At 65.0% G+C, this 45,458-nt stretch carries 45 protein-coding genes and 1 pseudogene; 21 read left to right on the plus strand and 25 right to left on the minus strand.

Going from position 1 to position 45,458, the window contains the following annotated elements; translation table 11 throughout:
- Positions 1–798: DnaB-like helicase N-terminal domain-containing protein (locus tag CV770_RS28435; protein ID WP_283811386.1), on the minus strand; the 798-nt coding region annotated here is incomplete at its 3' end.
- Positions 799–1,594: 796 nt separating this feature from the next.
- The gene (locus tag CV770_RS28445; RefSeq protein WP_165637183.1) at positions 1,595–2,845 is read right to left on the minus strand and encodes a cyclopropane fatty acid synthase; all 1,251 of its coding nucleotides are present in this window, start codon (positions 2,843–2,845) and stop codon (positions 1,595–1,597) included.
- Between the two features lie 280 nt (positions 2,846–3,125).
- Between CV770_RS28445 and CV770_RS28450 the strand changes: the two genes are divergently transcribed.
- The 3 genes from CV770_RS28450 to CV770_RS28460 all read left to right on the plus strand — a co-directional run bounded on the left by CV770_RS28450 (position 3,126) and on the right by CV770_RS28460 (position 5,284).
- Entirely contained in the window at positions 3,126–4,100 is a 975-nt protein-coding gene (locus tag CV770_RS28450) for a hypothetical protein (RefSeq protein WP_201760082.1), read from the plus strand.
- Positions 4,101–4,208: 108 nt separating this feature from the next.
- Positions 4,209–4,805 carry a TetR/AcrR family transcriptional regulator gene (locus CV770_RS28455; protein WP_091954891.1) on the plus strand — a complete coding sequence of 199 codons (597 nt, stop codon included), beginning with the start codon at positions 4,209–4,211 and terminating at the stop codon, positions 4,803–4,805.
- An 11-nt stretch (positions 4,806–4,816) separates the two neighbouring features.
- The gene (locus CV770_RS28460; RefSeq protein WP_104464741.1) at positions 4,817–5,284 is read left to right on the plus strand and encodes a PaaI family thioesterase; all 468 of its coding nucleotides are present in this window, start codon (positions 4,817–4,819) and stop codon (positions 5,282–5,284) included.
- A 36-nt stretch (positions 5,285–5,320) separates the two neighbouring features.
- Here the strand turns inward: CV770_RS28460 and rplI are convergent, their stop codons facing one another.
- The 4 genes from rplI to rpsF form a co-directional block, all read right to left on the minus strand.
- Positions 5,321–5,920: a 50S ribosomal protein L9 gene (rplI, locus tag CV770_RS28465; RefSeq protein ID WP_091954897.1), complete on the minus strand. Its 600-nt coding sequence runs from the start codon at positions 5,918–5,920 to the stop codon at positions 5,321–5,323.
- Between the two features lie 50 nt (positions 5,921–5,970).
- A complete protein-coding gene (locus tag CV770_RS28470) occupies positions 5,971–6,957 on the minus strand; it encodes a YybS family protein (protein WP_091954900.1) in 987 nt (328 codons plus the stop codon).
- A 131-nt stretch (positions 6,958–7,088) separates the two neighbouring features.
- On the minus strand, positions 7,089–7,328 hold the full coding sequence (rpsR, locus tag CV770_RS28475; protein WP_007592020.1) for a 30S ribosomal protein S18: 240 nt from the start codon (positions 7,326–7,328) through the stop codon (positions 7,089–7,091).
- A 5-nt stretch (positions 7,329–7,333) separates the two neighbouring features.
- The gene (gene rpsF, locus CV770_RS28480) at positions 7,334–7,852 is read right to left on the minus strand and encodes a 30S ribosomal protein S6 (protein ID WP_104464766.1); all 519 of its coding nucleotides are present in this window, start codon (positions 7,850–7,852) and stop codon (positions 7,334–7,336) included.
- 338 nt (positions 7,853–8,190) lie between these two features.
- On the opposite strand from rpsF, the gene CV770_RS28485 reads away from it, so the two are divergent.
- The 9 genes from CV770_RS28485 to gmk all read left to right on the plus strand — a co-directional run bounded on the left by CV770_RS28485 (position 8,191) and on the right by gmk (position 16,888).
- A complete protein-coding gene (locus tag CV770_RS28485; RefSeq protein ID WP_091954903.1) occupies positions 8,191–8,895 on the plus strand; it encodes a TetR/AcrR family transcriptional regulator C-terminal domain-containing protein in 705 nt (234 codons plus the stop codon).
- 3 nt (positions 8,896–8,898) lie between these two features.
- A complete protein-coding gene (locus CV770_RS28490) occupies positions 8,899–9,924 on the plus strand; it encodes a fatty acid desaturase family protein (protein ID WP_104464742.1) in 1,026 nt (341 codons plus the stop codon).
- A 173-nt stretch (positions 9,925–10,097) separates the two neighbouring features.
- Positions 10,098–11,057: an ACP S-malonyltransferase gene (fabD, locus tag CV770_RS28495; protein ID WP_091955337.1), complete on the plus strand. Its 960-nt coding sequence runs from the start codon at positions 10,098–10,100 to the stop codon at positions 11,055–11,057.
- Positions 11,058–11,158: 101 nt separating this feature from the next.
- Complete coding sequence (gene fabG / locus CV770_RS28500) at positions 11,159–11,896, plus strand: 3-oxoacyl-[acyl-carrier-protein] reductase (protein ID WP_027557576.1); 738 nt, start codon at positions 11,159–11,161, stop codon at positions 11,894–11,896.
- Positions 11,897–12,209: 313 nt separating this feature from the next.
- Positions 12,210–12,449, plus strand: coding sequence for an acyl carrier protein (locus CV770_RS28505; RefSeq protein WP_008130699.1), 240 nt, complete (start codon positions 12,210–12,212; stop codon positions 12,447–12,449).
- Between the two features lie 108 nt (positions 12,450–12,557).
- A complete protein-coding gene (gene fabF / locus CV770_RS28510; protein ID WP_104464743.1) occupies positions 12,558–13,823 on the plus strand; it encodes a beta-ketoacyl-ACP synthase II in 1,266 nt (421 codons plus the stop codon).
- Between the two features lie 125 nt (positions 13,824–13,948).
- Complete coding sequence (gene mltG, locus CV770_RS28515) at positions 13,949–15,223, plus strand: endolytic transglycosylase MltG (protein ID WP_104464744.1); 1,275 nt, start codon at positions 13,949–13,951, stop codon at positions 15,221–15,223.
- A 114-nt stretch (positions 15,224–15,337) separates the two neighbouring features.
- Complete coding sequence (locus CV770_RS28520; RefSeq protein WP_104464745.1) at positions 15,338–16,225, plus strand: YicC/YloC family endoribonuclease; 888 nt, start codon at positions 15,338–15,340, stop codon at positions 16,223–16,225.
- Between the two features lie 3 nt (positions 16,226–16,228).
- Positions 16,229–16,888 (plus strand): guanylate kinase, encoded by a 660-nt coding sequence (gene gmk / locus CV770_RS28525; protein ID WP_091954920.1) that lies wholly within the window; start codon positions 16,229–16,231, stop codon positions 16,886–16,888.
- On the opposite strand, the gene CV770_RS28530 is transcribed toward gmk, so the two are convergent.
- The 3 genes from CV770_RS28530 to CV770_RS28540 form a co-directional block, all read right to left on the minus strand.
- Positions 16,821–18,029: a hypothetical protein gene (locus CV770_RS28530; protein WP_245453887.1), complete on the minus strand. Its 1,209-nt coding sequence runs from the start codon at positions 18,027–18,029 to the stop codon at positions 16,821–16,823. The genes gmk and CV770_RS28530 overlap by 68 nt on opposite strands.
- Positions 18,030–18,182: 153 nt before the next feature.
- The gene (locus CV770_RS28535; RefSeq protein WP_104464747.1) at positions 18,183–18,674 is read right to left on the minus strand and encodes a hypothetical protein; all 492 of its coding nucleotides are present in this window, start codon (positions 18,672–18,674) and stop codon (positions 18,183–18,185) included.
- 29 nt (positions 18,675–18,703) lie between these two features.
- Positions 18,704–20,044, minus strand: coding sequence for a caspase family protein (locus CV770_RS28540; RefSeq protein WP_104464748.1), 1,341 nt, complete (start codon positions 20,042–20,044; stop codon positions 18,704–18,706).
- A gap of 1,205 nt (positions 20,045–21,249) precedes the next feature.
- Between CV770_RS28540 and CV770_RS28550 the strand changes: the two genes are divergently transcribed.
- From CV770_RS28550 to CV770_RS28560, 3 genes are all read left to right on the plus strand, one after another.
- Positions 21,250–22,530 carry an amidohydrolase family protein gene (locus tag CV770_RS28550; RefSeq protein WP_104464749.1) on the plus strand — a complete coding sequence of 427 codons (1,281 nt, stop codon included), beginning with the start codon at positions 21,250–21,252 and terminating at the stop codon, positions 22,528–22,530.
- Positions 22,531–22,792: 262 nt separating this feature from the next.
- Positions 22,793–24,415 (plus strand): DUF8728 domain-containing protein, encoded by a 1,623-nt coding sequence (locus CV770_RS28555; protein WP_245453888.1) that lies wholly within the window; start codon positions 22,793–22,795, stop codon positions 24,413–24,415.
- A 133-nt stretch (positions 24,416–24,548) separates the two neighbouring features.
- Positions 24,549–25,163: a cupin gene (locus CV770_RS28560; RefSeq protein WP_104464750.1), complete on the plus strand. Its 615-nt coding sequence runs from the start codon at positions 24,549–24,551 to the stop codon at positions 25,161–25,163.
- A gap of 48 nt (positions 25,164–25,211) precedes the next feature.
- On the opposite strand, the gene CV770_RS28565 is transcribed toward CV770_RS28560, so the two are convergent.
- Both CV770_RS28565 and CV770_RS28570 read right to left on the minus strand, forming a co-directional pair.
- Complete coding sequence (locus tag CV770_RS28565) at positions 25,212–25,913, minus strand: Crp/Fnr family transcriptional regulator (protein ID WP_104464751.1); 702 nt, start codon at positions 25,911–25,913, stop codon at positions 25,212–25,214.
- 17 nt (positions 25,914–25,930) lie between these two features.
- Complete coding sequence (locus CV770_RS28570) at positions 25,931–26,164, minus strand: hypothetical protein (protein WP_104464752.1); 234 nt, start codon at positions 26,162–26,164, stop codon at positions 25,931–25,933.
- A gap of 158 nt (positions 26,165–26,322) precedes the next feature.
- Here CV770_RS28570 and CV770_RS28575 point away from each other — a divergent pair, with 158 nt between their 5' ends.
- On the plus strand, positions 26,323–27,060 hold the full coding sequence (locus CV770_RS28575) for a Crp/Fnr family transcriptional regulator (protein WP_104464753.1): 738 nt from the start codon (positions 26,323–26,325) through the stop codon (positions 27,058–27,060).
- A 114-nt stretch (positions 27,061–27,174) separates the two neighbouring features.
- Here CV770_RS28575 and CV770_RS28580 read toward each other — a convergent pair whose 3' ends face one another.
- The 9 genes from CV770_RS28580 to lptF all read right to left on the minus strand — a co-directional run bounded on the left by CV770_RS28580 (position 27,175) and on the right by lptF (position 37,260).
- A complete protein-coding gene (locus tag CV770_RS28580; RefSeq protein ID WP_091954954.1) occupies positions 27,175–27,894 on the minus strand; it encodes a Crp/Fnr family transcriptional regulator in 720 nt (239 codons plus the stop codon).
- 340 nt (positions 27,895–28,234) lie between these two features.
- Complete coding sequence (locus CV770_RS28585) at positions 28,235–28,471, minus strand: hypothetical protein (protein ID WP_091954957.1); 237 nt, start codon at positions 28,469–28,471, stop codon at positions 28,235–28,237.
- A 71-nt stretch (positions 28,472–28,542) separates the two neighbouring features.
- On the minus strand, positions 28,543–29,601 hold the full coding sequence (locus tag CV770_RS28590; protein ID WP_104464754.1) for an alcohol dehydrogenase: 1,059 nt from the start codon (positions 29,599–29,601) through the stop codon (positions 28,543–28,545).
- Positions 29,602–29,617: 16 nt separating this feature from the next.
- The gene (gene rsmA, locus CV770_RS28595; RefSeq protein WP_104464755.1) at positions 29,618–30,478 is read right to left on the minus strand and encodes a 16S rRNA (adenine(1518)-N(6)/adenine(1519)-N(6))-dimethyltransferase RsmA; all 861 of its coding nucleotides are present in this window, start codon (positions 30,476–30,478) and stop codon (positions 29,618–29,620) included.
- Positions 30,478–31,515 (minus strand): 4-hydroxythreonine-4-phosphate dehydrogenase PdxA, encoded by a 1,038-nt coding sequence (gene pdxA / locus CV770_RS28600; protein WP_104464756.1) that lies wholly within the window; start codon positions 31,513–31,515, stop codon positions 30,478–30,480. Before pdxA ends, rsmA begins: the two co-directional genes overlap by 1 nt.
- Positions 31,515–32,438 (minus strand): SurA N-terminal domain-containing protein, encoded by a 924-nt coding sequence (locus CV770_RS28605; protein ID WP_165637185.1) that lies wholly within the window; start codon positions 32,436–32,438, stop codon positions 31,515–31,517. Before CV770_RS28605 ends, pdxA begins: the two co-directional genes overlap by 1 nt.
- 69 nt (positions 32,439–32,507) lie before the next feature.
- The gene (locus CV770_RS28610) at positions 32,508–34,997 is read right to left on the minus strand and encodes an LPS-assembly protein LptD (RefSeq protein ID WP_201760083.1); all 2,490 of its coding nucleotides are present in this window, start codon (positions 34,995–34,997) and stop codon (positions 32,508–32,510) included.
- Positions 34,997–36,094 carry an LPS export ABC transporter permease LptG gene (lptG, locus tag CV770_RS28615; protein WP_018317553.1) on the minus strand — a complete coding sequence of 366 codons (1,098 nt, stop codon included), beginning with the start codon at positions 36,092–36,094 and terminating at the stop codon, positions 34,997–34,999. Before lptG ends, CV770_RS28610 begins: the two co-directional genes overlap by 1 nt.
- Complete coding sequence (gene lptF, locus CV770_RS28620) at positions 36,091–37,260, minus strand: LPS export ABC transporter permease LptF (RefSeq protein WP_091954986.1); 1,170 nt, start codon at positions 37,258–37,260, stop codon at positions 36,091–36,093. Before lptF ends, lptG begins: the two co-directional genes overlap by 4 nt.
- 339 nt (positions 37,261–37,599) lie before the next feature.
- On the opposite strand from lptF, the gene CV770_RS28625 reads away from it, so the two are divergent.
- The 3 genes from CV770_RS28625 (at position 37,600) to CV770_RS28635 (ending at position 40,204) form a co-directional block, all read left to right on the plus strand.
- The gene (locus CV770_RS28625) at positions 37,600–39,099 is read left to right on the plus strand and encodes a leucyl aminopeptidase (protein WP_104464758.1); all 1,500 of its coding nucleotides are present in this window, start codon (positions 37,600–37,602) and stop codon (positions 39,097–39,099) included.
- A 6-nt stretch (positions 39,100–39,105) separates the two neighbouring features.
- The gene (locus CV770_RS28630; protein WP_018317550.1) at positions 39,106–39,558 is read left to right on the plus strand and encodes a DNA polymerase III subunit chi; all 453 of its coding nucleotides are present in this window, start codon (positions 39,106–39,108) and stop codon (positions 39,556–39,558) included.
- Between the two features lie 166 nt (positions 39,559–39,724).
- Positions 39,725–40,204 (plus strand): hypothetical protein, encoded by a 480-nt coding sequence (locus CV770_RS28635; RefSeq protein ID WP_201760084.1) that lies wholly within the window; start codon positions 39,725–39,727, stop codon positions 40,202–40,204.
- A gap of 165 nt (positions 40,205–40,369) precedes the next feature.
- On the opposite strand, the gene CV770_RS28640 is transcribed toward CV770_RS28635, so the two are convergent.
- Positions 40,370–40,843 (minus strand): hypothetical protein, encoded by a 474-nt coding sequence (locus tag CV770_RS28640; protein ID WP_104464760.1) that lies wholly within the window; start codon positions 40,841–40,843, stop codon positions 40,370–40,372.
- A gap of 25 nt (positions 40,844–40,868) precedes the next feature.
- Positions 40,869–41,237: an antibiotic biosynthesis monooxygenase family protein gene (locus CV770_RS28645; protein ID WP_104464761.1), complete on the minus strand. Its 369-nt coding sequence runs from the start codon at positions 41,235–41,237 to the stop codon at positions 40,869–40,871.
- 98 nt (positions 41,238–41,335) lie between these two features.
- On the opposite strand from CV770_RS28645, the gene CV770_RS28650 reads away from it, so the two are divergent.
- Both CV770_RS28650 and CV770_RS28655 read left to right on the plus strand, forming a co-directional pair.
- Positions 41,336–41,806 (plus strand): MarR family winged helix-turn-helix transcriptional regulator, encoded by a 471-nt coding sequence (locus tag CV770_RS28650; RefSeq protein ID WP_104464762.1) that lies wholly within the window; start codon positions 41,336–41,338, stop codon positions 41,804–41,806.
- A 160-nt stretch (positions 41,807–41,966) separates the two neighbouring features.
- The gene (locus CV770_RS28655; RefSeq protein ID WP_104464763.1) at positions 41,967–42,935 is read left to right on the plus strand and encodes a tripartite tricarboxylate transporter substrate-binding protein; all 969 of its coding nucleotides are present in this window, start codon (positions 41,967–41,969) and stop codon (positions 42,933–42,935) included.
- A gap of 89 nt (positions 42,936–43,024) precedes the next feature.
- Here CV770_RS28655 and CV770_RS28660 read toward each other — a convergent pair whose 3' ends face one another.
- From CV770_RS28660 to CV770_RS43485, 3 genes and pseudogenes are all read right to left on the minus strand, one after another.
- A complete protein-coding gene (locus tag CV770_RS28660; RefSeq protein ID WP_104464764.1) occupies positions 43,025–44,887 on the minus strand; it encodes an ABC-F family ATP-binding cassette domain-containing protein in 1,863 nt (620 codons plus the stop codon).
- Between the two features lie 52 nt (positions 44,888–44,939).
- Positions 44,940–45,113, minus strand: a complete 174-nt coding sequence (locus CV770_RS42800; RefSeq protein WP_018317543.1) for a hypothetical protein — start codon at positions 45,111–45,113, stop codon at positions 44,940–44,942.
- Between the two features lie 219 nt (positions 45,114–45,332).
- Positions 45,333–45,458: pseudogene (locus CV770_RS43485) on the minus strand (sulfur globule protein precursor); the annotation flags it as partial.

A 45,458-nucleotide genomic window follows, 5' to 3' on the forward strand; every position in this document is an offset into this window, starting at 1 on the left:
ACCATGAAGGCCGCCATTGGCGGCCTTCGTGGTGCCGTCGGCCTGCAGTTCCGGCACATAGGCTTGCGCGACATTGTAGGCGATATTGGTTGCCAGCGATGTCTTGCCCATGCCGGGACGGCCCGCGACGATGATGAGGTCGGAGTGCTGCAGGCCGCCCATCTTGGTGTCGAGGTCGCGCATGCCCGTCGAGATGCCGGACAGCTTGCCGTCGCGCTGGAACGCCTTTGCAGCAAGGTCGACAGCGACCGCCAGTGCCTGCGAGAATTTCTGGAATCCGCCGTCATAGCGGCCGGATTCGGCGAGTTCGTAGAGACGGCGCTCGGCGTCCTCGATCTGCGCCCGTGGCGCGAAATCGACCGGGGCGTCATAGGCGACATTGACCATGTCCTCGCCGATGCCGATCAGGTCGCGACGCAGCGCCAGGTCATAGATGGTGCGGCCGTAGTCCTGGGCGTTGATGATGGTGGTCGCTTCGGCCGCGAGGCGCGCCAGATACTGCCCGATGGTCATACCACCGACATCGGTATCGGCGGGCAGGAACGTCTTCAGCGTCACGGGCGTGGCGATCTTGCCCATCCGGATCAGGCTGGCGGCGGTCTCGTAGATGGTCTGGTGCAGCGGCTCGAAATAATGCTTCGGCTCGAGGAAGTCGGAGACACGGTAGAACGCATCGTTGTTGACCAGGATCGCGCCCAGAAGGCTCTGTTCCGCTTCGATATTATGCGGCGCGCTCCGATAGGCGGGAGTTCCGGGCTCGGGTGCGAGTTTGAGGACGTTCGAATCAGTCAGGGCCATGGTCGGACGTGCTTAGCAATTTTCTTGGGCGGATGCGGGGCCGGGATAAAGCGCCGCCTCGGTGCAAAGCGGAAGCGAAAGCTGACCGCTATCAACCGCTCAGTTAAAATGGTGGATGATTAGCGCTCGCAGCACGCGTCGCGCTTGACGGATTTTTGCGGAACTCGCCCCGGCCAGGAAGCGGCCGCGACCGCGCCATGGAAAAATCCTGAACCATGAACCTTATGGCGTGAACCTTATGGACTGGCGCGCAGACGAATCCGGAGGCGCGCGAAATGACGCACGCTGGCGGCCTTGGGCTCGCCTTCAGACCAGCAGGAGGTAGACCAGCGCAACCAGAGCCGCCCCGACGCCGGTAACGATCAGGGCGTAATCGGTGCGGAGGTCGTCCTGCACGTCGAATGAGGTTTGGGTCTCTTTGCTCATGGCGACGGTCTAAGCCAGGCCCGACCAGACTTATGTGAATTGGATCACATCTCCCCGGAATCTTTCGGGGGTAATACGGGAACAGGCAGGCGGGGGAGGGAATTGTCTCCCGCGATCCGTCAACAGGGAACGAGGCAGGCGATGCGGCCAGAACGGCAGCACCAGATTTGGCGGAGCGAGGCAGGTAGCCGGCTTTGGCTCTCCGGGCTGATTGCGGCCATGGAGCACGCGGAACGGCCTGAAATACGTCGCCAGCCTGTCGCCCCGGAAATCCTGGTCGCGCTGAGGGCGCAACTGGCGTTAACGGCCAGTTTCCGCTCCTCCCAGATGTCGACCCTGCGTCACTAGGATCTATTCACCAGACTAGGACCTATTCACCAGCCAATTTCAGTCTGGGCTTGCTCGCGCGTTCGCGAGCTCGCAGCCGGGCTTCTTCACGCGGCATGTAGTCGCGGGTGATCGGCACCACGCCCTGGCGCCGGGTGAGCTGGATCTGGAAGTTCATCATGGCTTGCTTGCGGAACGTCATCTCGCAGGCCGCCAGATAGAATTCCCACATCAGCGCGAAGCGCTCGTCGTAAAGCTGCACGGCCTCCTCGCGCCGCGCCATGAAACGTTCCCGCCAGGCCTTCAGCGTTTCCGCGTAATGCAGGCGCAGGATCTCGATATCGCAGACCAGGAGGCCGGCGCGCTCGATCGCCGGCAGCACCTCCGACAGCGCCGGGATGTAGCCGCCGGGGAAGATGTATTTGGCGATCCAGGGATTGGTCGAGTCCGGGCCCTGCGAACGGCCGATCGCGTGCAGCAGCATGATGCCGTTCTCGCTCAACAGCTCGGCGCAGCGTTGGAAGTAGGTGTCGTAGAAGCGGGCGCCGACATGCTCGAGCATGCCGACCGAGACGACGCGGTCGAACGGGCCTTCGATGTCGCGATAGTCCTGGAGCAGGAATCTGGCCGAACCGGTCAGGCGCTTTTCGGCCGCGCGCGCGTTGGCGAGCTGCAACTGCTCGCTCGACAGCGTCACGCCGGTGACGTCGGCGCCGGCGATCTCGGCAAGGTAGAGCCCGAGCCCGCCCCAGCCCGAGCCGATGTCGAGGACGCGCTGGCCGGGCCTGACCAACAGCTTTGCGGCGATGTGCCGTTTCTTGGCGAGCTGCGCGTCGTCGAGCGTCGCGTCCTGCGTCTCGAAATAGGCGCAGCTATATTGCTTGTCGGCGTCCAGGAAGAGCGAATAGAGCCGGGCATCGAGATCATAGTGATGCGCGACGTTGTGGCGGGAGCGCGAGCGCGGATTGAACTGCTTCAGATGCCGCGTCAGATAGCGCAGGCGCCACCAGGGTTTTGCCCACTGCGGCAATAGGTCGGGTTGATCGAGCAGGATCGCGAGGGCATCAGCTATGGTGCCGCGCTCGACGATGAACTCGCGGTCCATATAGGCCTCGCCAAGCCCGAGCTCGGGATTGACGAGGATCTTCCGCTCCGCCTCCGCGGTGACGAAGCGCACCGCGACCGGTTCGCCAGTGCCGTCGCCAACGGTGAACTTCGATCCGCTCGAGCCGGTCACCGTCATCGTGCCGCGGCGGATGAATTGAGACAGAAATCTACGCAACAAGAGGTCCATCGACACCTTCCTCTCGAGCGAACCCGAAGGGATGCGACTAACCCGGCCTTCACTTCTGACGCCCAGGTGACGCGGCGGTTCCTATGCGCATGCATCCAAATTTAGGGAGGCAGGATCGGCTGCGCTAATGCGCTGAGTTCACAGCCGATATTCGCAAACCGCTTAATCACATCCTTGCGCGTGGTGCCTGCTTCCATTCGCGGCTCAATCGGATAAAAGGTGACCCGCCGCCGCGCCCGATGCCGGCTGCACCTCTCGGAATTCAATGGAGATGATGGGAATGTCGAGCCGAGCGCTCAGCCTCGCGACGGTATTGCTTCTGATCGGCTTCGGCGCTGCCGATACCGTTTTTGCGCAGGTGACCAACCTCGAGGCCGGCAAAACCCCGTCCCAGCTTTTCGCGCAGACCTGCAATGCGTGCCACAAGAGCCCGCGCGGACTTCTGAAATCCGTCGCGCCGGGCTCGCTGCCGGGCTTCCTGCGCCAGCACTACACCACGAGCTCGGACATGGCGGGCATCCTCGCCTCCTATCTCGTCTCCAACGGCGCCACCGACACACGCTACCAGGCCAAGGACGGCAAGAAGGACGGCGCCAAGGAGAAGGACGCGAGCTCCAATCCCGAACATCAGGGCCGCCGCCCGCGCGCCCAGGACGCCGCCAAGCCGGACGGCGAGGCTGCTGCACCCGCAGCGGAAGGTACCCGCCAGAAGCGCGCCGCACGTCCGGCCGAGGAGGGCACGAAGCCCGAGGGCCAGGCTGCGCCCGAGGGACGCAAGAGCAAGCGCCGCGCCAAGCCCGGCACCGAGGAGGCGCCGAAGGTCGACTCCGCGGCGCCAGCCACTGACGAGAAGAAGAGCGAGCCCAAGCCCGAGTCCAAACCTGAGTCCAAGCCCGACACGGCCAAGGTCGAGCCCGGCCGCGACGAGGCCAAGCCCGACAACGGCAAGGCATCCGAGAAGCCCGCTGAGACCAGGCCTGATAGCGTCAAGGTCGAGCCCCGCGGCAGCGACGCTCCGGCGCTGCGGCCCGATCCGGTCCCGGCAGTGACGCCGGCTGCACCGGCCACCGCGAAGCCTGCCGAGCCAGCCGCACCCAAGCCGGCGGAAGAGGCTGCTCCCAAGCCGGCCGCGCCTGCCGCCAGCTCCGAACCGGCGGCCAAGCCGCAGCAGCCGGCACCGCCCGCGACTGCCGCAGCTCCGCCTGCTGCGCCGGCCGAGTCCTCCGGTCCGCCAACGCCGCCGATCTCGCGCTAAGCCAGCTAGTTTTCTGATCGACTTGCGGAGGCCGCGTTGATCGCGGCCTCCGCATTGCGTTGACCGCGCCTAGAGTATTGCTCTAGAGTGTTGCTCTAGGAAAAGTCGATGGTGGCGAGCGTGCGGGACGATCTGTTGGCAGCCGGGCTGATCGTGTTTGACCGCGTCGGCTTCGAAGCCGCGACGGTGGCCGCGATCCGCACCCGGGCCCGCGCCTCCAATGGCAGCTTCTTTCACGCCTTCGGCTCGAAGAAGGAGCTCGCCGGTGCGCTGTTCCTGGAGGTCTTGCGGCACTATCACGCCGCGGTGCTGGCCGCGCTCGATCCCGTGCCCGATGCGGAGCAGGGCATCGAACGGCTGATCCGGGCCCATCTCGACTGGGTCGTGACCAGCCGGCGCGAGGCGCGCTACCTGTTCGAGATATCGCGAAGCGAGTGGGGCGAGGACGTTCGCGACGCCCAGCGCGCGCAGAATGCGCGGCTCGCCGACGGCATCGAGCGCTGGCGCGCGCCGCTGGTCGCAAATGGCGAGCTCTTGCCGATGACGCCGGTGATGTTTGTGAGCCAGCTCATCGGCCCGGCGCAGATCTTCTGCCGCGCTTTCCTGTCGGGACGCGACCGCGCCGATCCGCGCGTCGAGGCCGACACGCTGATCGCCTGTGCCGGCCGTGCGCTGCGGCCGCCCGAACGCATCAACAAGACATAAGGAGAGGCCTCATGAGCGCCGCAGCAGATCCGGAATTCGCCACTGTAGCAGAACGCATCCACGCCAATGTCGGCCAGCAAGGCTTCATGAACCTGGTCGGCGCCGAGCTTTCGGAATTATCGCGCGGCACTTGCACGATCGCTGTGGATCGCCGGCCGGAGCTGCTGCAGCAGCACGGCTTCTTCCATGGCGGGGTTACCGCCTTCCTGGTCGACAACGCCACGACGATCGCAGCCGCGACCTCGCGCGGCCAGCCGGCGCTGACGGCGGAATACAAGCTCAACCTGTTGTCGCCCGCGGTCGGCGAGAAGCTGATCTGCCGTGCCCGGGTGATCAAGCCGGGCCGCCAAGTGTCGGTGGTCGCGGCCGACGTGTTCTGCGTCAGCGACGGTGTCGAGAAGCACACGGCAACGGCGCTGGCCTCGATCGCGATGTTGAGCGAGGACGTCGCCGCAAAAACGAAAAACCCGGCCGCTTGAGGCGACCGGGCTTCGCTTCGCGTATGAATGCGAGGCTTACTTCTCTTCCGCGGCCGGCGCCGGCTCGGCTTCGTCGTGCTCGGCTTCCGGATCGAAGAACTCGCCGGCGGCGGCGATCGCCTCGGCAGCCGCGTCGCGGTCCTCGTTGCGGGTCGAGATGTCCTCGCCGCGGTTGATGCGCTCGGCCTCGTCCTGGCTGCGCGCAACCGTGACGGAAACCTCGACCTCGACCTCTGGGTGAACGGCGACGGTGATGGTGTGCTTGCCGATGGTCTTGATCGGCGCGTCGAGCTGCACCTGCGGGCGCTCGAGCGCGACACCGTCAGCTTCGAACGCCATGACGACGTCGCGCACGGTGACCGAGCCGAACAGCTGGCCGGCTTCGGAGGCCTGGCGGATCACGATGATGTTCTTGCCCGAGATCTTCTCGGCGACCTTGGACGCCTCGCCCTTCGACGCGAGGTTGCGGGCCTCGAGGTCGGCCTTCATGCCGTCGTACTTGGCGCGATTGTCGGCGGTGGCGCGCAGCGCCTTGCCGCGCTTGAGCAGGAAATTGCGGGCATAGCCGTCGCGAACCTTCACGACTTCGCCCATCTGGCCGAGCTTGTTGACGCGTTCCAGCAAAATGACTTCCATATTCGTTCTCCTTTTGAAGTGCTCTCTAAGGTTTCGGTTTCGGGTTGAACTCAAGGGGTCGGCAGCGGCGGCGGTTGCCGGCTGCGCAGGAAGCGTTCGCGGAAGCCGAACACGGCATCCGCAAGGCCGAGGATCACCATCGCGATCACGGGCCATCCGAACACGACCACGACGGCGTAGGTCGAGCCGAGCCAGAACGTCCGGCTCTTCAGCGCCAGCGTGAGCGTATGCAGCACGGCAAAGCCGGTTAGCGCATAGCCCATCATCAGCGCGGCCGCGGCGATCTGTGCGGCGATCGCGAGCAGCCCGCCGGTGAAGCAGAAGGCGAGCGCGATGCAGAGCGCCACCAGCGTCATCGGCGGCAGCTCCGCCGTCTTCATGTCCGGCCACGGGCGGCGCAGCCGGCCCGACGTCGCCGTGATCTTGGCGCTGAGCCAGAGGTTGAGGGTCAGCGTCATCATCGCGATTATGGTGGCCCCAGCCGGTGCGATCCGCACCATCGCGTCGACGAACTGACCGGCTTCGCCGGAGCTTTGCGGGTCGGTGGCCCGGAGCAGGCGCATCAAGCCGCGCCGCAGCGTGCCGATGATGGTCTCGGCGTCGGTCCCGAGCGTGAGCAGGGCAGCGATCGTGGTCAACGTGGCGAAGCCCGCCAGCCACAGCAGGATGCGGCCGACCGGATACCATTCGAGCTCAGGCTCGGCGGGCGTGGCGGCGTCCGGCGCGACATGTCCCACGGCAACCTTTCCCACAGGACGGCTGAGCAGGACGAGATGGCCGAGCCACCACGCCGGCAGCGCGACGGTGACGGCGAATGCGATGCAATAGGGCAGGCCGAACAGGGCACCGAGGCCGATCGCAGCAGCGATGCCGCCGAGGCTCGCGCAAAGCGGTCCCCAGCCGATCGCGGCGACCATCAGCGGCAGCGGTGCGAGATAGAACAGGACGAGCGAGATCAGCGCGCCCGAAATGATCGAGGCGAACATCAGGGCCGACGCAGCGCCGGCGATCAAGGCTATCAGCACAAAGGCCATCATCAGCTGTCCCGCTCCCTTCGAGCGGTTAGAGGCATCTTGCCCCAACCATCGGCGACCGGACGACCCGGAAGCCTTATGAGTTCAGAAAAGTCGCGACCGGCGGCTTGGCGCCGCCGGTCGAATTGGTCGTATCAGCGAATGACGTAGGGCAACAGGCCCAGGAACCGCGCGCGCTTGATGGCGCGGGCGAGCTCACGCTGCTTCTTCGCGGACACCGCGGTGATGCGGCTCGGCACGATCTTGCCGCGCTCGGAGACGTAACGCATCAGCAGCTTGGAGTCCTTGTAGTCGATCTTGGGAGCATTGGCGCCCGTGAACGGGCAGCTCTTGCGACGACGGAAAAACGGGCGGCGTGCACCAGCTTCAGCCATTGTTTTTACTCCCCATCCGTCGTGGTGGTGGTGGTGGTGGTTTCAGCTTCTTCGCGCGGACGGCGCGGGCCGCGATCACCGCGGAAGCCGCCACCGTCACGATCGCCACCACGGAAACCACCCTCGCGGTCGCCACGGAAGCCACCGCCTTCGCGGTCGCCACGGAAGCCGCCGCCACGGTCGTCACGCTCGCGGTCACGGTCGGCCTTGCGCATCATCGCGGACGGGCCTTCCTCGAGCTCCTCGACGCGGACGCTGAGATAGCGGATCACGTCTTCGCTGATGCGCTCCTGGCGCTCGATCTCGGCGATCGCCGCGGACGGCGCGTCGATGTTGAGCAGCACGAAGTGCGCCTTGCGGTTCTTGTTCATGCGGTAGGTGAGGGAGCGTACGCCCCAATTCTCGGTCTTGGTGACCTTGCCGCCGAGACCCTCGACGATGCCGGTCATCTGCGCAGTCAGTTCTTCGACCTGCTGCGTGCTCGCGTCCTGACGCGCAAGAAAAACATGCTCATAAAGAGCCATGGTGGTCCTTTCCTCATGTTGGCGCATCGCCCGGCGTCAAGCCCTTAAGAGGCCTTCGGAAAGGACTCTGGGATTAAGCTCAGAAGGCGGAAACACGGGACGACGGGCCGACTGGCCCTGCCACACCAAAATCACGAATGATTTGCTGAGACCGTCCGTTCAGCTCCCGGCCGGGGTCTGCGGATGCGCGCCTTATACGGATTTTGGCTGACTTGGCAAGGTTGGAGTGCCCGTTTTCGGCCAGACGGAGCTGACAGGGGGGCCTTCAAACCACCCTCCCGTACCAGCTTGACCTATTTGTTTGTATATCATACAAATAACGAGGTCGGGAGGTGCTGATGACGGGTGAATCGGTCCAGGCTCCATTTGAGGCGTCGGCGGGTGATCCGAAGCACGCCGCGCGGGCCACACGGTCGGCCGGGCGCAAGATGCGCTCGCTGCTGCTGGATGCGGCAAGCCCGCTGTTCCGGGAGCGGGGGCTGTCGGGCACGGCGATCACCGACATCGCGGCCGCCGCGGACGCATTCCCGAGCCAGATCACCTACTACTTCCGCACCAAGGAGGCGCTGTTCGTCGAATGCGCCTGCCGCGAGCTGCTGTATCTGGCGCGTGCGACCGAGCAGGCGGCGCTGAAGGCGCGCACGCCACGGGACTACACGCACGCACTGGCGGAGACCGTGACGGCGAGCGATTCAGTGGCCTTCTTCGCCGAAGCTCTGACATTGACGCGGCGCCGCCAGGATCTTGCACCGCTCGTCGAGCGCACGATCGAGCGCCTGCACGGCGAAGGCGCGCGCGCCTATGCGAGCCAGGTGGCGCGGCACGGCTGGCGCTCGCTGCGCGCGCCGGACGAAAGCTCGCGGCGGTTCTGGGCCGTCGCCATCGGCGTCATTCTCGAAGGCTACGCCATGGGCCGTTCGCCCGAGGCGCTCTGCGCCGAGATGCTGCGCGTGCTCGGCGAGCAGGCGAAATCCGATGACACGGCGCGCCTGCGTCTCGTCGAGGGGCGCGAGGCATCAAGCAATTCGAACGAGGAAGGCTAGGCCATGACCGCGCTTCGCATGCGTGCCCGCGATTTCCTGACCGACGACCAGCTTGCCGATGTCCGAGAGCGTGTGACCTGGAAAGGTGTTGCGCTGATCGCGCACGCTTGGGCGTTGATCATTGGCGCGATCGCATTGGTCGCTTGGTGGCCCAATCCGGTCACTTATATCCTCGCCGTCGCAATCATCGGCTCGCGCCAGCTGGGCCTCGCGATCCTGATGCATGATGGCGCGCACGGCTGCCTGTCCGCCGACGAGAAAACCAATCTGGCCCTGAGCCAGTGGCTCTGTGCCTATCCGCTGTTTGCGGAGACGCGCAGCTACCGGCGTTACCACCTGCAGCACCATGCGCGCACGCAGCAAGAGGATGATCCCGATCTCGTGCTGTCGGCGCCGTTTCCGATTACGAAGCTGAGCTATCGCCGCAAGTTCATTCGCGACATCACAGGGCAGACCGGCTACCAGCAGCGCAAGGCGCAGCTGCTCAATGCGCTCGGGCCGAAGGATTGGCCGTGGCGGCAGCGTCTGGCGCATTTCTGGGACAAGCTCGGCCCGCAATGCCTCCTCAACGCCGTGATGTTCGCAGCGCTCGCGGCGGCCGGCGTATGGTGGGCCTATCCGCTGCTCTGGCTGGTGCCGCTTCTGACCTGGATGATGGTCATCACCCGCATCCGTAACATTGCAGAGCATGCCGTCGTCCCCGACAGCAGCGATCCCCTGCGCAACACCCGCACCACGCATGCCAATGTTCTCGAGCGCTTGTTCATCGCGCCGTACTACGTCAATTATCACCTCGAGCATCATCTGCTGTTCTACGTGCCCTGTTACAATCTGCCGAAGGTCCATCGCCTGCTGAGCGAGAGCCGGCACGCCGGCCGCATGGAGGTGCAACCGAACTACGCGGCGGTGTTGCGGCTGGCGACGGCAAAGCCTGACAGGGAGGATCGGCCGGGGCAGTTGGCGAGCAGCGCGCGCCGTGCGCAGGCCGGAGCGGAGGTCGATGCCAACCAGACCGCCGGTGGGTTTTGAGGGGACGCATCCCCAGTTGAGTGCTGCTCGAAGTTCCCATCTCGGCTTGACAGTCCGGCCCCGGACAGTGTCTACGGCCCCCTTTGGAGCACGATCCGGAACCATGGCCTAAGGCCGTGCGTAATCGGCTGCCGGTTCTCGCAGGGATCGTGCCCGACAAGCAGGGAGCGCCGATGACGGCTGCATTCACATTTCCTGGGCAGGGTTCCCAGGCGGTCGGCATGGGCAAGGCCCTGGCCGATGCCTTTCCGGTGGCGCGCGCCGTGTTCGACGAGGTCGACGCCGCGCTAGGGGAGAAGCTGACAGCGATCATCTGGGATGGTCCGGCCGAAACCCTCCAGCTCACCGAGAACGCTCAGCCGGCACTGATGGCGGTGTCTGTCGCCACCCTGCGCGTGCTGGAGGCTGAGGCGGGATTTTCCGTGGGACGAGATGCGGCCTTCGTCGCCGGCCACTCGCTCGGTGAATATTCGGCGCTGGCCGCGGCCGGCAGTCTGACGGTCTCGGATACCGCCCGTCTGCTTCGCACCCGCGGTCTCGCAATGCAAAAAGCCGTTCCGGTCGGCGCAGGCGCGATGGCCGCGCTGCTCGGTCTCGACTACGAGGCCGCCATCGAGGTCGCCAAGGAGGCGGCGCAGGGGCAGGTCTGCCAGGCCGCCAACGACAATGGCGGCGGGCAGGTTGTCGTCTCGGGCGACAAGGCCGCGGTCGATCGCGCCGTCGAGATCGCCAAGACCAAGGGCGCCAAGCGCGCGATGCTGCTGCCGGTGTCCGCTCCGTTCCATTGCAAGCTGATGCAGCCCGCTGCCGACGCCATGGCCGAAGCGCTGTCGAAGGTCACGATCAAGGCCCCGGCTTCGCCGCTGGTGTCGAACGTGCTGGCGAGCGCCATCACCGATCCCGACGAGATCCGCCGCCGCCTGGTCGAGCAGGTCACCGGCACCGTGCGTTGGCGCGAGTCGGTTGCTTATATGGCAGGGCAGGGCGTCACGCGGTTCTTCGAGATCGGCGCCGGCAAGGTGCTGTCCGGTCTCGTCAAGCGCATCGCGGACGGCGCCGTCGGCGTTTCAGTCGGTGGCCCGAACGACATTGCCGCCGCCAAGGATGCATTGGCCGCTGCGAAGCAGGGCTAAAGCGCGATGATTTCTCATCGCGCTTGAGTTTTTCAGTTTACGCACGATCTTTCGGAAAACCGCTGCGCACTTTTCCGGATCGTGCTTTGGAGGAGTTTTCGATGTTCGATCTGACTGGCAAAAAGGCGCTCGTCACCGGCGCGACCGGCGGTATCGGCGGCGCGATCGCGCAGGCGCTGCACGCGCAGGGCGCGACCGTTGCGATATCAGGAACGCGCAAGGAGGTGCTGGACGAGCTTGCCGGCAAGCTCGGCGAGCGCACCCATGTGCTGCCCTGCAATCTCTCCAAGGCCGACGAGGTCGAGGCGCTGGTGCCCGCTGCGGAAGCGGCAATGGGCCAGGTCGACATCCTCATCGCCAATGCCGGCATCACCCGCGACAATCTCTTCGTGCAGCTCCGTGACGAGGATTGGGAGGAGGTCATCAACGTCAATCTGACCGCGACCTTCCGCCTGGCGCGCGCCGCCACCAAGCTGATGATGCGCAAGCGCTTCGGCCGCATCATCGCCATCACCTCGGTGGTCGGCGTCACCGGCAATCCAGGGCAGGGCAATTACACGGCGTCGAAAGCGGGCCTGATCGGCATGATCAAGACGCTCGGGGCCGAATACGCCAAGCGCGGCGTCACCGCCAACTGCATCGCACCGGGCTTCATCAAGACGCCGATGACCGATGCGCTCAACGACAAGCAGCGCGAAACGATTCTGACCAAGGTTCCGGCCGCCCGCCTGGGGACGCCCGAGGATATCGCGGCGGCCGCCGTCTACCTGAGTTCGAACGAAGCAGCCTACGTCACCGGCCAGACCATTCACGTCAACGGCGGCATGGCCATGATCTGAAGCGCTCGTTCCGCACTGCCCACATGGGCTGTGCGGATGCGGCAAACGGCCGTTTCCGGAGGGAAATGAGGCTTATAGTCAAGGCAGTTGAAGTATGATAACCGGACGCTCAACGGATGGGCAAAGAACGCCATTGCAGGTTTTTGAAACCCTGTATATTGGCGATGCGGAGCCTTGGCCGTCGTTCGCCGGGCCCTGTATCGGTTAGGATGGGGCCAAATCAAAGTTCGTAAGCGAAGGCAAGTAACACGACCACGACGGCTCGTATCGTCCCGGGGGGTCGGGTCTACAGGGAACAACACGAGGTTATGCAATGAGTGACATTGGCGAACGGGTTAAGAAGATCGTGGTCGAACACCTTGGTGTTGAACCCGAGAAGGTTGTCGACGCCGCGAGCTTCATCGACGACCTCGGCGCCGACAGTCTGGACACCGTCGAGCTGGTGATGGCGTTCGAAGAAGAATTCGGTTGCGAGATTCCGGACGACGCTGCGGAAACGATTCTCACCGTCGGCGACGCCACGAAGTTTCTCGAGAAGAACGCGAAGAGCTAAGGCTCTTCATTTTCGCGGGGACAACATTGAAACCGGACGGGCCGCTTCCCAGCGGTCAGCCGGTTTCTTGTTATTGGCCGTGAATCTTTCGATGCGGAGTTTTCGGATATGAGGCGGGTTGTCGTCACTGGTCTCGGCATGGTGTCGCCTCTCGGCTGCGGCGTCGAGCCGACCTGGAAGCGCATCCTCAACGGCGAGAGCGGTGCGCGCAAGATCGAGAGCTTCGATGTCTCCGATCTTCAGACCAAATACGCCTGCACGGTCGTGCGCGGCGACGGCACCAACGACACCTTCAATCCCGATAAGTGGATGGAGCCGAAGGACCAGCGCAAGGTCGACGACTTCATCATCTTCGGCATGGCCGCAGCCGGCCAGGCGCTCGACGACGCCAACTGGCATCCCGACACCGAAGAGGACAAATGCGCGACCGGCACCATGATCGGGTCGGGCATCGGCGGCCTCAGCGGCATTGCCGAGACCGCGATCCTGCTCAAGGAGCGCGGACCGCGCCGGGTGTCGCCGTTCTTCATTCCGGGCCGCCTGATCAATCTGGCTTCCGGCTACGTCTCGATCGCGCACGGACTGAAGGGACCGAACCATTCGGTGGTCACGGCCTGCTCGACCGGCGCACACGCCGTCGGCGATGCCGCCCGCCTGATCGCGCTGGGCGATGCCGACGTGATGGTCGCTGGCGGCGCGGAATCGCCGATCAGCCGCATCGGCATTGCCGGCTTCAACGCCGCGCGCGCGCTGTCGACCGGTTTCAACGACACACCCGAGAAAGCCTCGCGTCCCTATGACAAGGACCGCGACGGTTTTGTGATGGGCGAGGGCGCCGGCGTCCTCGTGCTGGAAGAGCTCGAGCACGCCCGGCGCCGTGGCGCCAGGATCTATGCCGAGGTGATCGGCTACGGTCTTTCGGGTGATGCCTATCACATTACCTCGCCGTCGCCCGACGGCGATGGCGGCTTCCGCAGCATGTCGGCCGCGCTCAAGCGCGCCGGCCTGACCGCCTCCGATCTCAATTACATCAACGCGCACGGCACCTCGACGCCGCTCGGCGACGAGATCGAGCTCGGCGCCGTCGAGCGTCTGCTCGGCAATGCCGCGTCCAAGGTTGCGATGTCCTCGACCAAGTCGTCGACGGGTCACCTCCTCGGTGCGGCCGGTGCGATCGAGGCGATCTTCGCCATTCTCGCGATTCGCGATAATGTTGTGCCGCCGACGATCAACCTCGACAATCCGTCGGTGGAGACTGCGATCGATCTCGTGCCGCATAAGGCGAAGAAGCGAGAGGTCAACGTCGCCTTGTCGAACTCGTTTGGTTTTGGCGGTACCAATGCGTCGGTGATCGTCCGGCGCCTGGCCAGTTAGTTTAAGTTTGAGACGAATCCACCGTTTTGCCGTATTCGGCGATAGTCATGGAAGTGGGCGCGTGCATTTGGCAGGGCAAGCGATTGTCGGGCCGCGATTGAACCGGCAGGATTCAGGTTGTTTCGATGAGTGAAAGGCCGCCCATTTCGCCCCGGAGTCCGCGGGCAGCGCTCGAGCCCGAGCAGGTCCCGCCGCCGCCGAAGCGATCGGACCGTGCGCGCAATCCTTTCGTGGTCGTCGGCAACGCCATCATCACCCTATTGCTGATCGCCATGCTCGGCGCCGGCGGCGTCTATTATTACGGCCGGCAGGTGCTCGAGGCGCCCGGGCCGCTCAAGGATGACAAGATCGTCAACATCCCCCAGCGTGCGGGCAAGCGCGACATCGCCGAGACGCTGAACCGGGAAGGCGTGACCGACATCAACCCGTGGGTGTTCATCGCCAGCGTTGCCGCGCTGAAGGCGAGCTCGGACCTCAAGCCGGGTGAATATTCGTTCCAGAAGAACGCATCGCTCCGCGACGTCATCGCCACCATTGTCGAGGGCAAGGTGGTGCAGCACGCTGTGACGATTCCGGAGGGGCTGACCTCCGAGCAGATCGTGGCGCGCCTGTCCGACAACGACATCTTCACCGGCAGCGTGCGCGAGCTGCCGCGCGAGGGCACCCTGCTGCCCGAGACCTACAAATTCCCGCGCGGCACCCCGCGTGATCAGGTGGTCCAGCGCATGCAGCAGGCGCACAAGCGAGTGCTCGCCGAGATCTGGGAGCGCCGCAATCAGGACATTCCGGTCAAGTCGCCGGAGCAGCTGGTGACGCTCGCCTCGATCGTCGAAAAAGAAACCGGCAAGCCGGACGAGCGCAGCCGTGTCGCCGCGGTGTTCACCAACCGGCTGAAGCAGCGGATCAAGCTGCAGTCGGATCCGACCATCATCTATGGCCTCGTCGGCGGCAAGGGCACGCTGGGCCGCCCGATCAAGCGCAGCGAGATCACGCAGCCCTCGCCCTACAACACCTATGTGATCGAAGGCCTGCCGCCGGGCCCGATCGCCAACCCCGGCCGCGCCTCGCTGGAGGCCGCCGCCAATCCGGCCCGCACCCGCGACCTCTTCTTCGTCGCGGACGGCACCGGCGGGCACGCCTTCACCGAGACTTACGACGCGCATCAGAAGAACGTCGCCAAGCTCCGCGCCATGGAAAAGCAGATCCAGAACGACACGGTGGAGCCGGCCGAGGATGCGCCGCCGCCCGCCGCCGTCGCGCCCGGAACTGCCGATACACCGACGGCGACGACGCCGGCCCGGCCCAACCAACAGAAAAAGCCGCCTGCGGCGCGCCCCGCCGCTCCAGCACCGGCGCGGCAGGGCGCGGTGCAGCCCTCGCCGCCGGTGGTCCAGCGCTAGGCGCGTTGCAGACCTGCTTGCCGGCTTTGCGGATTCCACTTTCCTGCAAAATAGTCTTAAGATTCGCGTGGCTTGATGCCTCGCGAATCCCATGTTTCCGGAGAAATTGACCTGATGGCGCTGTCGTCCATGACCGGCTTTGCGAGATGCCACGGCGCAAGCGGGCCGTACACGTTCGAATGGGAATTGAAGTCGGTCAACGCCAAGGGCTTTGACCTCAGGGTGCGGCTGCCGCAAGGGTTCGACGAGCTCGAGGCCCACGCCAAGAAACGCGCCGGCGAGCTGCTGTCGCGCGGCACCGTCTACGCCAATCTCACGGTCAAGCGCGCCAATGCCGCGGCCACCGTTCGCGTCAACGAGGACGTGCTCAACGCCGTGCTCAAGGCCGCCGCCGTCATCGCCGGCAAGGTCGACGCCGTTGCGCCGAGCATCGATGGTCTGCTCGCCATCAAGGGCGTCGTCGAGGTTGCCGAGCCCGAGGGCGACGAGGAGGAGGACAAAGCCGCGCGTATCGCCGCCGCCGAGGCCTTCGACAAGGCGCTCGCCGAACTCGTCGAGATGCGCAAGCGCGAGGGCACTTCGCTCGGGCAGATCCTGACCCAGCGGGTCGACGAGGTCGAGCAACTGGCGAAGAGGGCGGAAGCAGCGCCCGGCCGCAAGCCGGAGGCGATCAAGGCCAGGCTCGCCGAGCAGATCGCGAGCCTGCTCGACACCTCCGACCGTTTCGATTCCGACCGCCTGATGCAGGAGGCGATCCTGATCGCCACCCGGGCCGACATCCGCGAGGAGCTCGACCGCATCGCTTCCCACATCGCGCAGGCGCGCGAGCTGCTCGGCAAGGGCGGCCCGATCGGCCGCAAGCTCGACTTCCTGGCGCAGGAGTTTCACCGCGAGGTCAACACCTGCTGCTCGAAGTCGAACGATATCGAGCTGACCAATACGGGCCTCGCCATGAAGAACGTGGTCGAGCAGTTCCGCGAGCAGGTCCAGAATCTGGAGTGATCGATGACGAGCGGCGGTCACGGAACTGACGGTGTCGAGCGGCGCGGATTGATGTTCGTGCTGTCCTCGCCCTCGGGCGCGGGCAAGACGACGCTGTCGCGTCTTTTGATCGACCGCATGTCCGGCTTGAAAATGTCGGTGTCTGCGACCACGCGGCCGATGCGGCCGGGCGAGGTCAACGGTAAGGACTATACGTTCGTCGACAAGGCCACGTTCGAGGCGATGGTGAAGGCCGACGAGCTGCTGGAATGGGCGACGGTGTTCGACAACAGCTACGGCACGCCGCGTGGCCCCGTCGAGGCGGCGCTGTCAGCCGGGCAGGACGTGTTGTTCGACATCGACTGGCAAGGCACGCAGCAATTGAAGCACAAGGCCCGTGAGGACGTCGTCAGCGTCTTCATCCTGCCGCCCTCGGCCGGTGATCTCGAAAAGCGCCTGCATTCGCGCGCGCAGGATTCCGACGAGGTCATCCGCAAGCGCATGAGCCGGGCCAGCCACGAGATGAGCCACTGGGCCGAGTACGACTACATCGTGATCAATCACGACGTCGACGAGGCCTTTGCCGAGGTGCAGTCGATCCTGAAGGCCGAGCGCCTCAAGCGCGAGCGGCGGATTGGCCTCGTTGGTTTCGTACGAGCTCTGCAAGCTCAGCTTCAGGGCTAGGCTGCGGCAGCCGCGGCCCTTGCTTCGCCAGCCGTTCCAGCATCGCGGTGATCACGTCGACGTCGACGGCATCCCCGGCCTGCGCATCTACCTGCGCATAATTGTGGTGATCGACGGCCTTTTCGTCGCCGATGTCCTTGACCGCGAGCCGGGGCGCCGATGCCTCTATCTCGAACTTTCCGTTGAAGATGTCGGCCTTGTCGAGCTCGGCGGCCTTGTTGCGAATGGACGCGGATTGCGCCGCGATCCTGCCGATCTCCTTGGTGAAGGCGGCGATTTGCGCGCTCTGCGGCGGCCGAACTTCATCGAAGTCGACGGGGCCCTGCTGTGCGCGCGGCGTGACGGCCGGCTCCGCACCGAGCCAGGGCGCGCGGCTTACGTCATGGTCCTGCGGCGCCCAATCGTCCCAATGTCCGCGGCGGTCGGCGGCCTGGATGCGGAGGCGTCCGCCGGCGAAGCGGTAGATGACGCTGGCGAGGATGCCGGCGAGCGCCAGCGCGCCGCCGATCACGAGCAGCAGCATCTGCACCGAGCCGGCCGGCTTGTCGGCGGTGCCGTCTGCCCCGGCCAGGGCCATCGGCGCGGGAGGCTTTGCCGGCTTCGCGCCCGCCGGCGCGGTGGCCGCAACGGGAGCCGGCGGCGGTGCGGGCGCGACGGAGGCGGGGGAGGCCTCGGGCCAGCGCGCAGTGACGGCCGGCTGCTGCGCGTTGGTCGCAGGCGCGCCGCTTGGCGGCTGCTGGGCGAGCGGCGGCGCATTAGTTGCGGCGGGCGCGGGCGCGCTCATGTTCGGCATGCCTGGTGCGGCACTCGTCTGCGGAGCGGTGTATTCGGCGCGCGCGTTCTGCATCGCTTGCGGCGCGGCCGAATCCGCCTCGGGCGCATCAGTCGTCGCCTGCGCGGTCTGGGAGGATTTGCCGCCTGCGGCGCGCAGATACCAGCATTGCCGCTTGGTCGTGCGGTCGAGACGATAGTACCAGTGTTGCCCCTGCGGCGCGGCGCCCTTCGGCGAGGCGAGGCAGTCGGCGGCCGCGTTGGCTGTGCTCGATGGCGCCGGCGCGTTCTGCGACACGGCGGCCAGTGGCGCGCCGGCAATGATGCTGCCGACTAGCGCGGATACGAATTTTGCGGTGCGGTTGCCCATCCTGGTCTCCCGGTTACGCATGACGCAACTCTCAACCAGCCCTTTGTCATCAAAGACTTGGGTGGCAATGAGCCGCAAATCCGGAGAGGATGTGGCTTGAATTGGGCTTGCGGCGTGTTCGTTCCGCCGCGAGATCAGGCATTTCCTTGGGCGTTACTGCTTCGCCGAGCTCCAGGTTCCGCCGCAACCATCGGAGCGCCGCCAGGTTCCGGAACCGCTGCGGGCGCCGAGACGGCCGGAGCCGGTGAAGGTCACGCCGTCGCCTTGACCGACCGTGCTGACCGAGCCGCTCGGGCTGACGGTGCCGGTGACACCCTGGCCGATGACCTTGCCCGAGGAGACGACGACCGCACCGGACGTGGTGCCGCCGCAGCCGACACTGGTGACCACCCAGGCGCCGTCAAACCCGCCACCGCCGCCGCCGCTTCGCCGCGACGACGGGCGCGGCTCTTCAGCCGCCGGCTTGCTCCGGCGCGCGGGTGCGGCTGGCTCGGCCGAGCGGTCCGAACGCGAGCCGGACATCGACTTCTCGTCATTGCCGATCGAGCCGCCGGCGCTGCCGGATTGGGCGAGGGCGGACGATGAGGCAATGGCGGCGCTGAGGAGGACGGCGAGGGCACCCGTACGGATGACGGCAATGGGCATGAGCAAACATCCAAATTCAAAAAATTGTATCAGCGGCCGGAGCCGTCGGCGCAGACGGATCCGATAATGCGGCAAGCTTTGCCAGCCTTGCCGCATTCGTCAAGCGCAGCGTCCCTGGCGCGCTGCACGCCCTCGCGCTGGACCAGCGACCAGGATTTTTCGGAGATCGCAAAGGCGCCGCAGCTTCTGCCGTAGAATGACAGCTCGATCGGGCATTTGGCGCCGGCGCAATTGCCGCGCGCATCCGCCACCGCCGCGCGCCGGGAGGCGTGGTTCCAGGAGATGCCCCATTTGCTGTTGTCCGGCCCGTAGACAATCGAACCCCAGGGCTTGAGATCCTCCATCTTGCGCATGCGCAGTAGCAGGCCCTCCGTTGGCTCCCCATTGGGCGCCATCGAAATCCGCTGCTGGAGCTTTGTGATCGCGCGAGTGAGTCCGTCGGGGGTATCAGGATCGAAATTGAGCTCGTAGAGACGTTCGCTGAGTTCACTGAGCAGGGCGGCGTCGCGCAAGGGGGCGCGGTCGGGATCGGCGCGCAGGCGCTCCGCCGGCAGGGGATCGGGCTGCATCGCCGCGATCCTGGGCGGGGCGGTTTCTGTCGGGGCCACGAAATAGAAGGTGCCGTCGATCGGCGAGGACGACACCCAGGGCTGCTGCGCGCCCGCGGTCGCGCGCTTCACGGCGAGGCCGACCTGGTTGAAGGTCTGGAACACGTCGAGGCCCGCGGTCCGGATCGTCGTCGCCAGCGCCTTCGTGTAGGGGCTGTGACCGTCGCTGCCGTCCTGCGCGACATTGCCGGGCTGCGTCGCGTAGGAGATCAGCGTGCCCTCGGGCGCGCGCATCTGCGCAAGGCCGCCGTCCGAGGAGCGCAAGCCGCGTGAGCCGAACGGGTTGTTGCGGCAGGCATCGAGGATCACGAGGTTGAGGCGCGTGCCCGAGCCCTGCATCTGGCGTAGCACGAGGTTGACGTCGGTCATCTGGAAATCGACGTCGGCCTCGCGTGTCGGATTGGCGCCGACGGGCACGAGATAGTTGGAGCCGGCGACCTGCACGCCGTGGCCGGCATAGTAGAACAGCGCGACGTCGGCGCCCTGGACCTGTCGGCCGAAGTTCTGCACCGCGATGTCCATCGCGCCCTTGTCGAGATCGAGCTGGGCGCGGCCGCCGACCAGCGTGAAGCCGAGCACGCCGAGCGTCTCTGCCATCAGGCTCGCATCCTTGGAGGGATTGTCGAGCGGCGTGATGTTCTTGTAGGCGGAATTGCCGACGACGAGCGCGATGCGCTTCTCGGCCGATGCCGGGTCCGCAGTGACGACAAGCAAGGCCAGCGTCGCCAGCGCCAGAACGCGATTGAAAATCCTCGCGCGCATCGAAATTCCCCAAAATAATGTCGCCATTCTATCAGCCCGGCGGGCGAGCGAAAAGCGGTGTGAGAGAAGGTGGCAGCGGAGGCAGCTAGAGCGTCCTTCATCCTGAGGCGCGAGCCATGCGTCGCAAAGCGACGCGTGGGGAGCCTCGAAGGATGAACGGCCGAGCTGCAGCCGGGCCGTCGCCCTTCGAGGGTCGCTGAAGAAGCGGCCGCCTCAGGGTGACGGTGAGATGGAGGTGCGTTCATCCAACTCGCAGACACGCCTTCCCGTTCTCGCGGCGCGTTTCGCCCGAGGCTTGCTGTCGTTCGCGCCCCATGAAGACCAAAGGGCGCAGGGAAGGCCGGGCGCCGGCGGCACCCGCAAGTCCGTGCGCGACGAAGATGCACACGGGGTGGACTACAGGTGATGCCGGTCGCCCGGCCTTCCCTGCGCGGCTGGTTTTAACGGTGTCCTCCGTGCTCTCCTCGGGGAGCGTTGCACTATTGCCCCCGTCGCCTCGCGGATGATCGATGCGCGTGCCCGGTCGGGCCGCCGCATCACCGCAAGCCTTGACGCACAGACCCCGGGCGTCAGGACCACACGACTTCTCCGTCCGCGGACGATCCCGCCGAAATACCCGGAGGCTTGCGTGTGCTCGCCCTCGGGCATCGACGAAACCGCTGTGACCGCGCCGTGTCGTATCGCGTCGCCTGAGGACTCACGGTTGCCCGCCCTGTCATCATGCTGAGCCGCGCCGGCGCTACCGCGTCCACCGCCACCCGGCCTGCATCTCGTGACGATCGCGAAGCGCCCCTTTGGGTAGGGCCGGGATGAGGCGTCTATGCCATAAATCCGAAATTCGGGAAAGTTGAATATTTTTGCCAGAGGGGCTTGACCGGGTGTTTTGCCCGACGCCTCTCGGGAACCACCGTCAGTTCTGTTTGCCGTTCTCCAACGGCGGAAACGCGCCCCATCGCCGCGAATGACCCGAGCGGACCAGCGCGGACGTGCTGGCTTAGTCGGCGCTCGTCCAGGAAAGTTCACGCGACTTCAGAAAATTTTGCGGCTCCTCAGGGCTCGTGAGCAGACATAGGATTGGGTCATCCGCGTGAAGAAGCTTCAATTCCAATCCCATTCATTCCGATCTCGTAAGTTGGCGGCAGAAGCGCATCTGCTCGCCAAAGCGGGGCCGTAGCCGCGAAGAAAAAGCGCAAGGGGGGACCATCATGTCCGTGTTGTCACGCCGCGATTTCCTGGCATTTTCGACGTCAGCCGCAGTTGTCGGCCTCGCCGCGCCCGCCGGGGCAGCGATGGGGCCGAACGACAAGTACGATCTGGTGATCCGGGGCGGCGAGGTGCTCGACCACAGCCAGTCGCTGCGCGCCAGACGCGATATCGGCATCCGCTGGGGCATGATCGAAACGGTGCAGGAGGCGATCCCCGCCGAGCGCGCGCTGAAGAGCATCGACGCGTCGGGCAAGCTAGTGATGCCCGGTCTCATCGATCTGCATAGTCACGTCTACCCCTACGGCTCGGCAATCGGTATTCCCGCCGACGAGCTGGTACAATTCCAGGGCACGACGACCGTCGTCTCGGCGGGCGACGCCGGGGTCAACAATCTGGCGGCGTTGCGCCGGTTCATCGTGGCCCAGACGCGTGCGCGAATGTACGCCTTCGTCCATATCGCCAATAACGGCCTGTCGGCGTTCCCGGCCGCCGAGTTGTACAATATCGACGTCGCACAGACCGAAGCCTGCGCGATGGCGCTCGCCGAGAACGCTGATTTCCTGCTCGGGGTCAAAGTGCGGATGTCGGAGAACGTGATCTACAAGCACGGGCTCGAGCCGCTGAAGCGCGGCATCCAGGCTTGCGAGATGTGCGGCTGGCCGGCGAAGATGATGGTGCATATCGGTGGCGTCGAATCCAAGGAGCTGATGTCGCAGATTCTCGATCTGCTGCGCCCGGGCGACGTGCTGACCCATGCCTATTCGGGCGCACCGAACATGTCCAACGTCTTCACGAATATCGTGCAAGAGGGCAAGCTGCTGCCTGCGGCCCTGGCGGCCAAGCAGCGTGGCGTCATGTTCGACGTCGGTCACGGCGGCGGCAGCTTCGATTTCACCGTGGCGGAAGTCGCGATCCCCGGTGGGTGCACTCCGGACACCATCTCCTCCGATATCCACGTCTTCTCCGGCAATTCGCCGGGCATCCCGTTTTTGCCCAACGTGATGAGCAAGTTCATGACGCTGGGCTTCACGCTGGAGCAGGTGGTCGCGATGGCCACAACGGCTCCGGCGAAGATCATCAATCGCGCGCCGAAAATCGGCACCCTGCAAGTCGGTGCGCCCGGTGACGTCGCCATCATGGAGCTGGTGGAGGGGCCGATCAGCTTCCTCGACACCCGCAACAACAAGAGAGACGGCAAGGCCCAGCTCAAGCCGATCCAGACTGTCATCAACGGCGTGCCGTTCGGCCGGCCTTATCAGGCGCCGTTTGCAGTGAGATAGAGAGCCGGCCGGTGGTCTCAGCTGTTGTCGGGATCAGCGTTCCCTGGTTCCGATCCTTTACCTCTGCGACTGGAAAACGGGCTCGGTTCGGGCAGCTGCGCTTCCTGCAAATGACCGGACGCGGGAAGACGACCCACGGGAACCCTGATATTCCCAGCCTTGCAGTCACCGATTGTTAGGGAGGATTAGATAAACGGCAGGATGTGGGAAATGGACCCCGGCAAGGTGTCAATCGTGATCGAGCGACTGACAGGGGAGTGTGATGGCTGTCGTCGATCAATACGATTGCCCCGACAAGACAGGCAGGGAGTCGTCGGGACATTTGGGTGCCGATGCCTGGATTCAACCCTCAACTGCAGCCATGCTCGTTTGGCTGGGATTGCTTGCGATGGAGATCATCGCAGTCCTCGCGCTGTGCGACTTCAGGCTCTTCTTCACGCTAGACGATGCGTATATCCACCTTGCGGTCGCCGACCAGATCCTGTCGGGCGGATATGGGGTCAACGCCGGGGAATATTCATCGCCTAGCTCATCGATCATCTGGCCATATTTTCTGGCTCTGACCGAATCGCTTCATCTCGGTGCATTTGGTCCGTTGTTGATCAACGCTGCAGCCGCAGGTGCGACGATCTTGGCTATCATACGCCTCTTGGAGGCGAGTGGCCTGTTCGATGGCGTGGGCGAGCGTCTGTTCGCTTGTGTGATCGCGCTGCTACTCATCTTCAGCACCAGCGCTGTCGCGCTGCCCATGACCGGCATGGAGCACAGTGCTCACGTCTGGGCCTCAATCGTGACCTTTGCTGGTCTCGTGGCGGCGGCGCGCGGGTTCGCACCAACGTCGCTCCATTTCCTCGCCCTGGTGCTGCTTCCGCTCATCCGCTTCGAGGGGATCGCATTCGCCGGTGCCGCCATCGTGGCGTTCGCGCTGCTGGACCAGCGCCGCTTCGCAGCCGGCGCTGCGCTCGTGATTATCGTCACTCTATCGGGCTATGTCGTTCTCATGGCCTCGCGTGGCCTGCCGTTGCTGCCGAGCTCCGTCTTGTTGAAGGGCTATCTGACGACACTTGATCAGCCCGCGAGCGAGCTACCCGCTATCGTCAGAAACATGCTGCGGAGCGTGATGACGTCATATGGATTGCGGCTCATCGCACTCGGTCTCGCTGTTGCCTGGTGCGCCAGCCTGCTACGCGCCGATCGCAAGGTGCTGATTGTCCTTCTGACCGTCATCGTTGCCGTCGGAGCCCATCTGGCGTGCGGTCAATACGGTTGGTTCAATCGGTACGAGGTATACATCATGGCTCTCGCGGCGACCGCGCTGCTGTGGGGCGTCGCACAACTCAAGCCACGGCTCTCCACGCTGCAATGGTCTCGTGTGAAGATTGGCGTGGTCTTCGGGCTCGGCACCGCCGCGATTCCCTACATGACAGCGGCAGTAGTCACCCCGGTGGGCGCAAGCGATATCTACGAGCAGCAATATCAAATGGCTCGTTTCGCGCAATCGTTCTACGGAGATGCGGTTGGGGTCAACGATCTCGGCCTGGTTGCATATGGCAATACCAAGTACACGCTCGATCTCTGGGGCCTTGGTTCGGAGCAGGTGCGCAAGGCGAGAATGGCGGGAGACTATGGGCCGGCAGAGATGGCAGCCCTTGCCCACGATTACGACGTCGGTCTCATCATGATTTATGAGGGCTGGTTCGAGAAAGGCGTGCCGTCGAGCTGGACGAAGGTCGCCGTGCTCCAGACAAGAAGCGTGACCTTGTCGCGGCAAAATGTCGATTTTTATCGCACCCCGCTGGCCGATGCGGCGGCGGTCGATGCGGCGCTTCGGGCGTTCAAGGCAACGCTGCCGTCGCGGGACAGGCTGGATGTCATCGCGCCGTAGCGTGATCTCATGAGGTGCAAGGCATCGCTCGAGAGATCATCCGCAGGACGGAGTGGGGCCTGCTGCCGATCGAGCCCGTTCGCTTGGAAACTTCTCACCTCCGCCGTCGTTGAATCGTGGCTGAGGACAGGCCATGCCGATCAAGGACCAGATCAAGAATCTCGCCAAGAAGCTCGTGGAGGAGCATCCCGATGCGGCAACGCTGCGGGCGCTTGTGCGGGCCCGGAAGCCGGCAGCCATCCATTTTCGCGACGATGGCATCGTGCCGAACAATCCGCGTTTTCCGGTGTTGCTCTATCGCGGCGCGGTCAATCTGAAGTCCAGACGCTTTCCCCCCGAGGTCATCATCGACACGCTGTTCGATACAAACGGCTGGGGCCGGTCGTGGCGGGACACCGTGTATGACTTCGTCCATTATCATTCGCAGGTCCACGAAGTGATGGGCGTGGCGCGCGGGACGGCCAGTGTCGAGTGCGGCGGGATCAAGGGGCGCATCCTTCGCCTGAAAGCCGGCGACGTTCTGGTGCTGCCCGCCGGCACCGGACACAGGCTGATCGAGTCCAGCCGGGACTTTGGAGTCGTCGGAGCGTATCCGCAGGACGGAACGTACGACGAGTGCACCGACATGCGAGAGCGTCCCGATGCCGTCAAACGCATCGCCAAGGTCCGCAAGCCGAAAACGGATCCTGTCCTAGGCCGCGGTGGTGCGCTGCTCACGTCATGGCGGACCGCGCGGCCGCGTTCGTGACGCGAGGGAGAGCGTTCCGCTTACCCATCCTCCACGCTCACCCACCGCTCAGGTCAGATAGTCGGGCGTGAAATCGGCAAACCTGCGCAACTCTTCAGGCTGCAGCAGCTCGATCTCGCTGCCCTCCCATGCGATCAGCCCGCGATGCCGCAGTTCCTGGATGGTGCGGTTGACGTGCACGATCGACAGGCCGCAGGCATCGGCGACGTGCCGCTGCGTCATCGGCATCTGGAAGCAGGCGTCCTTGACAAGGCCGACGATCTCCAGCCGCGCCGCCAGCTCGCAGATGAGATGCGCGACCTTCGGCAAGGCCGCCTGCGCGCCGAGGCGGGCGATCCATTGCCGCGAGATCGCCGCATCGATCAGCGTCTCGCGCCAGAACGCGCGGGTCAGATGGTTCGAGCCGTCGAGCAGCTGGCGGAGCTGGCTGTGCCCGACGTAGCCGACGATGGTCGGGCCGAGGCCGACGAGGTCCGCATCCATCGGCGAGACCAGCAGCGTGTGCAGGCAGGGCATGTCGCCGGGAACGTGGAACGCGAGGATCTGGCTGCGATCGCCGACGATGCGGGCCTGGTAGAGGAAGCCGCTGACGACGAAGACGCAGCGCGAGGCGGCCTCGCCCTGGCGCAGCACGATCTCGCCGTCCGCGACCGGGCGCAGCGTGGACGGCAGGCCCGCGATCTGCCGGCGTTCGTCCTCCGACAGGCCTTCGATGGCCTGGAGACGCGCGATGAACTTCGGATGCGGCATGAGCCTCGCGGCGTGCTTCAGCAGTCTCGCGGCACGTCGATGAAACGCCGCGAGAGCTTTGCGATGGTCCAGTCGGAGACCTCAGTGCTGCGGAACTCGCGGATAGCGTGGGCGAGTTCCTGATCCGACATCGGATGCGCCGGCTCGCGCGGCGTGCCGTTCTTGAAGGCATCGCTGATGCAGTCGAGGTGTTCGCTGGTATCGGATGCGAACAGGCCGCGGATGCGCTCCAGGATCGTCGTAGGGCTCATGAGAAGGGCCGGGCTCGGTTGGTGATCGAGGTGATGGTGGGTGCGACCCGTACGATCGCAAACGGATTAGCAACCTGTGCGTCCGTCTCGCGTTCTAGTCCGCTGAACCGGGGCCAGAAGTATCATTTGATAGATCCGGCGCGATTTTTGGTGGTCTCATGGAAAAAGCCCACGACGTGCTGATCCGGAACCTGAGCGAGCACACCGCGCTCACCGGGGAGGATCTCGACGAGATCCGCGCGCTCACCTTCACGCAGCGCGATGTCGCGCCCAACGAGGATTTCATCCGCCAGGGTGACGAGCCCGAACATTCGGCGCTGGTCGTCTCCGGCATGGTGGCGCGTTACCATCTGCTCGGCAGCGGGGGGCGGCAATATCTCGCGTTCCATATCTCCGGTGACCTGCCGGACTCCCAGGGCTTGTTCATCGACCAGATGGACCATGGGCTCTCCGCGCTCGGGCACGCCTCGGTTGCCTTCATCCCGCATCGCGAATTGTTCATAGCCTTCCGGCGCCGGCCCACTTTCGCGCTCTCGGTCTGGCGCGAGACGCTGCTCGATGCCTCGATCTTTCGCGAGGCCATCACCAACAACAGCGCCCGGCCGATGCAGGCGCGTATGGCGCACCTGTTCTGCGAGCTGTTCTACCGCGCCCGCGCCGCGCAGCTCGTCCGCGGCAATCGCTTCCGCCTGCCGATCAGCCTGGTGCAACTCGGCGAGACGCTGGGCATGGCGATCGCGACGGTGAACCGGACGCTCGCTGACCTCAGACGGGGCGGCGCCATGGATCTGCGCGACGGGGAGCTCATCGTCCTGAAATGGCGCGAACTGCAGCGGCTCGGCGATTTCAGCCCGGCCTATCTGCATCTGAAGCGGCAGTCGCCACCGGAGGCGTGAGGCCGCAAAGATGCTAAAGCATGATCCGGAAAAGTGCGCAGCGGTTTTCCGAAAAGATCATGCTTGAACAACAACCTAAAGCGCGATGACGATGCATCCTGATCGCATCGCGCTTTAGCCATCGGCAGGTGACGCTCCGCCCAGCACCTCGTCAAAATGCTTCCTTACCCAATCGTTGCAGCAGCAGGCTCTGGCTTCGAGCGCTGCCCCGTCGAGGATCAGGATGGCGCCGCGGCGGGTCGCGAGGATGCGTCTTGCCTTGAACATCTGGATGACGCGGCTGGCATAGCTGCGGGAGACGCCGAGCATGCCGGCGAGTTGCTCGTGGGTGAGGGGGATCTCGGCGCCGCCGATACTCTCTTTCGCGGAGATGATCCATTTGGCGGCGCGCTGCTCGATCGAATGCGCGGCGTTGCAGGCCGCCGTCTGCAGCAGCTGCGCGAATTGGCAGTCGGCGTAGCGCGAGAACACCTCCTGAAGCGTCGCCGATCTCTGCTGTGCCTGCTCGAGCGCGCGCAGCGGCAGCCGGACGAGGCTGCCGCCCAGCTTCACGACAATGCGCGAATAAGCGAGCGAAGGGTTGCGGCCTGCGGCAATGCCCACCGCACCCTCACGGCCCACCAGCAGGCTTTCGACCTCGCGATCGTCCTCGACCGGCACGGCGAACGATACCAGTGCGGGACCGCAGGGAAAGTGTACCGCCGCCACGTCGTCGCCGGCGTGATGCAGGACGTGGCTCGCCGCGAGTTCGACCGGCTGGAGGTGAGGCGCGAGCAGTTCGAAATCCTGGTGGGTGAGCTGCCGGAGCAGATCGTTCGGGGGCCGACCGGTCACAGTTTCTTCTCTGGGCTGGCCGGGAATCGGCGCCAGCCAGAACCCTACGTTTCCGCAGCGGAACCGACGGTTCCAAAGTGCACACAAGCGGCCGTGCATAGTTGAGATGCTGGCGCGCGGGCTTATCGGACTCGCGGAAGTTGGGAGGGGCGAGTCTGCATGCGCGTTCTTCGCGCAGCGTTGATCTGGCGAGGTCTGTTCAGGAGTGAACATAGCGGGCTTGCGGATTGGCGTAGCGTGTGGCGCCGAGCGCCGTACTCCGTGCGCTTTGCCCGAGGACCGCCGGCCTCAATCCGCCAAAACGCCGCTGGGCCGGCGGCCCAAGGGGCGGCGACGATCATCACCCGAAGCGTGCTTCGCGATTCCACGAGGATCGACGCAGTGCCGCATGCGCGCGATAGGCGTCGATCGCCCTGTTGGCGAGCATCAGCTGCCGGCGTTCGCCGGTTTTGAGCTGACCTTCGATGGCGTCGAGAAGGACGTTGGCGCTCTCGTCCGGCGGGCCGAGCTCGCCGCTCTGCTCCAGGCAGCTCCAGGCGATGAAGAATGCGCTTTCGACGGTGCAGCGAATGGACATGCGCTGCCAACGCGGCGAGGCCGCAGGCGTTCCGTCACGCGGGCCCAACTTGCGTCGGGCCCGCGCGCGGGTCAGTTCTTTAGCACTATGCGGCCGACCACCTTGCCGGCACGAAGCTCGTCGATCCATTTCTGGACATCGCCCATCGGCTCCTCTCGCATCGGCGTCGGCTTGATCTTGCCGGCGCGCGCCAGCGCCATCAGCTCCTGGGCCTCGTTGAGCGTTCCGACCATGAAACCCTCGATGGTCATGCGCTTGTAGACCCATTGCACCATCGGCAGCGTGAACTGGCCGCCCATCAGGCCGGAGACCACGATCTTGCCGCCGCGCGCGGCGACCGCGACCGCAAAGGCCATCGACTTCTCGTTGCCGGCGAAATCGACGATCTCGTCGAAACCGCCTTCGGTCTCCTTGAGGATGCGCTTGATCACGTCGGGCTCGGACGGGTCGTAGGCATTGGCCGCGCCGTTGTTCAGCGCGGTATCGCGCGCGGCCGGCGACAGGTCGGCGACCGTGATCGGCTGCTTGAACATCGCCTGCGCGAAGGACAGGCCCATCATGCCGACGCCGCCGAGACCGATCAGCAGCAGGTTGCGCTGGCGCGGGCGGTCGACCAGGCGCTTGAGCGCGCCATAGGCGGTGACGCCGGAGCACATCAAGGTCGCGGCCTGGTTGACGGGCAGGGGATCGTAGTCGAGCAGATATTTCGCGTCGGGCACCAGCACGTGGGTGGCGAAGCCGCCGTCGATGGAAACGCCGAGGAAGCGCTGCTTCACGCAAAGATTCTCGTCGCCATTGGGGCAGTCGCGGCACTGGCCGCAGCCGATCCAGGGGAAGACGGCCTTCTTCGCGCCGACGAGGCCGGCGGCGACGTCAGGGCCGACTTCGTCGACGACGCCGGCGATCTCGTGGCCGAGCGTGAAGGGCAGCATCATGCCGCGCGTGGTGTCGAGCTTCTTGCCGCCGCCGAGATCGGCATAGCCGTCCTGGATGTGCAGGTCGGAATGGCAGAGGCCGCAGCGCTCGATGCGCACCAGCACTTCGGCGCCTTTCGGCTTCGGCGTGTCGACGATGGTCTCGCACAGCGGCGCATCGAACTTGACCAGGGACTGCCGACGCATCAACGCCATATTTCTTCCTCCGAAATTATCGCTCTGTTTCGGTTCGTATATTGGCCAATTCACAGGCCATGGCAACAAAGCCTGAGATCGGAATGGTCTCCGCGCGCCGCGTCGCATCGAGGCCGGCGGCGGCGGCGAGCCGCGCCGGATCGGCGCCGAGCGATTTCAGGCTCTGGCGCAGCATCTTGCGGCGCTGGCCGAAGGCGGCGGCTGCGACCTGTTCGAGCAGCTTGCGATCGCAGGCAAGCGGCTCTGCGCGCGGCACCAGACGCACGACGGAGGAGGTGACCTTGGGCGGCGGCACGAAGGCGGACGGCGCGATGTCGAACAGGATCTTGGTCTCGCAGCGCCAATTGGCGAGCACGCCGAGCCGGCCATAGGCCTCCTCATCCTCGCGCGCGACAATGCGCTCGCCGACCTCGCGCTGGAACATCAACACCATCATGTCGTACCAGGGCGGCCAGGGCTCGGTGGTGAGCCAGCCGATCAGGAGCTGGGTCGCGATGTTGTAGGGCAGGTTGGCGACGATCTTCGCACGTTCGCCATTGAGCAGCGGGCGGGGATCGAAGGTCATGGCATCGCCATGCACGATCTCGAGCCTGCCGGGATAGCGCGCGGAAATATCCTGCAAGGCCGGGATCGCCCGCTCGTCGTGCTCGATGGCGATGACGCGCTTCGCGCCGAGCGCGAGCAGGGCGCGCGTCAGCCCGCCCGGGCCGGGGCCGATCTCGACGATCGTGGAATCTTCGAGTGGCACTGCTGCGCGCGCGATGCGGGCGGTGAGATTGAGGTCGAGTAGAAAATTCTGGCCGAGCGATTTACGCGCCGACAGCGCGTGCTGGCGAATGACCTCGCGGAGCGGCGGGAGGTCGTCGATCGCGCTCATCAGGTTTGCGAAGCCGCCATGCGGCTGGCGAGCTGGAGCGCCGCGATCAGGCTGGCCGGATTGGCCTTGCCGGTGCCGGCGATGTCGAAGGCGGTGCCGTGATCGGGCGAGGTGCGAATGAAGGGCAGGCCGAGCGTGACGTTGACGGCGTCGTCGAAGGCGACGGTCTTGATCGGGATCAGCGCCTGGTCGTGATACATGCAGATTGCGCAGTCATAGGTGCTGCGCGCGGCCTCGTGGAACATGGTGTCGGCGGGCAGCGGGCCCCTGGCTTCGATGCCGTCGCCACGCAGCGTCTTGAGTGCGGGGGCGATGATCGTCTGCTCCTCGTGACCGAGCGAGCCGTCCTCGCCGGCATGCGGATTGAGGCCGGAGACCGCGATGCGCGGCTGCGCGATGCCAAAGCGCGATTTCAGCTCGGCTGCGACGATGCGAACAGTCGAGACGATCAGCTCGCTGGTGAGCTCTGCCAGCGCATCGCGGATCGAGACGTGGATGGTCACGGGCACCACAGCAAGCCGCGGCGACCACAGCATCATCACCGGCTGCGGCACGCGGCCGCCTTCCGCGGCAAGCTCGGCGAGGAATTCGGTGTGGCCGGGATGACGGAAGCCTGAGCGGTAGAGCACGCTCTTGGCGATCGGATTGGTGACGACGGCGCCGGCGCGGCCCTCGCGGACATCGGTGACCGCCTGCCGGATCGAGGCGAGCGCGGCCGGCGCGCTCGATGCGTCGGGCTTGCCGGGCTCGGCGGTCGCGCACTCGCCGGTGGCGACCACGGGGAGGGCATCGGTGAAGGCGGAAGCGGCCTCGCCGGGGCTCACCGCCGCGGTCCTGACATCGGCACCCAGCGCGGCGGCGAGCGCCTTGGCGCGCCGGGCGATCAGCGCCTCGTCGCCGAGCAGATAGAAGGCGGGCAGGTTCAGTTCACGGCGCCGGAGCCAGGCTGCGATCGTGATGTCGGGGCCGATGCCGGCGGGCTCTCCCAGGGTCAGGGCAAGGGGAAGGGTATGCGGTTTGGCTGCGCGATTGGCCATCAGCGGTTGCGATATTCGATCATCGCCGCCTTGCGGAGCTCGTCGAGATAGGCCTTCTGGGTCTTCTCGTACTTCTCCTGATACATCTTCTCGCGGACCTCGCGCTTCTTCGGCGTGTCGATCATGGTCGGCTTGCGCGAGCACAGCACCACCATCTCGATGCCGTTCTTGGTCATCTCGGGCGCGGTCAGGTGGCCGATCGGGGTGTCGTCGAGCACCTTGCGCAGCGCCTCGGGCAGCTCCGCGGTGGTCTTGGTGACGCTGTCGCGGATGGTGGCGTTCGGCGTCGAGCGGAACAGCGAGTTGGCTTCCTCGCAGGTTCCGACGCGCGCGCGATAGCTCTCGGCTTCCTTCTTCCGTGTTTCCAGGAACGCCGCGGACGAGCCGCGCGGCACGATCAGCACGATCGGCTGCATCTTGTATTCGGTGCCCTCGATCTGGAGCTTGTCGCCGACAGCCTGCGCGACGTCGCGCTCGCCGACGAGCAGCTTCTCCTTGAAGCGGCCGCGCACGAGGCTGGTCCAGACCATCTCGGCCTTCATGCGGCCCTTCAGCGTCTCGGGGCGCACGCCTTTGGATTCGAGCGACTTGGTGAGCTGGTCCGGCGTGATGCGCATGCGCTGCGCCATGCCTTCGTAGGACTGGTTGATGTCGGAGACGCCGGGATCGACCCCGAACTTCTTGCCCTCCTTCGTCTTCACCTTGTCGTCGATCAGCTCGTTGATGACCTCCTGCCGGCTCGGGGTCTTCTGCGTCGTCAGCTGGTCGAGCTTGGAGCGCTGCTCGATGTCGAAATCGGTGATCGGGTCGCCGTTGACCATGACGACGATGTTCTGCGCGCGCGACGGCGAGGGCAGTCCGGTCAGGACCAGTCCGGCAGCGATGGCGAGGAGAAGGCGGAAGACGGGCAATGGGGTCGTCATGATTGTCGCTCGCATGTCAGCCGCGTCGAGCCTGTGATGGGGGCAAGCGCGGCCGGCACTTCAAACCGTTCACTGGAGGCCGGCGGAACTGCTGGTCGTCGACGAGGTCGCCAGCGTGCGCAGGCCGATCTGGAACATGAACGCATGGCTCAGGACGGGCGGCGCGGTGCCCGCCGAGTAGCTATACGAAGTTACGTAGTTCGCCGCCAGCACGAAGCAATCGTCGACATAGCCGGCACCGAGCACATACTGGTTGAGCTTGTTGGCCTCGAGGTCCCACCGCGCCGAGCCCGACACCACCCAGTTGGTCGCGATCTTTATGGAGCCCGAGGTCAGGATGCCCTCGCGGCGGGTCAGATAGCCGAGCTCCGGCTGCGCCGCGTAATTGCCGTACAGCACGCTGACCGCCCAGCGATTAAAGTTGGCGCGGCCTTCCGCCTCGAAGCGCTGCACGTTCCAGGTCTGCTCGTCCATGCGGGAGCGGACGCTGAACGTGTAGGTGCTGTTGGGCGAGTAGCTGGCGCTCGCGACGTAATCGGAACGCGGCTTGTCCAGGCCGGAATTGAGGCCGGTATTGATGGGGTCCTGGACCGCGAAGGAGTTCATGCCGAACAGCTGGTAGGACTGGCCGAACAGGGCCTTGACGGCGCCGCCCTTGTCGAACTGCGTGGTGGACTGCACGCCGACATTGGCGCGGCCGCCGCCCTCGACGCGGTCGTAGCCGGAGAACTTGTCGACGCTGAACAGGTTCGAGGCGTCGAACACCATGCTCTGGGCGTCCTCGTTCGGGAGCTTGCCGGCATAGGTCTCGTTCGGCCGGATGATGATCTGCGCGATCGGCTCGACGGTGGTCGAGCCCCAGGGCTGAATGTTGATGAAGGGGTAGCGGTATTCCAGGCCCACGGTCGGCATCAGGCGGAACGCCTGGGTGTCGCCGACGGGAAGATAGTTCGACACGCCCGGCTGGTTGGAGACCGAGGAGTTGATGGCGTCGGCGCGCAGGCTGGCGAACGGCGTCCAGATCTGGCCGAGCGGATCGGTGAAGGATTTGCGCCACTGCGCCTCGGCCGTGAGGCGGGTGTAGGTGCCGGGGAAGCCGCGCAGCAAGCACTGCGACGGCGTGCGGGCGAGCGGATCGGCCGACGCCGTCGTGCACAGGCTGTTGGTGTTCGCGATCGTGGTGATCGGATCGAACACCGCCTGATCACGCGACAGGTTCACGAAATTGGTCTTGTAGCTGAACTCGCCGCCGAATACCGGATAGTTGAGCACGTTGGAATAGTCGATCACCGGATAGACGATCGGCACCTGGCTCTGGTTACCCGAATAGCTCAGCCAGTACATCGTGCGCGCGTCGAAGAAGCTGCGGTTGCCGACGCCGGTCAGATAGAGCTGCGACAGCGCCTCCGTCGGCAGCAGTAGGAACGAACCGAGCGGATCGCGGTACTGGTAGAGCCGGTAGTCCGAGAAGAAATAGTAGTCGGACATCAGGACGCCGTCCCAACCCCAGACCCATTTGTCGTTCAGCGCGAACTGACCCTTGGTGTCGACGGCGCCGCGGAACTGCTTGTCGCCCGGCTGGCCGGAGAACGCGCCGGGATCGAGCTGGTCGATGCCATAGGCGCGGATCTGGTAGGCGCCGTCGATCAGGCGCTGCCGGAATTCTCCCTGCAGCAGCACGCCTTGCCGCGACAAGAAGCGGGGGTTGATGGTCGCGTCCATGTCGGGCGCGATCGCCCAATAATAGGGAACCTCGACGCCATAACCCGTGTTCGACGTGCCGGAAACATAGCCCGGCATCAGGAAGCCGCTCTTGCGCTTCACGGTCGGGTCTGGCGTCGAGAAATAGGGCATGTAAGCGAGCGGCACACCGAAGAATTCGATCTGCGCCGTCTCGAAATACAGCATCTTCTCCTGCTGGTCGTGGATGATGCGCGCACCCTTGACCTGCCACAGCGGCGGCTTCTTCGGATCGTCCTTACACGGCGCGCAGGCCGTGTAGACGCCGTTCTCGAACACTGTGTAGTTGCCGCTGGAGCGGTCGGCACGGCTGGCGGCCATGCGGGTCTGGTCGGCGGTGTCCACACGCAGCGAATCGACGAAACCGTCGCGGTAATCGTCGGAGAGATCCATGATCTCGGCATAGGTGATCTTGCCGTCGGCATCCGTCATGCGGATGTTGCCTTCGGCATGCAGCCGCTTGGTCTTCTGGTCGTAGATGACCTTATCGGCCTCGACGCTCGTGCCGTTGTAGAACAGCTGGACGTTACCGACCGCGGAGACGCGCGAATTGTTGTAGTCGTAGTCGACCTCGGTCGCCTGAACCAACATCTGGTTGTCGTTGGCGGCCTTCGGCGGCTTCGGGCGCGGCGGCAGCGGATTGTAGGTGAAGCTCTGGGCCGAGGCGGGGGCTACAGCAGCAACGTCGATCAGCGCGCCGAGCGATGCCACGGCAGCGACAGCCATCATGAGCCTGCGAAGAGACAAGCCGGACCCGTTCGCGCGCATCACGATGCGGCGCGTCAAACGAGACACGGGTCCTCGATGGACGGCAGTCACTAACCGTCCTCCTGGTACAACAAGGCCAAAAAGCCGGTGAGGCCGCCCACCACCACGGGCAACCACGCCGCAGCGATCGGATGCATCAACTCAGCCTTGCTCAAGTCTTCAGTCACTTTCGACAGAACGTAGAGCAGAAAGCCTGCGCCCACGCCACTCAAAACCATCTTCTGCACGCCGCCCATCCGGAAGAAGCGCAACGACACCGAGGCCGCGAGCATCACCATGGCGGCAAGCAAAAACGGCTGTGCCAGAAGCTTCTGATACTGGAGTCGGTATCCGGCTGTCGCGAAGCCCGAGCTCTCGGATGAGCGGATGTAGCTCGGTAGTTGCCAAAAGGACACAGTCTCGGGGGTGGAAAAGCTGTTGCGGACCTGCGCCTCGGTGAGCGTCGTTGGAATCTCCAGGGTGGCCTGGTCGATCGGCGGGGAGTCCAGCGAGAAGCGGCGAACGGATTTGAACAGCCAATGGCCGGACTCCAGTGTCGCCTCGCGCGCCTCGATCCGCTCCTTGAAGTGACTGTCTGTGTCAAAGCGGAACAGCGTCAGGCCGGTGAGTCGGACGCCCTGCTGCTCGCTGCGCGCGGCGTTGATGATGGTCTGGCCGTCGCTGGTCACCTGATTGAGCCAGAAGCCGGAAGCGTCCTGGATGCCGCCGCCGGGCGCCGAGCCGAACAGCTCGGCTTCCATGCGCTTGGAGAGCTCACGCAGATTCGCCGACATCGGATTGTAGGCGACGGTTGCGATCACCCCGATCAGGAGCGCGCTGCCGAGCGCCGGTGAGATGAACTGCCATGCGGAGATGCCGGCGGCGCGCGCAACCACGAGCTCGAGCCGGCGGGAGAGGGCGAGATAACAGGTCATGGCGCCGATCAGCATGCAGAACGGCGTCAGCTTCTCCAGCAGTTGCGGCACCCTGAACAGCGAGGTCTCGGCCACCATGAGCGCCGAGGCGGACGCCAGCCCCGAGGTCTTGCGCACCATCTCAATGTAGTCGACCAGCACCAGCAGCAGGAAAATGCCCAAGAACACGCCGAGCGCCGCGACCACGAAGCGGCCGGCGAAATAGCGTCCGAGTGTGTTGGTGAGCATGCTCATGCGGTGGCCGGCCGTCCGAACAGCTGCGCGATGCGCGCGTTCGACCTGTTGATGGCCTCCATGAGGCCAGGGGGCGGCTCGACCACGACGCCGCGGATGATCATCCACAGCCCGACGCCGATGGCGCCCATGACCATCGCATATTGCACCAGCACCGGGCTTGGCGACTTCACCGCCATCACCGAGCAGGCAAAGCCGGCCATGCGCAGGCCGAACACCGCAATGACCGAAGTGCCGATCGAGAAATTACGGCTCTGGCGGGTGGTGCGGGGCGCACCGAGGAAGGCGAAGGTCAGCACGGCGAAGGCGAAGGGATAGATCGGCGCGAGCAAACTGTCATGCAGGGCCGAGCGGAACTGGCCGGGAATCTGCTTGTAGACGGGGTCGTTATCGGACGGCGCGAGCAGCTCCCAGAGATAGCGCTCGCGGATGCCGAGGGTGACGTCGCGGCCCTGGTTGGAGAACTTCGACATGTCGAAGCCGTAGCGGCCGAAGGCCACCAGCGCGGGATCGCGCTTGCCCGCCTCGAAGCGCTGGAGATTGCCCGTCTCCAGCACCAGGAACGAGCCGGTCTCGTTCTTCACGACCTCGCCGTGCTCGGCGACGATCGAGACGCGCTCGTTCGGATCGCGGCGGTCGTCGATGAAGATGCCGGCAAGGATGCCGCCGGGCTGGCGTTCGCGAATCCGGATCGTGAGGTTCTTGTCGAGCTGGGCGAAGCGGCCGGGCTGCAGGATGTTGGTGAGCACGTCCGCGGTGATCTCGGCATCCCACTGCTTGATCCGCCGCATGCCGTCGGGGGCGAGATAGGCCGCGATGAAGGCAACCAGCAGCGCCACCACGCAGGTGGCGTAAAAGAACGGATAGAACAGCCGGAACGGCGACAGGCCGGCGGCATTCATCACGATGATCTCGGAATCGGTCGCGAGCTTGTTCAGCGTGTGCGAGATCGCGATCATCAGCGCGATCGGCGAGATGATCAGGACCAGGGCCGGCACGACGAGGCTGGTGATGCCGAGGAAGGTGAGGATGGTCTGACCCTGGCTCGTCATCAGGTCGATGCCGCGCAACGCCTGCGTAATCCAGATCACGCCAGTGAGGCTGACTAGGATCAGCGCAAACGACGCCAGCGTCGTGCGGAAGATATACCTATCGATCGACCCCATGCGCTACCGCACGAATCCCACCAAGTCCCCAATGTCGGCCGAAACTCCGCTGCCCAACCAATCCCCGATCAGGGGATCCCCAAGGTTGGCCAGCGCCTCTTCCGCCAGCTCACTCTCTCACTACCATCCCTTTGATCCGTCAACAAAATGGCTGCCCCGTGGCACCCTCATAATATGGTTAATATTTCGCTCGTTGTGGCCTTGAGGCCACGGGGGGTGCTTGGCATCTGCCGGGGCGCTGGCCCATAGTGCGGGTGGCTCAGTGAATCGCCGTTCATGTCCGGCCCTGGCCAGGGACCGTGAGCAGCAAAAAGACCAAGATTTTTGAAGGAGTTACCCATGTCCGATGCCATCAAGGTCGGCTTTGTCCCATTGTCTGCCGCCGCCCGTGGCATCATGGTCGTGTTCTGCGACGACAGTCTGAAGGTTGGTCCGGCGACGGCCAAGGCGCTGGGCGGTGCTATCGAACTCGTGAAGCGTGCGGCCGCCGCCGCCGCCTTCAAGGGCAAGAGCGGGGCAGCGCTCGACATCCTGGCGCCGGAAGGGGTGAAGGCCACCCGTCTGCTCGTGATCGGCGCCGGCAAGGCGGCCGGCCTGAAGGCGAACGATTTCCTCAAATTCGGCGGTGTGGCGGCGGGCAAGCTTGCCGCGGGGGCGGCTGCCATGACCATCATGGCGGAACTGCCAAGTGGTGCGATGACGAGCGAGCAGGCGGTCGCGATCGCCTCGGGCCTGCGCTTACGCGCTTACAAGTTCGACCGCTACAAGACGAAAAAGAAGGACGGCGAGGAGGGCGGCTCGCGCGCCGACATCTCGCTTGCGGTCGGCGATGCCGCTGCCGCGAAGAAGGCGTTTGCCTCGGCCGGCCACGTCGTCGACGGCGTGATCATCGCGCGCGACCTCGTCAACGAGCCGCCGAACGTGCTCTTCCCCGAGGAATTCGCGCGCCGCGCAAGTCAGCTCCGCAAGCTCGGCGTCAAGGTCGAGGTGCTCGACGTCAAGGCGATGCAGAAGCTCGGCATGGGCGCGCTGCTCGGCGTCGGCCAGGGCTCGACGCGGCCGAGCCGCACCGTGATCATGCGCTGGGACGGCGGCAAGAAGGGCGAGGCGCCGGTGAGCTTCGTCGGCAAGGGCGTCTGCTTCGACACCGGCGGCATCTCGATCAAGCCGGCCGGCAGCATGGAGGACATGAAGGGTGACATGGGGGGAGCGGCCTGCGTCGTCGGCCTGATGCACGCGCTTGCCGCGCGCAAGGCCAAGGTCAACGTGGTCGGCGCCATCGGTCTCGTCGAGAACATGCCCGACGGCAATGCGCAGCGGCCGGGCGACATCGTCACCTCGATGTCGGGCCAGACCATCGAGATCATCAACACCGACGCGGAAGGCCGCCTCGTGCTGGCCGACGTGCTTTGGTACGTCGCCAAGAAGGTGAAGCCGAAATTCATGGTGGATCTGGCGACGCTGACCGGCGCGATCGTGGTCGCGCTCGGCACCGAGCATGCCGGCATGTTCTCCAACAATGACGAGCTCGCCGAACGCCTGCTGGCGGCCGGCATCGAGAGCGGCGACAAGGTCTGGCGCATGCCGCTCGGTCCCGAATACGACAAGCTGATCGATTCCCAGTTCGCCGACATGAAGAACACCGGCGGCCGCCATGGCGGCTCGATCACCGCCGCGCAGTTCCTGCAGCGTTTCGTCGACGGCACGCCCTGGGCCCATCTCGACATCGCCGGCACCGCCATGGGCGCGCCGAAGACCGACATCAACCAGAGCTGGGCAAGCGGCTATGGCGTCCGCCTGCTCGACCGTCTCGTCGCCGACCATTACGAGCGCAAATGATCTGAGATGACCGAAGTCCTGTTTTATCATCTGCAAAACATGACGGTGGAGAACGTGTTGCCGCCGCTTCTCGAGAAATCGCTGGAGCGCGGCTGGCGCGTCGTGGTGCAGTCGACCTCGGAAGAGCGCGCCGATGCGCTCGACGCGCATCTATGGACCTATCGCGACGATTCCTTCCTGCCGCACGCGACATGGCGCGTGAACGATGCCGCCGATCAGCCGATCGTGCTGGCGATCGAGGAGGGCAATCCCAACGGCGCCCATGTCCGATTCCTGGTCGACAACGCGGCCTTGCCGCAGGACGCGCAGGGTTATGCGCGCATGGTGTTGCTGTTCAACGGCGACGATCCGGATGCACTCGCGCTTGCCCGCAGCGCCTGGACGGATTGCAAGGAGCGGGGATTTGATGTCACCTATTGGCAGGCCGACGAGCGGGGCCGGTGGCAGCGTCGGAATTAGGGGTCCTTCGCAATTAATGATAATTTGCACTTTTCGGGCGATGCTGGCTTTTGTCACCTTCGTGCCGCAAAGTGATGTTGGGACAATCGCTTAGGGCTGGTCCTTCACGCGGGGAATTTGGTTTATCGTGCGACATCAAAAGCTTCCCAAGTCGCTCATAGTTGCGTTGGCTGCCGTAGCACCGCTGGTTGCGGGCTGTTCGGGGACCGATCTGCTGTCCAAGGACGCACAATGGTTCAACACGCCCAGCCGCCTCTTCATCAAGAACATCTCGATCGAATCCCCGCCGCTGACCCCCGACAAGGCGGTCGGAGCTGAGGATCTCGTCAGCGCCGACGGCGGCTGTCCCGGCATGGCGCCGCCTCCCGGGCCGGCCGATGCCAATGCATCGACGACGGCGCCGATGGGCGGCACGGTCGCGCTCGGCCATACCGAATGCGACGTGGTGCGCGGCATCGGCGCGCCATCGAACGTCAATCTCTCCAATGATGCCGCCGGCCGCCGCGTTGCCGTCGTCACCTGGGTAACGGGGCCGCGCGCCGGCATCTACACGTTCACGGCTGGACGTCTGTCGTCAATCGAGGGCAATCCAGATCCGCAACCGGTGCCGAGGGCGACCAAGCCGAAGCCGAAGAAGCACACGTAGGCGGGGATCGCCTGCACCACAACGGATCGGCTGCGCGCATCGCAGACGTTATCGTGCTGCTCCGTAAATCGCCATCTGCTCGAATAGCGGCATCGATGCCGTGGTTCTGAAGGACGCGGGCGAGCGTGGGCGGACCCGATCGGAAGCCCGCTTCGCGCGCGAACCTCAGAGCATCGGCTTGGTGTTGAAGCGATCGGGTTGGCGAACGCGGAACCGGCCCTTCATCTTGAAGCCGTCACGCATATTGAGGCCGAGAAGAGCGATGTTCATCGCGCCGGCCAACAATTCGAGAGTCTGTACCGCGTAGAACGTGGTGTCGAACTCCGCGGCCTTCGCCTTGAAGGCAAGAAACAACGCGGCGGGAATGAGAAGCAGGATGCCGTTGCAGGCGATGAACGGCATACGCTTGATCTTCGCGCCGATCACGCCACCACGTCGTCCCTTTGCCAGGAAAAATCCTGAGCCTCCCGTCACCGCCAACGCCGGAACCAGCAACAGGAAGCCCCAGGGTATGGCCAATTTCACCGTGGCTATGCTCGCGTGCGACGCAAATAGCTCGGTGAGGGCCGTGGAGAGCCAGAAGGTCACGATAGTCGTCAGCGCGACAGCGCCCGCGACTGGGTGGATGATCCTGGTCATCGCGTTCTGCCGTTTTCGAAGCGAGCTACGCCACACAGATGCCGGGCACGGCGACCTTCTCGAACAGGTGCAGAGAGGCGACGGCGGATGAGGGATAGGCTGCGATCTTCGATCTGAACTCAGGATGTGTGAACGCAGCCCGGAAGTGGGCAGTCGATTCCCAGACGGCATAGTTCAGATATGTCGGGCTATCGCCGATCGCGCGGTGAAGCTGGGTGGCAATGAAGCCCGGCTGCCGCTTCATGAAGGCTGCATCGTCCTGCCAAACCTGGAGGAAGCTCTGCTCGTCGGTCTTGTCGAGCGTGAACACATTCACCAGCACTGCGGGGCTGGTGTCGATGCCAAGCTGACGTTCGATGGGAAAGTTAGGGTCCAGAGGGCGTAGGTGCGCCATGGCAGGCTCCGTTCGATATGGCAATATGGTGTCAATGTGGTACTATACGCACCGTAGATATTTGACATCATGATGTCAATAACAGTTTATGGTGACGGATGCCGAAATCCTTGCGAACGCCGGCCGGTGATGCTCTGTCGAACCTCGTGCTTGACCTGTTCCGGCTGAATAGCCTGCTCCTGACCGCAGGGGACCGCCTTGTGGCCCGGCTCGGGCTCACGAGCGCTCGCTGGCAGATTCTCGGCGCCATCGTGCATGCGGAGCGCCCCCAGCCGGTGGCTTGGCTTGCCCGCGATCTGGGTGCCAATCGCCAGAACGTGCAGCGGATCGTCAATGACCTGCACGCGGAAGGCCTCGTTGCTTTCGAGGCCAATCCGCATCACCGCCGAGCGCAGCTTGTCGTCCTGACCGACAAGGGGCGGCACGCTTTCGATGCCGCCATGGCTTTGCAGGCGCCGTGGGTCAACGGCCTTTCCGAGGGGCTTCCGGTCAAGGACCTGCAAACCGTTCATCGCATCGTCGCGGACCTGCGGACGAAGCTCGAGAGCGAGACAGAGAGCCAGGCTTAGCGCACGGCGAGCGGGCGGAATTGACGGCAGCTCTTCGCGACATGTTCCCGGAACGCAGCTGCGGCCGAACAATTGCTGCGCGCTTCTGATGAGTCGCTTTCCTGATGGTTTTGCAGCCAGGAATGCGCTCATATGGAGCCATAAAAATCTGGAGGAGACTATGCGGTTCTCGATTGCCCTCGTATCGGCTCTGCTTCTGCCGCTTGGCGCGGCCGTTGCCCAGGACTATCCGACGAGGCCCATCACCATCCTGGTTCCATTCGCGGCGGGCGGGCCGACCGACACCATCGCCCGTCTGACGGCCGCAGGCATGGGGAAATCGCTGGGACAGCAAATCGTCGTCGAGAACGCGACCGGCGCCGGCGGCACCATCGGCACGACCCGCGCCGCGCGCGCCCAGCCTGACGGCTACACGCTGCTGATCCATCATGTCGGCATCTCGACCGCCGCGACGCTGTACCGCAATCTCAGCTATGACACGAAGACGGCGTTTGCGCCGATCGGCCTCGTGACCAACGCGCCGATGACCATCATCGCGCGTCCGGATTTTCCGGCCAACACGCTCAAGGAACTGGTCGCCTACGCCCAGCAGCAGGGCGACAAGCTGACTTACGCCAATGCCGGGTTAGGTGCGGCATCGCATCTGTGCGGCATGCTGTTCATGACGGCGATCCAGAAGCAGCTCACCACGGTGCCCTACAAGGGCAACGGTCCGATCATGAACGATCTGCTCGGCAAGCAGATCGATCTCACCTGCGATCAGGCGACCAACACCACCGGGCCGATCACGGCCAAGCAGATCAAGGCCTATGCGATCACCACCAAGGAGCGGCTGAAGAGTCTGCCCGATCTGCCGACGGCCGATGAGGCGGGCCTCAAAGGGTTCGAGCTCGGCGTCTGGCATGGCCTCTATGCTCCCAAGGGCACTCCGCCCGCGGTCGTGCAGAAGCTGACGGCCGCGCTGCAGACGGCGCTCAAGGATCCGGCGCTGATCGCCCGGTTCAACGATATCAACACCGAGCCCGTGCCGCAGGACAAGGCGACGCCCGAGGCGCTGGGCGCGATGCTGACGAGCGAAGTCGACCGCTGGGCTCCGATCATCAAGGCGGCCGGGCAGTTCGCGGACTAAGCAGATAATCCCATGAAGGATAGCTTGGTCAGCTGCTTAATGCAGGGTGATTAATTACCGCTACATGGGGTTGTTTTCCAGATTTGGATTCAGCCCGCAGCCTCGTCGAACTGCGTGCTTGCCTCGAGCCACTGCTCCTCCGCGCGCGCCAGCGCATCGGCGGCATTGGCGCGCGCCTTTGACAGCTGCGCGGCCTGCTTGGGATCGCGCGTAAAAATATCGGGCAAAGCGAGGGCCGTGTCGATCTTGGTGATGATGTCGCTGACGCGGGCGATCTCGGCTTCGGCTTCGCTGATGCGCTTCTTCAGCGAGCCGCGATTGTCGGGCCGCGCGCGCTGCGGCTTTTCGCTTGGCACACTGCGCTCGCGCGGGGCGGGCTCGCCGTTGCGCGCGGACAGCACCAGGCGGCGATATTCGTCGAGGTCGCCGTCGTAATTGGTGACGGTGCGGTCGGCGACGATCCAGAGCCGGTCGGCGCAGGCCTCGATCAGATAGCGATCGTGCGAGACCATGATGACAGCGCCGGGGAATTCGTTGATGGCTTCGGCAAGCGCGGCGCGGCTGTCGATGTCGAGATGGTTGGTCGGCTCGTCCAGGATGATCATGTTGGGGCCGAAGAAGGTCGCAAGGCCCAGCAGCAGCCGCGCCTTCTCGCCGCCGGAGAGTTTTCCGACTTTAGTGTCGGCCGCCTTGCCCGAAAAACCGATCGCGCCGGCGCGGGCGCGCACCTTGGCCTCCGGCGCATCGCCCATCAGCTTGCGGACGTGGTCATAGGCCGAGGCGTCCTCGTTCAGCTCGTCGAGCTGATGCTGCGCGAAATAGGCGATCGACAGCTTGTCCGCGCGCGTCACTCGTCCCGAGAAGGGGGCGAGCCTTCCGGCGAGCAGCTTGACCAGCGTCGACTTGCCGTTGCCGTTGGCACCCAGCAGCGCGATGCGGTCGTCATTGTCGATGCGCAGCGTGACGCGGCCGAGCACGGACGCCGCGGGATCGTAGCCGACGGAAGCGTTGTCGACGGCGATGATCGGCGGGGACAGAATCTTCTCCGGCGCCGGAAAGCTGATCTCGCGCACGTCCTCGGTGACGAGCGCCGTGATCGGCTTCAGCCGCTCCAGCATCTTCACGCGAGACTGTGCCTGGCGGGCTTTCGAGGCCTTTGCCTTGAAGCGGTCGACGAAGGCCTGCAGGCGGGCGCGCTCGGCCTCCTGGCGCTTGACCTGCTTGGCATCGAGCAGCTCGCGCGCGGCGCGCTGCTCCTCGAACGAGGAGTAGGTGCCCTTGTAGAGCGTGAGCTTGCCGCGCTCCAGATGCAGGATCTGGTCGACCGAGCTTTCGAGGAGATCGCGGTCGTGGCTGATCACGATCACCGTGCGCGGATAGTGCGCGAGGTGATCCTCCAGCCACAACGTTCCCTCGAGGTCGAGATAGTTGGTGGGCTCGTCGAGCAGCAACAGGTCGGGGGCTGCGAACAGCGTCGCGGCGAGCGCGACGCGCATGCGCCAGCCGCCGGAGAATTCGGCGCAGGGGCGGAGCTGATCGGCGGCGGAGAAGCCGAGACCGGAGAGGATCGCGGCGGCACGGCTCGGCGCCGAATGCGCATCGATGTCGACCAGCCGGGTCTGGATCTCGGCGATCCGGTGCGGATCGGTCGCGCTCTCGGCTTCGGCGAGCAGCGCGTCACGTTCGAGGTCGGCCTTGAGCACAACGGAGATCAGGCTTTCGGGTCCGTTCGGGGCTTCCTGGGCGAGGCTGCCGACGCTCCAGCGCGGAGGCAGGGTCACCGAGCCGTGCTCTGCCGCGAGCTCACCGCGGATCACCTTGAACAGCGTCGACTTGCCGGTGCCGTTGCGTCCGACCAGGCCGACGCGCGATCCGGGCGTGATCTGCACGGAACTCTGGTCAATCAGAAGGCGTCCGGCGAGGCGGAGGGAGAGATCGGTGATCGCAAGCATGCGGCCTTGTCACCGCAAGGCGCGTCGAACGCAACCCGTTTTTCGCAGCCGTTCAGTGCGAGTCGCGGTCGCGCTGCCTCAGCTCGTTCATGAGCTGCTCGAGATGGGTCGGGAGCTGGGGTTCGGGACGCAGGCTCTGCTGGAGCCGTTCGCCCACCGCATCGCAAATCGAGCGGCTGGTCCGCCGATCGATCTGTTCGCTGTCATTGGCAAAAAGGCCAGCCATCGCGCAGGTTCCGTGTGCTCAAAGTAAGGACACGGTACCAAGTCCTTGGCCCCCAAAATGGTTTCGCCGTTTTTGGGGCATTGCCGGCATTCTCGTCAAAATTGTATGAACCCCGCTATATCCGCCCAAAATGCGAAGCCCCGGCGGGGGGATCGCCGGGGCTTCTCTTGGAAGGCAACCGTGGGGGTCGGCAGCCTTTAAGTCAAGGTGCTGTCGGGCTCAGTAGCAGCGGTTGATCATCCGCCAGCGGGGTCCCCAGGGGGTCGGGACCAGCCGGCGCACATAGCAGCCGCCATAACCGTAGGAGACGGGGGCATAGAAACGCGGACCGCCCCAGCCGTGGCC

The sequence above is a fragment of the Bradyrhizobium sp. AC87j1 genome (genome assembly GCF_002936975.1).
Classification (GTDB): Bacteria; Pseudomonadota; Alphaproteobacteria; order Rhizobiales; family Xanthobacteraceae; genus Bradyrhizobium; species Bradyrhizobium shewense.

Coding starts and splice junctions, on each gene's coding strand:
- CV770_RS28455 (WP_091954891.1), top strand. CDS start 4,209: ATGGTGGCGAGCGTGCGGGACGATCTGTTGGCAGCCGGGCTGATCGTG.
- CV770_RS28445 (WP_165637183.1), bottom strand. CDS start 2,845: ATGGACCTCTTGTTGCGTAGATTTCTGTCTCAATTCATCCGCCGCGGC.
- CV770_RS28535 (WP_104464747.1), bottom strand. CDS start 18,674: ATGCCCATTGCCGTCATCCGTACGGGTGCCCTCGCCGTCCTCCTCAGC.
- CV770_RS28570 (WP_104464752.1), bottom strand. CDS start 26,164: ATGAGCCCTACGACGATCCTGGAGCGCATCCGCGGCCTGTTCGCATCC.
- CV770_RS28640 (WP_104464760.1), bottom strand. CDS start 40,843: ATGACCAGGATCATCCACCCAGTCGCGGGCGCTGTCGCGCTGACGACT.
- CV770_RS28540 (WP_104464748.1), bottom strand. CDS start 20,044: ATGCGCGCGAGGATTTTCAATCGCGTTCTGGCGCTGGCGACGCTGGCC.
- lptF (WP_091954986.1), bottom strand. CDS start 37,260: ATGGGGTCGATCGATAGGTATATCTTCCGCACGACGCTGGCGTCGTTT.
- CV770_RS28555 (WP_245453888.1), top strand. CDS start 22,793: ATGGCTGTCGTCGATCAATACGATTGCCCCGACAAGACAGGCAGGGAG.
- CV770_RS28550 (WP_104464749.1), top strand. CDS start 21,250: ATGTCCGTGTTGTCACGCCGCGATTTCCTGGCATTTTCGACGTCAGCC.
- CV770_RS28585 (WP_091954957.1), bottom strand. CDS start 28,471: ATGTCCATTCGCTGCACCGTCGAAAGCGCATTCTTCATCGCCTGGAGC.
- gmk (WP_091954920.1), top strand. CDS start 16,229: ATGACGAGCGGCGGTCACGGAACTGACGGTGTCGAGCGGCGCGGATTG.
- fabG (WP_027557576.1), top strand. CDS start 11,159: ATGTTCGATCTGACTGGCAAAAAGGCGCTCGTCACCGGCGCGACCGGC.
- rpsF (WP_104464766.1), bottom strand. CDS start 7,852: ATGGCTCTTTATGAGCATGTTTTTCTTGCGCGTCAGGACGCGAGCACG.
- fabD (WP_091955337.1), top strand. CDS start 10,098: ATGACGGCTGCATTCACATTTCCTGGGCAGGGTTCCCAGGCGGTCGGC.
- CV770_RS28650 (WP_104464762.1), top strand. CDS start 41,336: ATGCCGAAATCCTTGCGAACGCCGGCCGGTGATGCTCTGTCGAACCTC.
- CV770_RS28605 (WP_165637185.1), bottom strand. CDS start 32,438: ATGACGACCCCATTGCCCGTCTTCCGCCTTCTCCTCGCCATCGCTGCC.
- CV770_RS28530 (WP_245453887.1), bottom strand. CDS start 18,029: ATGGGCAACCGCACCGCAAAATTCGTATCCGCGCTAGTCGGCAGCATC.
- CV770_RS28505 (WP_008130699.1), top strand. CDS start 12,210: ATGAGTGACATTGGCGAACGGGTTAAGAAGATCGTGGTCGAACACCTT.
- lptG (WP_018317553.1), bottom strand. CDS start 36,094: ATGAGCATGCTCACCAACACACTCGGACGCTATTTCGCCGGCCGCTTC.
- CV770_RS28450 (WP_201760082.1), top strand. CDS start 3,126: ATGTCGAGCCGAGCGCTCAGCCTCGCGACGGTATTGCTTCTGATCGGC.
- mltG (WP_104464744.1), top strand. CDS start 13,949: ATGAGTGAAAGGCCGCCCATTTCGCCCCGGAGTCCGCGGGCAGCGCTC.
- fabF (WP_104464743.1), top strand. CDS start 12,558: ATGAGGCGGGTTGTCGTCACTGGTCTCGGCATGGTGTCGCCTCTCGGC.
- CV770_RS28625 (WP_104464758.1), top strand. CDS start 37,600: ATGTCCGATGCCATCAAGGTCGGCTTTGTCCCATTGTCTGCCGCCGCC.
- rplI (WP_091954897.1), bottom strand. CDS start 5,920: ATGGAAGTCATTTTGCTGGAACGCGTCAACAAGCTCGGCCAGATGGGC.
- CV770_RS28460 (WP_104464741.1), top strand. CDS start 4,817: ATGAGCGCCGCAGCAGATCCGGAATTCGCCACTGTAGCAGAACGCATC.
- CV770_RS28645 (WP_104464761.1), bottom strand. CDS start 41,237: ATGGCGCACCTACGCCCTCTGGACCCTAACTTTCCCATCGAACGTCAG.
- CV770_RS28470 (WP_091954900.1), bottom strand. CDS start 6,957: ATGATGGCCTTTGTGCTGATAGCCTTGATCGCCGGCGCTGCGTCGGCC.
- CV770_RS28560 (WP_104464750.1), top strand. CDS start 24,549: ATGCCGATCAAGGACCAGATCAAGAATCTCGCCAAGAAGCTCGTGGAG.
- CV770_RS28485 (WP_091954903.1), top strand. CDS start 8,191: ATGACGGGTGAATCGGTCCAGGCTCCATTTGAGGCGTCGGCGGGTGAT.
- CV770_RS28490 (WP_104464742.1), top strand. CDS start 8,899: ATGACCGCGCTTCGCATGCGTGCCCGCGATTTCCTGACCGACGACCAG.
- pdxA (WP_104464756.1), bottom strand. CDS start 31,515: ATGGCCAATCGCGCAGCCAAACCGCATACCCTTCCCCTTGCCCTGACC.
- CV770_RS28630 (WP_018317550.1), top strand. CDS start 39,106: ATGACCGAAGTCCTGTTTTATCATCTGCAAAACATGACGGTGGAGAAC.
- rpsR (WP_007592020.1), bottom strand. CDS start 7,328: ATGGCTGAAGCTGGTGCACGCCGCCCGTTTTTCCGTCGTCGCAAGAGC.
- CV770_RS28660 (WP_104464764.1), bottom strand. CDS start 44,887: ATGCTTGCGATCACCGATCTCTCCCTCCGCCTCGCCGGACGCCTTCTG.
- CV770_RS42800 (WP_018317543.1), bottom strand. CDS start 45,113: ATGGCTGGCCTTTTTGCCAATGACAGCGAACAGATCGATCGGCGGACC.
- CV770_RS28575 (WP_104464753.1), top strand. CDS start 26,323: ATGGAAAAAGCCCACGACGTGCTGATCCGGAACCTGAGCGAGCACACC.
- rsmA (WP_104464755.1), bottom strand. CDS start 30,478: ATGAGCGCGATCGACGACCTCCCGCCGCTCCGCGAGGTCATTCGCCAG.
- CV770_RS28655 (WP_104464763.1), top strand. CDS start 41,967: ATGCGGTTCTCGATTGCCCTCGTATCGGCTCTGCTTCTGCCGCTTGGC.
- CV770_RS28520 (WP_104464745.1), top strand. CDS start 15,338: ATGGCGCTGTCGTCCATGACCGGCTTTGCGAGATGCCACGGCGCAAGC.
- CV770_RS28565 (WP_104464751.1), bottom strand. CDS start 25,913: ATGCCGCATCCGAAGTTCATCGCGCGTCTCCAGGCCATCGAAGGCCTG.
- CV770_RS28590 (WP_104464754.1), bottom strand. CDS start 29,601: ATGGCGTTGATGCGTCGGCAGTCCCTGGTCAAGTTCGATGCGCCGCTG.